Annotated in this window: 46 protein-coding genes; 44 read left to right on the top strand and 2 right to left on the bottom strand. The window is 34.7% G+C overall.

All coding sequences use genetic code 11. The features are described 5' to 3' along the window. Positions 1 to 1,051 precede the first annotated feature (1,051 nt). The 30 genes from ACZIX2_RS12365 (at position 1,052) to ACZIX2_RS12220 (ending at position 34,336) form a co-directional block, all read left to right on the top strand. Complete coding sequence (locus tag ACZIX2_RS12365; RefSeq protein ID WP_463340401.1) at positions 1,052 to 1,474, top strand: adenylyltransferase/cytidyltransferase family protein; 423 nt, start codon at positions 1,052 to 1,054, stop codon at positions 1,472 to 1,474. 38 nt (positions 1,475 to 1,512) lie between these two features. Next, entirely contained in the window at positions 1,513 to 2,478 is a 966-nt protein-coding gene (locus ACZIX2_RS12360; protein ID WP_463340400.1) for an SDR family oxidoreductase, read from the top strand. A 39-nt stretch (positions 2,479 to 2,517) separates the two neighbouring features. Further along, positions 2,518 to 3,792: a nucleotide sugar dehydrogenase gene (locus ACZIX2_RS12355; protein ID WP_463340399.1), complete on the top strand. Its 1,275-nt coding sequence runs from the start codon at positions 2,518 to 2,520 to the stop codon at positions 3,790 to 3,792. Between the two features lie 17 nt (positions 3,793 to 3,809). After that, positions 3,810 to 4,931, top strand: coding sequence for a non-hydrolyzing UDP-N-acetylglucosamine 2-epimerase (gene wecB, locus ACZIX2_RS12350; RefSeq protein WP_463340398.1), 1,122 nt, complete (start codon positions 3,810 to 3,812; stop codon positions 4,929 to 4,931). Between the two features lie 4 nt (positions 4,932 to 4,935). Continuing rightward, entirely contained in the window at positions 4,936 to 6,153 is a 1,218-nt protein-coding gene (gene wecC / locus ACZIX2_RS12345) for a UDP-N-acetyl-D-mannosamine dehydrogenase (protein WP_463340397.1), read from the top strand. Between the two features lie 67 nt (positions 6,154 to 6,220). Beyond that, positions 6,221 to 6,787, top strand: coding sequence for a serine O-acetyltransferase (locus tag ACZIX2_RS12340; RefSeq protein WP_463340396.1), 567 nt, complete (start codon positions 6,221 to 6,223; stop codon positions 6,785 to 6,787). An 81-nt stretch (positions 6,788 to 6,868) separates the two neighbouring features. Further along, positions 6,869 to 7,918 (top strand): acyltransferase family protein, encoded by a 1,050-nt coding sequence (locus ACZIX2_RS12335; RefSeq protein ID WP_463340395.1) that lies wholly within the window; start codon positions 6,869 to 6,871, stop codon positions 7,916 to 7,918. Between the two features lie 70 nt (positions 7,919 to 7,988). Further along, positions 7,989 to 9,821, top strand: a complete 1,833-nt coding sequence (gene asnB / locus ACZIX2_RS12330) for an asparagine synthase (glutamine-hydrolyzing) (protein ID WP_463340394.1) — start codon at positions 7,989 to 7,991, stop codon at positions 9,819 to 9,821. 235 nt (positions 9,822 to 10,056) lie between these two features. Next, positions 10,057 to 11,532 carry an oligosaccharide flippase family protein gene (locus ACZIX2_RS12325; protein WP_463340393.1) on the top strand — a complete coding sequence of 492 codons (1,476 nt, stop codon included), beginning with the start codon at positions 10,057 to 10,059 and terminating at the stop codon, positions 11,530 to 11,532. 12 nt (positions 11,533 to 11,544) lie between these two features. Then, positions 11,545 to 12,696, top strand: coding sequence for an O-antigen ligase family protein (locus tag ACZIX2_RS12320; protein ID WP_463340392.1), 1,152 nt, complete (start codon positions 11,545 to 11,547; stop codon positions 12,694 to 12,696). A gap of 2 nt (positions 12,697 to 12,698) precedes the next feature. Next, on the top strand, positions 12,699 to 13,781 hold the full coding sequence (locus tag ACZIX2_RS12315; protein WP_463340391.1) for a glycosyltransferase: 1,083 nt from the start codon (positions 12,699 to 12,701) through the stop codon (positions 13,779 to 13,781). Then, positions 13,782 to 14,894: a hypothetical protein gene (locus ACZIX2_RS12310; RefSeq protein ID WP_463340390.1), complete on the top strand. Its 1,113-nt coding sequence runs from the start codon at positions 13,782 to 13,784 to the stop codon at positions 14,892 to 14,894. 12 nt (positions 14,895 to 14,906) lie between these two features. Continuing rightward, a complete protein-coding gene (locus ACZIX2_RS12305; protein ID WP_463340389.1) occupies positions 14,907 to 16,043 on the top strand; it encodes an N-acetyl sugar amidotransferase in 1,137 nt (378 codons plus the stop codon). Further along, positions 16,040 to 16,654: an imidazole glycerol phosphate synthase subunit HisH gene (hisH, locus tag ACZIX2_RS12300; protein ID WP_463340388.1), complete on the top strand. Its 615-nt coding sequence runs from the start codon at positions 16,040 to 16,042 to the stop codon at positions 16,652 to 16,654. Before ACZIX2_RS12305 ends, hisH begins: the two co-directional genes overlap by 4 nt. After that, complete coding sequence (locus ACZIX2_RS12295; protein ID WP_463340387.1) at positions 16,654 to 17,421, top strand: AglZ/HisF2 family acetamidino modification protein; 768 nt, start codon at positions 16,654 to 16,656, stop codon at positions 17,419 to 17,421. The genes hisH and ACZIX2_RS12295 overlap by 1 nt, the downstream gene beginning before the upstream one ends. 6 nt (positions 17,422 to 17,427) lie before the next feature. Continuing rightward, positions 17,428 to 19,542, top strand: coding sequence for a bi-domain-containing oxidoreductase (locus ACZIX2_RS12290; RefSeq protein ID WP_463340386.1), 2,115 nt, complete (start codon positions 17,428 to 17,430; stop codon positions 19,540 to 19,542). Positions 19,543 to 19,585: 43 nt separating this feature from the next. Continuing rightward, positions 19,586 to 21,475, top strand: coding sequence for a heparinase II/III domain-containing protein (locus tag ACZIX2_RS12285; RefSeq protein ID WP_463340385.1), 1,890 nt, complete (start codon positions 19,586 to 19,588; stop codon positions 21,473 to 21,475). 9 nt (positions 21,476 to 21,484) lie between these two features. Continuing rightward, positions 21,485 to 22,726, top strand: coding sequence for a glycosyltransferase family 4 protein (locus tag ACZIX2_RS12280; protein WP_463340384.1), 1,242 nt, complete (start codon positions 21,485 to 21,487; stop codon positions 22,724 to 22,726). Then, on the top strand, positions 22,726 to 23,331 hold the full coding sequence (locus ACZIX2_RS12275; RefSeq protein ID WP_463340403.1) for a sugar transferase: 606 nt from the start codon (positions 22,726 to 22,728) through the stop codon (positions 23,329 to 23,331). Before ACZIX2_RS12280 ends, ACZIX2_RS12275 begins: the two co-directional genes overlap by 1 nt. A gap of 2 nt (positions 23,332 to 23,333) precedes the next feature. After that, positions 23,334 to 23,975, top strand: a complete 642-nt coding sequence (locus tag ACZIX2_RS12270) for a PglD-related sugar-binding protein (protein WP_463340383.1) — start codon at positions 23,334 to 23,336, stop codon at positions 23,973 to 23,975. A gap of 19 nt (positions 23,976 to 23,994) precedes the next feature. Further along, positions 23,995 to 24,219: an acyl carrier protein gene (locus ACZIX2_RS12265; RefSeq protein WP_463340382.1), complete on the top strand. Its 225-nt coding sequence runs from the start codon at positions 23,995 to 23,997 to the stop codon at positions 24,217 to 24,219. 2 nt (positions 24,220 to 24,221) lie between these two features. Then, complete coding sequence (locus ACZIX2_RS12260; protein ID WP_463340381.1) at positions 24,222 to 25,274, top strand: 3-oxoacyl-ACP synthase III family protein; 1,053 nt, start codon at positions 24,222 to 24,224, stop codon at positions 25,272 to 25,274. Further along, on the top strand, positions 25,274 to 25,666 hold the full coding sequence (locus tag ACZIX2_RS12255; protein ID WP_463340380.1) for a VOC family protein: 393 nt from the start codon (positions 25,274 to 25,276) through the stop codon (positions 25,664 to 25,666). The genes ACZIX2_RS12260 and ACZIX2_RS12255 overlap by 1 nt, the downstream gene beginning before the upstream one ends. Continuing rightward, entirely contained in the window at positions 25,666 to 27,249 is a 1,584-nt protein-coding gene (locus tag ACZIX2_RS12250; RefSeq protein WP_463340379.1) for an HAD-IIIC family phosphatase, read from the top strand. The genes ACZIX2_RS12255 and ACZIX2_RS12250 overlap by 1 nt, the downstream gene beginning before the upstream one ends. A gap of 2 nt (positions 27,250 to 27,251) precedes the next feature. Beyond that, a complete protein-coding gene (locus tag ACZIX2_RS12245) occupies positions 27,252 to 27,470 on the top strand; it encodes an acyl carrier protein (RefSeq protein ID WP_463340378.1) in 219 nt (72 codons plus the stop codon). 5 nt (positions 27,471 to 27,475) lie between these two features. Further along, a complete protein-coding gene (locus ACZIX2_RS12240; RefSeq protein WP_463340377.1) occupies positions 27,476 to 28,228 on the top strand; it encodes an SDR family NAD(P)-dependent oxidoreductase in 753 nt (250 codons plus the stop codon). 9 nt (positions 28,229 to 28,237) lie between these two features. Beyond that, positions 28,238 to 29,377 (top strand): DegT/DnrJ/EryC1/StrS family aminotransferase, encoded by a 1,140-nt coding sequence (locus ACZIX2_RS12235; RefSeq protein WP_463340376.1) that lies wholly within the window; start codon positions 28,238 to 28,240, stop codon positions 29,375 to 29,377. A gap of 383 nt (positions 29,378 to 29,760) precedes the next feature. Next, positions 29,761 to 30,087, top strand: coding sequence for a hypothetical protein (locus ACZIX2_RS12230; protein ID WP_463340375.1), 327 nt, complete (start codon positions 29,761 to 29,763; stop codon positions 30,085 to 30,087). 1,093 nt (positions 30,088 to 31,180) lie between these two features. Then, positions 31,181 to 31,960, top strand: coding sequence for a polysaccharide biosynthesis/export family protein (locus tag ACZIX2_RS12225; RefSeq protein ID WP_463340374.1), 780 nt, complete (start codon positions 31,181 to 31,183; stop codon positions 31,958 to 31,960). Continuing rightward, on the top strand, positions 31,961 to 34,336 hold the full coding sequence (locus tag ACZIX2_RS12220; protein WP_463340373.1) for a GumC family protein: 2,376 nt from the start codon (positions 31,961 to 31,963) through the stop codon (positions 34,334 to 34,336). Between the two features lie 71 nt (positions 34,337 to 34,407). On the opposite strand, the gene ACZIX2_RS12215 is transcribed toward ACZIX2_RS12220, so the two are convergent. After that, the gene (locus ACZIX2_RS12215) at positions 34,408 to 35,148 is read right to left on the bottom strand and encodes a tyrosine-protein phosphatase (protein WP_463340372.1); all 741 of its coding nucleotides are present in this window, start codon (positions 35,146 to 35,148) and stop codon (positions 34,408 to 34,410) included. 177 nt (positions 35,149 to 35,325) lie between these two features. On the opposite strand from ACZIX2_RS12215, the gene ACZIX2_RS12210 reads away from it, so the two are divergent. From ACZIX2_RS12210 to rfbC, 6 genes are all read left to right on the top strand, one after another. Then, positions 35,326 to 35,643 (top strand): hypothetical protein, encoded by a 318-nt coding sequence (locus ACZIX2_RS12210; protein ID WP_463340371.1) that lies wholly within the window; start codon positions 35,326 to 35,328, stop codon positions 35,641 to 35,643. An 842-nt stretch (positions 35,644 to 36,485) separates the two neighbouring features. After that, positions 36,486 to 37,625 carry an ATP-binding protein gene (locus ACZIX2_RS12205; RefSeq protein WP_463340370.1) on the top strand — a complete coding sequence of 380 codons (1,140 nt, stop codon included), beginning with the start codon at positions 36,486 to 36,488 and terminating at the stop codon, positions 37,623 to 37,625. 403 nt (positions 37,626 to 38,028) lie between these two features. After that, positions 38,029 to 38,352: a hypothetical protein gene (locus tag ACZIX2_RS12200; protein WP_463340369.1), complete on the top strand. Its 324-nt coding sequence runs from the start codon at positions 38,029 to 38,031 to the stop codon at positions 38,350 to 38,352. Between the two features lie 657 nt (positions 38,353 to 39,009). Further along, positions 39,010 to 39,408, top strand: a complete 399-nt coding sequence (locus ACZIX2_RS12195; protein ID WP_463340368.1) for a nucleotidyltransferase substrate binding protein — start codon at positions 39,010 to 39,012, stop codon at positions 39,406 to 39,408. Continuing rightward, positions 39,405 to 39,719: a nucleotidyltransferase domain-containing protein gene (locus ACZIX2_RS12190; RefSeq protein ID WP_463340367.1), complete on the top strand. Its 315-nt coding sequence runs from the start codon at positions 39,405 to 39,407 to the stop codon at positions 39,717 to 39,719. Before ACZIX2_RS12195 ends, ACZIX2_RS12190 begins: the two co-directional genes overlap by 4 nt. A 780-nt stretch (positions 39,720 to 40,499) precedes the next feature. Continuing rightward, positions 40,500 to 41,048 (top strand): dTDP-4-dehydrorhamnose 3,5-epimerase, encoded by a 549-nt coding sequence (gene rfbC / locus ACZIX2_RS12185; protein WP_463340366.1) that lies wholly within the window; start codon positions 40,500 to 40,502, stop codon positions 41,046 to 41,048. Between the two features lie 196 nt (positions 41,049 to 41,244). Here rfbC and ACZIX2_RS12180 read toward each other — a convergent pair whose 3' ends face one another. After that, complete coding sequence (locus ACZIX2_RS12180) at positions 41,245 to 42,279, bottom strand: IS110 family RNA-guided transposase (RefSeq protein ID WP_463340365.1); 1,035 nt, start codon at positions 42,277 to 42,279, stop codon at positions 41,245 to 41,247. Positions 42,280 to 42,931: 652 nt separating this feature from the next. Here ACZIX2_RS12180 and ACZIX2_RS12175 point away from each other — a divergent pair. The 8 genes from ACZIX2_RS12175 to ACZIX2_RS12140 all read left to right on the top strand — a co-directional run bounded on the left by ACZIX2_RS12175 (position 42,932) and on the right by ACZIX2_RS12140 (position 53,745). Continuing rightward, the gene (locus ACZIX2_RS12175; protein WP_463340364.1) at positions 42,932 to 44,128 is read left to right on the top strand and encodes an ATP-binding protein; all 1,197 of its coding nucleotides are present in this window, start codon (positions 42,932 to 42,934) and stop codon (positions 44,126 to 44,128) included. A gap of 1,250 nt (positions 44,129 to 45,378) precedes the next feature. Then, positions 45,379 to 46,236, top strand: a complete 858-nt coding sequence (rfbD, locus tag ACZIX2_RS12170; protein WP_463340363.1) for a dTDP-4-dehydrorhamnose reductase — start codon at positions 45,379 to 45,381, stop codon at positions 46,234 to 46,236. Continuing rightward, positions 46,212 to 46,385: a GxxExxY protein gene (locus ACZIX2_RS12165; protein WP_463340362.1), complete on the top strand. Its 174-nt coding sequence runs from the start codon at positions 46,212 to 46,214 to the stop codon at positions 46,383 to 46,385. The genes rfbD and ACZIX2_RS12165 overlap by 25 nt, the downstream gene beginning before the upstream one ends. Before the next feature lie 48 nt (positions 46,386 to 46,433). Further along, complete coding sequence (gene rfbB / locus ACZIX2_RS12160; RefSeq protein ID WP_463340361.1) at positions 46,434 to 47,492, top strand: dTDP-glucose 4,6-dehydratase; 1,059 nt, start codon at positions 46,434 to 46,436, stop codon at positions 47,490 to 47,492. 53 nt (positions 47,493 to 47,545) lie between these two features. Next, complete coding sequence (locus tag ACZIX2_RS12155; protein WP_463340360.1) at positions 47,546 to 47,959, top strand: GxxExxY protein; 414 nt, start codon at positions 47,546 to 47,548, stop codon at positions 47,957 to 47,959. Between the two features lie 93 nt (positions 47,960 to 48,052). Further along, positions 48,053 to 48,925 (top strand): glucose-1-phosphate thymidylyltransferase RfbA, encoded by an 873-nt coding sequence (gene rfbA, locus ACZIX2_RS12150; protein ID WP_463340359.1) that lies wholly within the window; start codon positions 48,053 to 48,055, stop codon positions 48,923 to 48,925. A 551-nt stretch (positions 48,926 to 49,476) separates the two neighbouring features. Next, positions 49,477 to 51,327: a polysaccharide biosynthesis protein gene (locus tag ACZIX2_RS12145; protein ID WP_463340402.1), complete on the top strand. Its 1,851-nt coding sequence runs from the start codon at positions 49,477 to 49,479 to the stop codon at positions 51,325 to 51,327. A gap of 1,026 nt (positions 51,328 to 52,353) precedes the next feature. After that, positions 52,354 to 53,745 (top strand): exopolysaccharide biosynthesis polyprenyl glycosylphosphotransferase, encoded by a 1,392-nt coding sequence (locus ACZIX2_RS12140; protein ID WP_463340358.1) that lies wholly within the window; start codon positions 52,354 to 52,356, stop codon positions 53,743 to 53,745. Positions 53,746 to 54,181: the final 436 nt, after the last annotated feature.

Below are 54,181 nucleotides of genomic sequence, written 5' to 3'. Positions count from 1 at the left end.
GTTTAGTATAGTCCATTTTGTCAGTTCGAGCGCAGTCGAGAACCATCTTTACCTCTCAACTGTACTTCGACATCGCTCAGGAAAACTGCTCGATGAGGCAACAGGATTGTTTTATTAATAACTTGTTTAGTATAGTCCATTTTGTCAGTTCGAGCGCAGTCGAGAACCGTCGTTACCTCTCAACTGCACTTCTACTACACTTAAGGTGACGGATAGAAGTTAGAAAGTAGAAAATAGTCCCGATTCCGAGGCTTAGGGAGGGGTATAAAAATGACCTGAAATCACTAGATTAGACGTTTAAGGTCTAAAAGGAATCTTTGTAATGGTAGTTCATTTGTGCTGTCGAACCTAGTGAAGATACGTTGTTCATGGGGTGGTACTTTGCGTAGTCCTTTGCGCCCCTTGCGGTTACTATTCAGCTCTGAGTGCTCAGATATATAGGGTAAGTCATTTGTGTTGTAACGGTAAAAGATGATAATAGCTATATAAACTCTTGTAGGAGTGGAGGGCTTTCTGAACCGTTGGTTTTTTGAGTGTGTTGGGTGTGTTGTTATAATTTGTTTTCCGTGAAGTAGTTGATGAAACTCTTCAAAAAATTTGCATAAAATTTATGTTAAATTATAAAATTAAGTTAAAATAAGTAGGTATTTTATTGTGATTTTAAATTACATTTGCCGAAAATTACTACCGTATGTGGTCTCAAATGGGACTCACAGCGGCGAAGCCGTGAGATGAGGTAAGTACCGTAAGCTTTCGGGTGAAAATGATGATCTAAAATTTGGGAACAGTGTATGCAAATTAATAAGTATTAAAATTTAGAGTAGAGAAGAGTATAGTGAAATAGAGCAATTGATACTAAGCACAAACGAAGAGAAGGCGTAATTTTCTCGATACTAATCAGATAATATCTTAGCCGAACCCCGATAACCAACAACGGACAACCAAAACCCAATAGCCAACAGCCAAAAGCCAACAGCCAGTTGAATTAAAAAATTAAAAAATAAACGCCATCTACTTAGTTCCCCCTTCGGGGGCTAGGGGGCTTAACGATATGAAAATAGGAATTACTTTCAGCGCTTTTGATCTCTTGCATGCGGGACATATCAAAATGTTAGAAGAAGCCAAGCGACAATGTGATTATTTAATTGTAGGTTTGCAAACGGATCCTACTTTGGACCGCCCAGAAAAAAACCGTCCGGTACAAACCGTGGTGGAACGATATATCCAATTGAAAGGCTGTAAATTCGTAGACGAAATAGTGCCTTACGCTACGGAGCAAGATTTAGAAGATATTTTACGCTCTTTTAAAATTGATGTGCGTATTGTAGGCGATGAATACCGAGAACAAAATTTTACTGGAAGAATGTATTGCGAAGCCAAAGGGATTGAGTTGTATTACAATACACGGGATCATCGATTTTCGAGTTCGGGATTACGTAGGGAAGTGCATCAGAAGGAAATGGTGCGAGAATAACTAAAATAGAGTTAAGGTGTAACTATTAAGTATAGAAAATGAAAATTTTAATCACAGGCGGAGCCGGTTTTATAGGTTCCAATTTAACAGAATATTTTTTAGCAAAAGGGTACGACATAGTTTGTTTAGATAACTTTGCTACGGGTCATCGTCATAATGTTGCGCCTTTTTTAGAGAATCCAAATTATACTTTGATCGAAGGAGATATTCGAAATTTTTCGGATTGTCAACAAGCAGTGGAAGGAGTAGATTATGTCTTACATCAAGCGGCTTTGGGGTCTGTGCCTCGTTCTATCAATGATCCCATTACGACCAATGATGTAAATGTTTCAGGTTTTTTAAATATGCTTACCGCTGCTCGTGATGCAAAGGTGAAACGTTTTGTTTATGCTGCTAGTTCTTCTACTTATGGAGATTCTCAAGGTTTACCAAAGGTAGAGGACGTTATTGGAAAACCTTTATCTCCTTACGCCATCACTAAATATGTAAACGAATTGTATGCCGATATTTTTTCAAAAACTTATGGGATAGAAACTATAGGCTTGCGTTATTTTAATGTGTTTGGCAGAAGGCAAGATCCCAATGGAGCTTATGCAGCTGTTATTCCTAAATTTGTCATGCAATTTATGAAGCATGAAAGTCCTGTGATTAATGGTGACGGGTTGTATTCTAGAGATTTTACTTATATAGATAATGTGATTCAGATGAATGAGTTGGCGATGACTACTCAAAACCCTGAAGCGATAAATACGGTATATAACACTGCTTTTGGTGATAGAACTACGTTGACGCAATTAGTTGGATTACTGAAGGAATATTTGTCTGCTTTTGATTCAAAAATTGCCGATGTTGAAGTGATACATGGTCCAAATAGAGCCGGAGATATCCCTCATTCTTTGGCAAGTATTACTAAAGCAAAACAGTTGTTAGGGTATGCTCCTCAATTTTCTATTCAACAAGGGTTGCAAGAAGCAGTAGCATGGTATTTTACTCATTTGAATTAATTAATTTTTCAAATCTAATATTGTTATAAAATAGGTTTAATGAAAAAAATTGCCATTATTGGTCTAGGATACGTAGGACTTCCTTTAGCACGTTTGTTTGCCACAAAATATCCCGTAGTTGGTTTTGATATCAACGAAAAAAGAATAAAAGAGCTTACTAGCGGCCACGATAGTACTTTGGAAGTGGAAGATGCTATTTTACAAGCCGTAGTAGTGGATCAGTTTTCGGAGGGAACGGGCTTGTATTGTACTAATGATTTAGCTATTTTAAAAGAGTGTAACGTTTACATTGTTACTGTACCTACACCTGTGGATAAAAACAACCGCCCTGATTTGACACCATTGTACAAAGCCAGTGAAACGGTAGGTAAAGTTTTGAAAAAAGGCGATATTGTTATTTATGAATCTACTGTGTATCCTGGAGTCACCGAAGAGGAGTGTGTGCCAGTTTTGGAAAAAATTTCAGGCTTACAATTTAATGTTGATTTTTTTGCAGGGTATTCGCCTGAACGTATCAACCCGGGTGACAAAGAACATACCGTAGAGAAAATATTGAAAGTAACCTCAGGCTCCACACCTGCCATAGGGCTTGAAGTAGATACTTTGTATAAAAGTGTGATTACTGCCGGTACGCATTTGGCACCTTCGATTAAAGTGGCTGAAGCTGCTAAGGTAATTGAAAACTCGCAACGCGATATTAATATTGCATTTGTCAACGAATTGGCTAAAATTTTTAATTTAATGGATATTGATACTCATGCGGTATTGGAAGCGGCTGGGACTAAATGGAATTTCTTACCTTTTAAACCGGGATTAGTGGGAGGACATTGTATTGGAGTAGATCCTTATTATTTGGCACAACGCGCTCAGGAATTTGGCTACCATCCCGAAATTATTTTAGCTGGGCGCAGAATGAATGACAGCATGGGTGAATATGTAGCTTCACAAGTTGTGAAATTGATGATTAAAAAAGGGATAGCGGTTAAAGGAGCTAGCTTATTAATGCTTGGGATTACCTTTAAGGAAAATTGTCCAGATGTGCGTAATACAAAAATTGTGGATATGATTGCAGCATTTTTAGACTATGGCATTACGATAAGTATTTATGATCCATGGGCAAACCCTTCTGAGGTCAATCATGAATATGAATTGAAAATTACTGCAAATATGCCAATTGATAAATTTGATTCTATAGTATTGGGAGTTGCACATAAAGAGTTTTATTCTATGAATTTTAAAAGTATTAGAAAGAAGAATAGTGTTTTGTATGATGTGAAAGGTATTTTGGGCAGAGAAGTTGACGGAAGATTATAATATTTAAAATTAGTTTAATGATTAAAAATTTAATAATATTTGGAACTAGACCAGAAGCTATAAAAATGGCTCCTCTTGTCAATGAGTTCAATATACATAGAGAGAGATTTGAAACAAGAGTTTGTGTTACAGCGCAACATAGAGAGATGTTAGATCAAGTTTTAGATTTTTTTGAAATCATTCCAGATTATGATCTAGATTTAATGAAGCCGAATCAAAATTTGTACTCCTTGACATCTGATATTATTTTAGGTTTAAAGCCTGTTTTGGAGGAATATAAGCCTGATTTTGTATTTGTTCACGGAGATACTTCGACTACGATGGCAGCAAGTATAGCTTCTTTTTATGCAGGAGCAAAAGTTTGCCATGTAGAAGCTGGTTTGCGAACCAATAATAAATATTCTCCTTTTCCGGAAGAAATTAACCGTCAAGTTACGGGTAGAATTGCGGATTTTCATTTTGCTCCGACTGAACAGTCAAAAATGAATTTGTTAGCTGAAAATGTTAATGAAGGTACTATTTTAGTTACTGGTAATACTGTTATTGATGCTTTATTAGAAAGCTCAGTAAAAGTGAATTCCATTTTAAATTCTGAGATTGATCAATTAAAAACAATTATTGGTAATACAAAGCAGTTAATTTTAGTTACAGGCCATCGTAGAGAAAACCATGGACAAGGTTTTATCAATATTTGCGAGGCTTTAAAAACAATTGCGATGCAAAATCCAGAAGCCAAGATTGTGTATCCAGTGCATTTGAATCCCAATGTTAAAGGTCCGGTTTATCAAATATTGGGAAATATTTCAAATGTTTATTTAATAGAACCTTTGGCCTATCCTGCTTTCGTTTGGTTAATGAATCAGTCCTATTTGATTATTACCGATTCAGGAGGGGTGCAAGAAGAAGCTCCAAGTTTAGGTAAACCAGTTTTGGTAATGCGAGATACTACAGAACGTCCTGAAGCTGTTGAGGCAGGAACTGTTATTTTAGTTGGAACTAATACAGCTAAAATAATTAATGAATGTAATGACTTATTGTCGAATATAGAGAACTACCAAAAAATGAGTGCTTTGCATAATCCATATGGAGATGGTAAAGCATGTGAACGTATTATAGATTTTATAATTTCTTTAAAATAATACAATGAATAATAATAGTGTTGTAATGATTGGACTAGGGTATATTGGATTACCTACCGCTGCTTTAATTGCGAACAATAACATCCCTGTTCATGGAGTTGATATCAACCCTGAGGTCGTACGAATTATTAATGAGGGAAAGATTCATATCGTGGAACCGAGTTTGGATGAAGCTGTAGCTAATGCGGTTACTGCAGGTTTTTTTAAAGCCTCAACGACTCCTATAACAGCAAGCACTTATTTGATAGTTGTACCCACCCCATTTAAGGCAAAAAATGAACCAGATATTTCCTTTGTAGAAGCTGCTACAATGGCAATACTTCCTTTACTAAAAGAACATGATTTATACATTATTGAATCAACTTCGCCTATAGGAACAACGGAAAAGATGATGAAATTGATTTATAACAAACGACCTGATTTATTAGATAAATTGTACATAGCATATTGTCCTGAAAGGGTTTTGCCAGGTAATGTTATGTATGAATTAGTACATAATGATAGAGTAATAGGCGGAGTTAATGAAGTTTCGACAGAAAGAGCTGTAGCTTTTTATAAACAATTTGTAAAAGGAGATCTACATAAAACAAACGCTAGAACTGCGGAGATGTGTAAGTTAACTGAAAACTCCTCTCGTGATGTTCAAATAGCTTTTGCTAATGAATTATCTTTAATTTGCGACAAAGCAGATATTGATGTATGGGAATTGATACAATTGGCTAATAAACACCCGAGAGTAAATATTCTTCAGCCAGGATGCGGAGTAGGAGGACACTGTATTGCAGTGGATCCATATTTTATTGTGGCTGATTATCCTATGGAATCTAAGATAATTGCTACGGCAAGAGAAATAAATAATTATAAATCTTTTTGGTGTGCTGAAAAAGTAAAAACAGCAAAATTAGAGTTTCAACTAAAACATGGTAGAAAAGCAAGTGTTGCCATTATGGGATTGGCTTTTAAGCCGAATATTGACGATTTGAGAGAGTCGCCGGCAAAGTATATTGCTCAAAAAATATTACAAGATTCCCACGATGATGAATGTTTTATTGTTGAACCCAATATAGCGACCCACAAGGTTTTTAAGCTGACCGATTACAAAGAAGCAATGAATAAGGCTGATATAATTGTTTTTTTAGTAGCTCATGATGAGTTTAAAGAATTAGAAATTTCTAAAGATAAAGTAGTATTAGACTTTTGCGGTGTAAATAATAGAATTTAACAAAATGGTTATTAATCATGTTTTTTTTTGATTTTATGTTAAAAATAAATTTATTAATCATTAAACTATGACGACTATAGATTTAATAAAATCTGATATTTACAGATATATTGGAAGTACAAGTTGGTTTCAAATTTTTAAAGCTATTTTAACTATTGAAGGTGTAAGATATTCTATAATATTTAGAATAGGGTCATCTTTATCAAAAAAGAATCCATTTTTTTGGATGTGTTATTTTGTCAATAGATTTTTGGGTAGATGGTATGGGTATCAAATTCCCTTGAAAACAAGAATTGGAAGTGGGTTATATCTTGGACATACTGGAACAATAATTATAAATGGTGGTGCTGTAATTGGAAATAATTGTAATCTTAGCCCAGGAATTACTATTGGGCAAGTCTTTGAAGGAAAGAAATCTGGAAGTCCAACAATAGAAGATAATGTATGGATAGGGACAAACTCAGTTTGTGTTGGAAATATTACTATAGGAGAAAGTTCACATATTTGTCCAAATAGTTTTGTTAACTTTAATGTTTCTCCCAACTCATTAGTAATTGGAAATCCAGCAGTTATTAAGAATGAATGGAATAAAACTAGTTTTTATGTAACTAATAAATGGTTAAATAGTAAGTAGTTGATTATACAATTTAGAAGTTTAGATTTAATGGTTTTGTAATTTATTATTATTACTATATAATAGGATTTAGTTAAACATATGGATAGTAAAAGATTATATCAAATAGATTTATTTAGATTTATTGCTGCCTTAATGGTAGTTTTGTTTCATTATACCTTTAGAGGTTTTATAGCAAGTTCATCTATTTTAGAATTTCCATTGTTAGGATTTTTGTTTAAATATGGATATTTGGGTGTTGATTTGTTTTTTATAATAAGCGGTTTTGTAATATACATGTCAATCGAAAAATCTACTGTTTTAGGTTTTGTTAAGTCTAGAATAATACGTTTGTACCCTGCTTATTGGATTTGTGTTAGCTTAACTTCATTGGTGATATATTTGTATGGAGATAAGTTTTTTAGCGTAAGTCTGTCTCAATATTTGATTAATTTAACAATGTTAAATGGTTTTTTTTTAGTTGATTCCATTGATGGCGTTTATTGGACTTTGTTTGTAGAACTTAAGTTTTATTTTATTATTGGTTTTATATTATGTTTCAAAAATTTAAAAAATAAATACATGACATTTTTGCTGGTTATATGGCTTTTAGCCTCTTTCTCGCAGTTTGTCATAAATTTTGACCAGAATGTTTTTTTGAAAATAATTAGAGAATTTTTTATTATAAACTATTCTTCCTATTTTATAGCGGGTATTATTTTTTATAAAATTTTTAAAGAGGGTATTAACATAAAATATATTATAATTTTAGGTTTATGCTATATACTATCCGTTATTTTGGCAATAAATGAAGCTGAAGCTCTTTCAGTTGTTCTTAAAACAGCATTAAATAAGACTATAATTATTACCTATGTAACAATGTTTTATGGAGTCATGCTTTTGATTAGTTGCGATAAGTTGAAAGTAATAAATAAATATTTCTTTTTAAAATTAGGGTTGCTTACTTATCCTTTGTATCTTATTCATCAAAACATTGGTTTTATTATATTTAATAATGTTGGATCATTAATTAATAAATATTTGCTTTTAGTTATAGTGATTATTCTAATGTTAATACTTGCCTATTTAGTAAATGTCTTTATCGAAAAACCAATTAATAGATATTTAAAGAAGAAAACATTTGAAAAATAGTTTATTTCAAAAAAGAATCTTCAGTCAGTTTAAATATGATTTTCTTTCAAATTTTATTGTTTAAAAAAATATGTGTGGTATCTATATAACAAACATTCCTTATGAAAAGGAAATTATTGAAGCAAAATTAAAATCGATTGATTTTAGAGGCCCAGATAATTTAGGGTATCAAAGAGTTGATGGGATTTCAATTGGGCATTTAAGACTTTCCATATTAGATTTAGATTCTAGATCTAATCAGCCTTATAGTTTCAATAATTATAAAATTACTTTTAATGGAGAAATATATAATTTCTTAGATATCAAGAAAGAGCTTATAGATATTGGATATACATTTGAAACTACAAGTGACACTGAAGTTCTTATAAAAGGATTTTCTGAGTGGGGTCAGGATTTGCTTCCTAAGATCAATGGTATGTTTGCCTTTGCCATATATGATACAACTAAACGTAAAATTTTTTGTGCTAGAGATCGTGTCGGTGTCAAACCATTTTTTTATTACTGGAAAGCTGGTGAATTTGAAATTTGTAGCCAATTACGACCACTAATTAATTCAGAAAGTAAAGTGTCCGCTGAAGCAGTTTCCATTTATTTAGATTGTGGATATGTACCAAGTCCTTATTCAATTATAGAGGATGTTTATAAATTACCTCCAGGCAATTTCATGGAGATTGATTTGAATGCAGGAACTAAAACTATAAAAGAATATTGGAATTTAAAACCTGTAGTAATAAGAGATATTACTTATGAAGAAGCTAAAGAGGAGTTGCACCAATTGTTAATAGATGCCGTAGCTATACGAATGCAATCAGACGTTTCTTTAGGGTCATTTTTGTCAGGAGGCATTGATTCTGCTTTAGTATCAGCAATAGCTTCCAAAATTTCTAAAAATCCAATAAATACTTTTACAATCGGATTTGAAGATCCACAATATGATGAAAGTAAAGTAGCAAAAGAATTTTCTGAAATCATAGGTTCAAATCATATTACAACTGTATGTGGGCTAAATGATATCTTAGCAATGTTGCCTAAATTAGTAAAAACATACGATGAGCCTTTTGCAGATAGTTCCGCACTTCCGTCGTTATTATTAAATTCGATTACAAAAAAGCATGTTACGGTTGCATTAACTGGTGATGGTGGTGATGAAAGTTTTTTAGGATACAATCATTTTGACTCTGTAAATGATTTTATAAAAATTGAAAAAACCCCTATTTTTATCAAATCGATTTTATCTAAAATATTTTCACTAAAAGTTGTTCCAAAAAGATACAGACATATTTCTGAACTTTTAAAATTGAAAAGTATTGATGATTTTATAAACGCTATTTTTATAGGGTACAAATCTTTGCAGAAAAAGCGAAATAATTTTTGGCTGTTCCTTTATGGAAACGCTCTTAAGTTTTCTTCTAATTCCATTCAAAAGGCAGCCGATTTAAATATTAAGTTATGGCTTGAGAATGATAGTAATGTAAAAGTTGACAGGGCAAGTATGTGTTTTTCGGTTGAAACTAGAAGTCCATTTTTAGATTATAGAATAATAGAATACGCCAGAACTTTACCTATCAATTTCAAATATAGTAAAGGCAACAGAAAAATAATTCTTAAAGATATTTTGAATGAATACATTCCAAAAGAAGTTTTTGAGCAGCCAAAACGAGGTTTCGCAATACCTATAGGTAAGTGGATTACTCATGATTTAAAAAATGATATTTTAAATGAATTAAATAATGATTTTTTGGAAACGGTTCCAAATCTTAATGTGCCATTTTTTAGTAAACAACTAAAAGATCATATGTTGAATATTGAAGACAATTCATTTAACATTTGGAAACTTTATTTATTAGCTAAGTGGTGTAAAGAATTTGGTATTAGTTTTCAATCAAACTCAGAATTAATATAAAATAAACTGTTTAATTAATAATAAAATTGCCAAGTATATTTTAATAATAGAAAAGATTAAAACAAGATGCTTATATTACTTTTTAAAGTTCGAATCTGATTGAATTTAAGTTAATATGTTGATAATTAAATGAATAGGATTTTTTATAATAATATTAGAGAATAAATTGAATTGAACAAACTTTTTTTTACTATTTGAACGTTTTTTAGTTTAATATGAAAGGTAATAATAAATAATGATAACCCAAAAAGAAGCGCTTAAAGGAACAGCATGGTCAGTAATTGGGAGTGGTCTTAATATTTTAATTGTATTAGTTACCAATATCTTCTTGACTAGGTTGCTCACGCCTGAGGAATTTGGAAGAGCTGGCATTGTTATGTTTTTTGTTTTTTTTGCAAATGTATTTGTTGAGGCAGGAATGGCTGGTGCACTTATTCGAATTGTTAAAATAAATGAAGAAGATTATTCAACAGTATTTATATTCAACTTAATTATTAGTACACTGTTTTTTTTAATAATCGCCGGTTTGTCGGGTGTTATCTCTGTTTTTTTCAACGATTTGCAGCTGCAAAGAATTATAGTAGTTACTAGTTTTACTATTATAATAAATGCTTTTCAAATCGTATATAAAGTTAGTATAATCAGAAACTTTAATTTTTTTAAAAACTCAATCTACCTGCTTATTTCGGTTATTATTGCCTCTTTTTTAGGTATTCTTTTGGCTAAATTTGGTTATGGTGTATGGGCAATTGTTTCCATACCTATAAATTCTGCTTTATTGAATTTACTATTATTTGTTTTTTTTGAGAAATGCCCATTTAAAAAATTAATTTTCTCAAAAAAATCATTTTCAAATGTTTTTGCTTTTGGTATGCATACTACAGTTGTTTCGTTACTAAGTATAGTATTTGATAATATATATAATCTAGTCTTAGCAAAATATTTTAATATCTCACAAGTTGGATATTATTATCAAGGGAAACGACTTTTGGATGCACAAATAGGTGTGGTTACTAATACTTTACATGGAGCAGGTTATTCTTTTTTATCAAAAAAGCAAGAGGATCTAGATTCCTATTTAAAATTTTTTAAAAATATTTTAGAAGTATTGACTATTGGGTTTTGTTTTGTTTTACTTTTTCTAATACTCTACTCTGAGGTAATAATTGAGATTTTATTTGGAGAAGGTTGGTCCCGTTCTTCCTACTATTTAAAAATGTTAGCATTTCCTACTTTTTTATTCGCATTGGATACTTTTTTTGTGGTAAATCTAAAAGTATTTAATAAAACTAAAAAATTTATGTTTATTGAAGTTATTAAGAAAGTTTTCCAAGTTGGAACTGTTATTATTGGTGTGGTTTATTTAAATATTCAATTCTTAATTTGGGGTATTATTTTGTCTAGTGTTTTAAGTTTTTGTTTGAACTTTTATTATTCATCAAAATTGATTACTTCTAAAACGATTATTTTATTGAGTGTTGTATTGAAAATTTTATTAATATGTTTTGGGTTAGTTTTATTATTTTTAAAAATATTCAGCTATTACCAATTATCACCCTTTAAAAGTTTGTATTTTGCTCCTTTACTTCTTTTTTTATATGTTGTAAGTGTATTTTATTCAAATTTTCAATGTGTGCATATTTTAATAATAAAATTAAAAAATTTAATATTTAATTTTATTAATAAAAGAAATAATAAAATAGATAATTAATATATAGTGTTTATGAAATTACAAAAGGCTAGTAGGATTGCATTATATATGTTTTTTTTCTCAATCAATTTTGAAATTTGGGACCCTTTTAACACAGGTGGTTTTTTTTCTATTTCGAAGTTTACGGGGATTATTTATTTTTTAACAACAGTTCCAAATTTTGGTTCTTTTTTAAATAATGTAAAGATTAAAAAATTCACAAACCCAATTTGGATTTTTTTTATTTTGTTTACAATAGTTAATTTAATTAATATTAATGTAAAGAGTGATAGTTTTTTTAACTTATCTTTTTTTCTAAATATAATTATATTTTGGATTTTAGTAAATCATGAAAGAAAAGATAAATTTATTTTAGAAAAAGGGCTCATAGCTTTTGCAATTGGATCGTTTGTTTTAGCAATGTGTTATCAATTTGGAATTGGTGTAGAGATAAATAGTGATGGTAGAGTTGTCTTATTTGAAGATAACGAAAATAGTATTGGTATTAGAATGGCTTTATCTGTTTCAATAATTATCGTTTGTGTATTTCAAAACATACTCAATATAGGCAAGTATCGATATTTTTTACTATCATTAGTCCCCTTTATGATAGATTTGCTTTTTAGTACAGGTTCAAGAACCGCTTTGTTAAGTCTTATTTGTATGTTTATTGCTGGTGCTTCATTAATTAAATATTCAAAAACTTATTTAAAAATTGTATCAATATTAATTTCTATTGGAATTGGTGTTATTGGAGTATATTATATTTTAAGTTCTGAAGTAATGATGGAACGAATATTGAAAAGTATTCAAGATAAAGATTTAGCAGGAAGGGATGATATTTGGAAGGATTTGTTATCTCATATAGATTCAAATATTATAATTGGAATTGGTCGAACAGGTTATGAAGAGTATTGTATAAATAAGTATGGTAGTTTTTTTAGCCCACATAATGTATTTCTTGAAATATTGGCATATACAGGAATTATTGGTTTATTAACATTTTTATATTTAGAAAAGAATTTTTTAACTACTGCTTTTCGGTATTATCGTTTGCAAGGTTATTTGTTGCCTCTTTTGTTGATCATACCAATTTTAGGTATTATGATGTCGAGTCAATTGTTTGACGTTAAGCTAGTTTGGGTGATGTTTGCTTATATTGCAAGTAAAAATCTATTTATTTAGTTATGAAAATTCTTTGTTTTATAGATAGTCTTGGATCAGGTGGAGCTCAACGTCAAATGGTAGAGCTGGCTAAAGGTTTTAAAGACAAAGGGCATGATGTTTCCTTGTTAGTATATCATGATGAACCTTTTTTCTTGTCTGAATTGATAGAGAAAAATATTAGTTATTACTTGATTAAAGAAGATAGTTATCTAATAAGAATTTGGAAAATAAGAAAATTTATAAGAGGCGGTAAATTTGATGCCGTTTTGTCTTTTTTGGAAGCAGCTAACTTTATAGCTACTTTATCTGGATTTCCCTATAAAAAATGGAAATTAGTAGTAGGAGAGAGAAGCGCTAATCCAAATATTTTAAATTCTTTTAAATTAAAATTTTATCGTTTTTTTCATGTTTTTACGGATCATATTGTAGCAAATTCAAATGAGAATATAAATATTATCAAGAAAATTAATCCATTTGTTAACTCAAAGAAATATAAAGTTATTTATAACATAGTTGATTTTAATAAGTGGAGGTCCTCCAGTGATTACTTCCCATTAAAAAACGGTAAATTAAATTTAATTGTTCCAGCAAGTCATCAATATATTAAAAACTGTAGGGGGTTACTAATTGCACTTAATAAACTCAATGTTGACGAGCTTGCTAAGATTCACGTTCAATGGTACGGTGATGAAAAAAATGATGATTCATTAGAAGCTTCTAAAAAGCTTGTTTTTCAACTTGGACTTTGTGAATATATTGATTTTTATCCAGCTGTTACAAATCTTAACAATATAATGGCATTATCTGATATTGTTGGATTGTTTAGTTTTTATGAAGGATTACCTAATGTTGTTTGTGAAGCAATGAGTCTAGGTAAAGTTGTTATTGCTTCGAATGTTTCTGATATTCAAAATTTGTTACAAGATGATGCTTTAGTATTTAATCCTTTATCTACAGATGAAATTTTAAAAGTTTTGAAAAGAGTAATTAATTTTTCTGAAAGTGAATTATTAGAAATTGGTAAAACAAATAAATTAAATGCTTTGCGATTTTTTGACAACAATGAAATTATTAATGAATATGAAAAGTTATTAAAGTATTAAATGAAGAATAAAGTTGTTTTTCTCTGTGGAGCACGTGACTTTCATGCTATGGATTGGTATAAAAGTTCAAAGGAATTAATGCCTTATGCAGATTGCTCTGTAGTAACAGATTTGATTGCAGGTGAAGGTTTTAAAAAAATAGTAAATGAGAATGATAAAGTTTATAAGCTTCTTATATTAGATTCTTTTCTATTTAGAGGTCAGTCATCATTAGGTGATAAATGGCGCAATCTTTTAAAATTGTTAGTGCTGCCTATTCAGGTCATTTTATTAAGACGTTTTGCTAGAAAAAATCCAAATGCTATTTATCATGCACATTCAATGTATTATCTAGTTTTAGCAAGAGCAGCAAAAGTAAATTATATTGGAACACCTCAAGGAAGTGATATATTGATAAAGCCTTATAAGTCAAATTTTTATAAGCGTTTTGCTATTTATGGATTAAAAATGGCTAAACACATTACTGTAGATTCTAAGATGATGCAAGAAGGTGTATATAATTTATCAAAAAAGTATGCTTATATCATTCAAAATGGTATTGATGTTACTTCAATAGAAGATTATAAGCGAAATATTATTCATGAGGAACAAAAACTATCTCAACGTTCTGGAATTTTGTCAATGCGTGGTTTTACTGAATTGTACAGAATTAAAGAAATCCTTAAGGCGAGAAATCAAACTAAGTCTAAACTTGCAATAACATTTATATACCCATTTTATGAAAACTTATATAAAACGGAATGTAATTTCTTAATTCAAACCAATGATCTAGATTTAGGTCGTGTTGAGCGAAATAAAATGTATGAATTATTTTCGAAAGCAGGATTAGTAATTTCTATTCCAAGCAGTGATTCTTCTCCAAGAAGTGTATATGAAGCAATTTTTTGCGGAAGCCCTGTTGCTATTTCGTATAATTCTTATTATGAATCTCTTCCAAATTGTATGAAATCCCGAATAATTATCGTAGATGTTAACAATAGGAATTGGCTAACTGATGCGGTTGAAAAAGCAAAAACACTAAATAAAATCAAGTATATTCCTAGTAGGTCTGCATTAGAGATATTTGACCAAAAAGAATCATTTAAGAAACTTCAAAAACTTTTATTTGACTAAACTTTAAACATTATGCAACGAGAATACCAAATATGTAGTAATTGTATCATGGACACCTCAGATTCAAAAATTGTTTTTGATGAAAATGGAGTATGTGACCATTGCAATGATTTTTACACTAACGTGAAACCCAACTGGCATACCGATGAAAAGGGTAGAGCCGAAATGGAAGCAGTGGTAGAGAAGATAAAAAAAGAAGGGAAAGGAAAAGACTTTGATTGTATTTTGGGAATGAGTGGCGGAGTAGATAGTTCTTATCTTCTGCATTTAGCGGTAAAAGAATTGGGTTTAAGACCATTAGTTTTCCATGTAGATGGAGGATGGAATTCTGAACTTGCAGTTCATAATATTCAGGTGATGATTGATAAATTAGGTTTAGATTTATATACAGAAGTCATCAATTGGGAGGAAATGAAAGATTTTCAGTTGGCTTTTTTTAAATCTGGAGTACCTCATTTGGATATCCCGCAAGATCATGCGTTTGTAGCAACACTTTATAACTTTGCCAACAAGTACAATATTAAGTATATTTTAAATGGTGGAAATATTTCAACGGAATGCGTTCGTAACCCAATGGAATACCTTTATTATGGTACCGATATGGCTCAAATTCGTGATATAAGAAGACAATTTGGTACTAATAAAATGGAAACGTATCCCTTTAGTCCTGTTTTGAAACATAAATTCTATTTAAGATATATTAAGGGGGTTCAGGTTGTAAAACCATTAAATTATATGCCTTATGTAAAAGAAGAGGCATTGAAAATGTTGGCAGAAGAGTATGGCTGGACACCGTATCCTCAAAAGCATTTTGAGTCTCGTTTTACTAAGTTTTACGAAGGATATTGGCTTCCAGAACGTTTTGGTTTTGATACGAGGAGGGTGCAGTATTCTAGTTTGATTTTAACAGGTCAGCTTTCAAGAGAAGAAGCATTAGAAAAAATGAAAAAACCGGCTTATAATCTGGAAACTATTGAAGAGGAGTTTAAGTATATTGCTACTAAATTAGGCATAAAAGCCGAGGAATTGAGAGGCTATTACAATCTGCCCAAAAAGTTTTATTGGGACTATAAAAACCAATTGTCTATGTTTAAAACAGGAGCAAAATTACTTAAATTTTTAGGAATAGAAAGATCAATTAAAAGATGATTACAATTATAGATTACGGATCTGGAAATATAAAAGCGATTGCCAATATTTATGAGAAATTAAATATTGATTATATTATAGCTAAAACACCGGAACAAGTAGTTGGTGCAAAAAAAATTTTTTTACCCGGTGTAGGTGCTTTCGATGAAACTATTTCAAAGTTAGATTGTACTGGTTTTAGAGAAGTTTTGGATGTTGAAGTTTTACAAAATAAAGTCCCAATTATAGGTATCTGTGTTGGAATGCAAATTTTAGCAGAAAGCAGTGAAGAAGGTACACTTAATGGATTGGGCTATATAAAGGGGAAGGTTAAAAAGATAGATTCAGCTTTGTTAAAGCAAAAGCCTAAATTACCACACTTAGGCTGGAATTCAATTGAAATAAATCGTCACAACGAATTACTAAATAATATAGATCCTGAATTTGGTTTCTATTTTTTACATAGCTACTATTTTGAATGCACTGATAAAAATGATGTGTTAACTACAACTACTTATGGCAAACCTTTTGCCTCGGCGGTTAACTATAAAAATGTTTACGGCATTCAATTTCACCCGGAAAAAAGTCACCATAATGGTATAACTGTACTTCATAATTTTGCAAAATTATAATGCTTAGATCAAGAATAACACCCTGTCTCTTAGTTCATAAAAAAGGATTAGTGAAGACAACTCAATTTAAAGATCCAAAATATGTAGGGGATCCAATTAATGCTGTAAAAATTTTCAACGAAAAGGAAGTAGATGAATTAATTGTTCTCGATATTGATGCAACAGTTGAGCAAAGAGGTCCCGATTTTGAATTAATCGAGAATTTAGCTATTGAGTGTAGAATGCCCTTTTGTTATGGGGGAGGGGTTACAACAGTTGAGCAAGCTAAAAAAATCATCAGTTTAGGTGCAGAAAAAGTAGCTTTGAGTTCTGCTGCGATTTACAATACTAAAATACTAAAAGAAATTGGGGATGCAGTCGGAATTCAAAGTGTTGTGGTTGTGCTAGATATTAAAAAGAAAAAGCTTTTTGGGGGCTATGAAATAGTTACTCATAACGGTAAAAAGTCTACAAGTATTAAATTAAGTGAATTTCTTAAAGAATTAAGTGACATAGGTATAGGAGAGTTAGTGATTAACTCCATTGACAATGATGGTAAAATGGAAGGTTTTGATTTTAAATTATTTGATTTAATTAGGGAACAAACCGAAATGCCTATGACAATTCTAGGTGGAGCCGGAAAATTAGAAGATATAAAAGAAGCAATTGGCAGGTACAAAACAATAGGTGTATCTGCGGGAAGTTTGTTTGTTTTCAAGGGGAAATACAGAGCTGTTTTAATCAATTATCCTAATTTAGAAGAAAGAAAAGCATTATATCAATTATAAATATACATGAAACAAATCATACAATCCTTTAAAACAGGAGCCACAATATTAGAAGAAGTTCCTGCGCCACAAGTAAAAAGAGGGGCAGTTTTAATACAAACCACACGTTCATTAGTGTCTTTAGGTACTGAGCGGATGTTGGTAGAGTTTGGAAAATCTAATCTAATTTCAAAAGCCCGCCAACAGCCTGATAAGGTTAAACAAGTTTTAGATAAAATTAAAACGGAAGGCTTGGTGCCAACTCTCGAAGCTGTTTTTAATAAATTAGGGGAGCCACTTCCTCTGGGATATTGTAATGTAGGACGTGTTATTGCCGTTGGTGAAGGAGTAAGTGAGTTTAAAGTAGGTGATCGTGTGGCATCCAATGGACAACATGCCGAATTTGTATGTATTCCAAAAAACTTAGTGGCTCATATTCCTGATAACGTAACTGATGAAGAAGCTGCTTTTACAGTTATTGGCTCTATTGGATTGCAAGGTATACGATTATTAAATCCAACATTAGGTGAAACAGTAGTGGTTGTAGGTTTGGGGCTAATAGGGTTGTTAACGGCTCAATTATTAGTTGCTAACGGTTGTAGAGTTATAGGTGTAGATATCGACGAAAGTAAGTTGGAATTGTCGAAACAATGGGGAGTAATTCCTTTTAATCCAAAATCTGGAGATACTGTTAAGTTTGTAGAAGGAATTACAGGAGGTATTGGGGCAGATGGTGTGATCATTACTGCTTCGGCCAAAACAGATGAAATTGTATCGCAAGCTGCACGTATGTCCCGTAAGAGAGGACGTATCGTATTGGTTGGTGTAATTGGATTGAATCTGAGCAGAGCTGAATTTTATGAAAAAGAATTGTCTTTTCAGGTTTCTTGCTCTTATGGTCCTGGTCGCTACGACGAAGATTATGAAAACAGAGGGAATGACTATCCTTTAGCATTTGTACGTTGGACAGAAAAACGAAATTTTGAAGCCGTATTACAAGCTATAGCGTCAAAGAAACTTGTGGTCAATAAAATGATTACAGAAGTTGTTCCGCTAGAATCTTACCAAACAATTTATGGAGAAATTGGCTCAAGTAAGTCAATAGCATCACTGTTGAGTTACAATGAAAAGCCAATTCAAACCCCTTCTAATACCATTCAATTAAAAGAAGCTAGTTTTAAAGGAGCCAAAGGTGTTATAGGTATTGTAGGTGCTGGAAATTTCACAAAAATGACCATGCTACCAGCCTTAAAAGGAAGTGGAGCACATTATAAGTATATTGCAAGCCAAGGAGGTGTGAGTGGTACAGCCATGGCGCAGAAATTTGGTTTTTCTCATTCTACCACAAATTACAAAGAAATTTTAGCAGACCAAGAGGTCGACTTGTTGTTGATTACTACCCGTCATAATCTACATGCTAGTATGTCTATAGAATCTTTGCGAGCCGGGAAGCACGTTTTTGTAGAGAAACCATTAGCATTAAGTACTGATGAGCTTGAAAGTGTTATCGAGGCGCAACAGGCTTCAGGAAAAACGATTACAGTAGGGTTTAATCGCCGTTTTTCACCCCATGCAGAAAAAATGAAGAGCCTACTTGGAACGGCACCTATGAATATAATCGCTACTATGAATGCTGGTTTTATTCCGGCTAATGTATGGATACACGATTTAAAAGTCGGAGGTGGTCGTATTGTTGGTGAGGCTTGTCATTTTATTGATTTAATTACTTTCTTGACAGGGAGTAAAGTAAAAGCCGTTTGCATGAACGCCATGGGAATTAATCCTGAAGAAAACACCGATAATGCTAGCCTATTATTACAATATGAAAATGGTTCTACAGGGGTAATCAATTATTTCTCCAATGGATCCAAAGCTTATGCCAAAGAGCGTGTGGAAGTTTATTCGCAAGAACGAACTTTGGTAATGGATAATTTTAGAAAAACGGAAGGTTTTGGTTTCAAAGGCTTTTCTATATTAAAAACAAGTTTGGATAAAGGACATAAAAATCAGTTTCATTCCCTAATCAATAGAATTCAAAATGGAGGAGCTCCTTTAATTCCAATGGAAGATTTGATTAATACTTCCAAAGCCTCATTTGCAGCTATTGAAAGTTTAAAAACAGGAAGTTGGGTGAAGATTTAAAATAGGTACAAACCAATTTATTGCAAAAGAAAACAAAAGAAGAATGAAGATATCTTTGGCCTTACAACTTTTACAAAACATGGGCACACGGTATGTATCATATCGGGTGCAGCATGAATTTGAAAAACGATTTGGAATCCTTAAAAAAAAGCATCCTGTACATCCCCCATTAAAATCATTCATCACATTGGATGCTTGGAGAAAGAACACTCCATTATTTGTCATTGCTGAAAGGGAATTGTTATCTTTTCCGAAAGAAAAAATTACTACTTTAAAAGATAAATTTGATAGAATATTCAATGGTGAAATTTGTTTTTTTAGTCATGAATGGAAAAATATAGGGCTGGATTATGATTGGATTACAAATCCAGATAGCGGTTATCGTTATGATGTTTCAAAGCATTGGTCAGAAATTAGCGATTTAAATCCATCCAATGGAGATATAAAATATGTTTGGGAAAAATCTCGTTTTTCTTATTTATTAACAGTTATTAGATACGATTATCATTTTGAGGAAGACCATGCTGAATTTGTTTTCTCAGAAATAGAAAGTTGGATAGCTGCCAATCCGATCAATCAAGGACCAAATTGGCGATGCAGTCAGGAAATATCCTTGCGAATTTTTAATTGGTGCTATGCTTTGACATTTTATAAAAATTCAGATGTATTAACGGAAGAACGATGGTTAAAAATACAGCATGTCATTTATTGGTCGTTACATCATGTGTACCATCATATCAATTTTTCAAGAATTGCTGTTAGAAACAACCATGCAATAACAGAGACTTTAGTTTTGACACTAAGTGAACTGTTATTTCCTTTTATACCTGAGACCAAAAAATGGGCTAATAAAGGAAGGGTTTGGTTTGAAAAGGAAATTGCCTACCAAATATATAAAGACGGAACTTTTTTACAGTTCAGTATGAACTATCATAGGGTAGTCATTCAATTGCTATCATTAGGAATTTCATTGACTGAAAAGCATCATGTGCCATTTTCAAATAGGGTGTATGATCGGTCTTATAAAAGTTTAGATTTCCTTTACCAATGCTTGCAAGAAGAAAATGGTTTTTTGCCCAATTATGGAGCAAATGATGGAGCATGGTTTTTTCCTTTGTCTGAAACCCTTTATCGAGATTATAGACCACAATTAAATACTTTGCATTTTATATTAACTGGAAAAAGGTTATATCAAGATCATCTATTTAATGAAGATGGCTTTTGGTTTTACTCCGACGATAAACTTAGTAGTAAAGAAGTTAGAGCGGTATTGACAAAAAAGTACGGTGTCATAAGTTATGATATCGGTGGGTATTACCTATTAAGAAATAAAAATAATTTTAGTTTCATTCGCTGTGGGAAATACAAAGACCGTCCTTCTCATTCCGATAATCTTCATTTGGATATATGGATTAAAGGAGAAAATGTGTTGCGTGATTCGGGAACCTATAAATACAACACTGATAAAAAATATTTAGATTTTTTTACAGGTTCTATTGGACATAATACGGTTGCCTTAGAAGGCCATTCGCAAATGTTAAAAGGGAGTCGTTTTATATGGTTTTATTGGTCACAGGCACTTTTGGGTAAGTGGGAAGAAACAGGGAGTAATTTTGTTTTTACAGGAAAAATTAGTGCATTTCGTTATATTAATCCAAAGATTACTCATACAAGAAAAGTTGTTGTAAGTAAAATTAAAAACGAATGGATTATTTATGATGAAGTAGAAAACGTAAACGGAATGTTAAAAAAACAAATTTGGCATTTCGATGACTTTGAATGGGAATTCAACAGTCTAGCAGATGCGAATATTACGATTGAAGGGGAAGCAATTCCTTCTTTTCATTCGTCCTTTTATGGACAAAAAGAAAATGGAAAAGCTATCGCATTTCCATTTAATAACAAAATAACTACTGTTTTAAAATACAAATAAAAAATTTATATGAGAATTTTATTGCTACATCAATATTTTCTGGAAGATGATGATCATGGGGGGTCCCGTTGGAGTGAGTTTACCAAACAATGGTCTGAAAATGGTGATGAAATTACCGTAATTGCTGGAATGATGCACTACTGTTCTAATAGTAAAAGGCCAGAATACAAAGGAAAATGGTTTAAGAAAAAACAACAAGGTGCTATAAATGTGTTACGTTGTCATGTTTCGGAAAGTTATAATTCCAGTTTCATAGGTAGGCTATGGGCTTATTTTACTTTTGTTTTTTCTAGTTTATGGGCAGGATTATTTATGACAAGAGGAAAATACGATGTTGTTATTGTAACATCACCACCCTTATTTATAGGGATAAGTGGATATTTGATTTCGCTGATTAAAAGAACCCCTTTTGTTTTTGAAATCCGAGATTTATGGCCGGAATCCGCTATAGATACAGGGGTGGTGACTAATGGTCTAATTATAAAGATAGCCTATGCATTAGAGTCTTTCATCTACAAAAAAGCAACACTTATTAATGTGTTAACACCTGCTTTTAGACAAACTTTAATTGAAAAGAAAAAAGTAAATCCCAATAAAATTATTTTTATACCTAATGCTGCCGATTTTACATTGTCTGATAAAATCGTTGAGAAATTTGAAACTGCTGTTTTTAGAAAAGAACATGATCTTGAAGGAAAGTTTGTAATTACATATGTTGGAGCGCATGGTGTTGCGAATCATTTAGAGCAAATTATAGATACAGGTTTATTATTGACTGATACAAATGTGTTGTTTCTTCTAATAGGTGATGGTATGGAAAAGAAAAGACTCATTGCATTGGCAAAAGAAAAGAAAGCTGTCAATGTTCGTTTCTTAGACCCTGTTCCCAAAGCAGAAGTTTTTAAATATATTTTAGCATCAGACATGGGAACTTCAGTACTTAAAAATGTAGATACTTTTAAAACTGTTTATTCAAATAAAACGTTTGACTATATGTCTTGTAAACGCCCTATTTTGATGGCTATTGATGGAGTTTCAAAAGAATTGGTTGAAGTTGCTGATGCTGGTGTGTTTGTTGAGCCAGAAAATCCGGAGGATTTTGCTAAGAAAATTAGAATGTACTTAGATAATCCTATACAAGTTATATTACAAGGTGACAATGGATATCAATTTGCAAAAACTAATTTTGATAGAACTATTTTAGCCAAAAAATATAGAGAATCTATGAGAAAACTTATGAATATTAAATGATGTATGAAATTTTCTTAAAAAGATTTATTGACTTTAGTTGTGCAGTATTCGGATTGCTATTGCTAAGCCCTATAATGTTTATAATAATTATTGGTTTGTTTTTTGCTAATCAAGGCCAACCCTTTTTCTTTCAATGGCGTCCAGGTAAAAACGAAAAACTGTTTCGTATTGTTAAATTCAAAACCATGAACGATAAAAAAGACGATCAAGGGAATTTGCTTTCCGATGCGGATCGTTTAACTCCAATTGGAGGTTTTGTACGCAAAACTTCTTTGGACGAATTGCCGCAATTGTTCAATGTCTTAAAAGGGGATATGAGTTTGATTGGGCCTCGCCCGTTATTGCCTGAATATCTGCCTTTGTATAATGCGGAACAGAAAAAACGACATGATGTTCGGCCAGGCATTACCGGTTGGGCACAAGTCAATGGACGCAATGCGATTAGTTGGGGACAAAAATTTGAATATGATGTTTGGTATGTGACCCATTTGTCAATACTTTTGGATATAAAAATTCTATTTTTGACAATAAAAAAAGTAATTATAAAAGAAGGAATCAATTCTAACACTTCCGCTACTATGGAAGCCTTTAAAGGATATAACTAGTCATGAAAAAAATTGCTATAGTTGGTGCTGGCGGGTTTGGACAAGAAGTGTTTTGCCTGTGGAGGGATATGTTGCATCATAAGGAGGAGAACTATGAGTTTATTGGTTATTATGATGATAATGAAGATTTGGACTCAAGCCTTTTTGGCAAAGTTGTTGGTAAAGTAGCTGATCTGAATACTATAGATTTCAGATTAGAGGTTGTTCTGGCAATCGGCAATCCAAGGGTACTTAAGAAAATTAAAGAAAAAATTAGTAATCCTCATATAATTTTCCCCAATGTAATTCATCCAACCATTCAATTTTTAGACGAACAGTCTATTTCTTTGGGTGAAGGAAATATTCTATCTTTGGATATAATTTTTAGTTGCAACTGTAAAATTGGAAGTTTTAATATATTCAATACACGTGTAACGCTTGGACATGATGTTGAAGTGGGTGATTTTAATGTTTTTAGTCCTAATACTCAAATATCTGGTAATGTAACTATAGAGGCCGAAAATTTTTTCGGGTTTAATTGTGGCATAATTCAAGGTAAAAGAATTGGAAATAATAATACCGTAGGTGCAGGTGCTATTTTATTAAGAAGTATAAAAAATGAAGGAACTTATTTTGGAGTTCCTGCAGTAAAAATTAAAATATAACAAATCAAAATAAATCGATATGGAAGAAAGTAAATTTTTAATAGATTTTTCAGAAATTTTTGACGACACAGATGCTTCTGAATTGTCGATGGATACAGAATTCAAAAATTTAGATGAATGGAGTTCAATTGCTGCATTAGGTTTACTAGCGATTATGGAAGAAGAGTATGAAGCGGCACTATCAAGTAAAGATATTGAAAAATCCACGACTATTAGGGATATTTATAATATTGTAAAAGGTTAATTATGGGATATATACAAATACCGAATGTTGTAATTAAAGGTATTTCAGCTTGTATTCCTTCCACTATTGTTAAAAATGAGACATTAAGCGATCTGTTTTCAGAGGAAGAACTGAAGAAAACAATAGAATCAGTTGGAATTTCTGAAAGACGAATTGTCGATAAAGATGTTTGTGCCTCTGATTTATGTTTTAAAGCAGCAGAGCAATTGCTTTCAGAAATGGATGTTGATAGAAATACTATTGATGTTTTAATTTTTATGTCTCAAACGGCTGATTTTAGAATACCTGCAACAGCACCAATTTTACAACATCGTTTAGGTTTAAATAAAGATACAATTTGTTTTGATGTATCATTGGCTTGTAGTGGCTACGTTTATGCATTAACAACCGCAATGACCTATCTTAATTTGCCTAATGTAAATCGAGTTTTGTTGTTGGATGGAGAAACTTTTTCGAAAATTGTTAATAAAAAAGACAAAACTAACGCACTTCTTTATGGCGATGCTGGGACAGCTACTCTATTGGAGAAAAAGGAAAATGAAGACTTTAGTGCTGTTTTACATACAGACGGCGGGGGCTGGGATGCTGTGTATATACCGGGAGGTGGTTGTCGAAACACTTTTTCAGAAGATAGTATAATAGAGAAAGTACGCGAAGATGGAAGTATTGGCAATGATCTAGAGGTGTTTATGAATGGAATTGATGTTTTTAATTTTACATTACGTGTTGTTCCAAAATGTATAAAAGAACTTCTAGAGAAAACAAATACAGATATATCAGATTATGGTTCTATTGTTTTTCATCAAGCCAATAAATTCATGATTGAATTTTTTGTAAAAAAACTCAAATACGATATGAACAAAGTGCCGATAAGTTTGGACAAGTTTGGTAATACAAGTTCTGCAACAATACCGCTTACCATTGTAAGTGAGCTCAGAAATTGGGAAACAGATAACAAAAAAGTTTTGATTAGTGGTTTTGGTGCAGGATTATCATGGGCAACTGCTTCGTTAGATTTAAATACTACACATATTTGTGAACTAATAGAATATTAATGAAAGTACATCATTACGGATTGGCGACTAAATCCATTGAAAAAAGTATTAAGTCTTTTCGCGCTTTAGGTTATGAAACATGCTCAACAATCATTTTCGATCCTTTACAAGGAGTGAATTTATTGTTTTTAAAAAATGAAAACGATCATTTGATAGAGCTTGTTGAACCAGGACAAGAGGAGAATCCGGTAGCAAAAATTTTATATAAATTAGGGAGTTCCTTGTATCATATTTGCTATGAAGTAGAAAACCTTGATTTAAAAATAGAAGAGCTTAAAAAGCAACGTTTCGTTCAAATTATTCCTCCCACTCCTGCAGTAGCTTTTAATGGTAGAAAAATTTGTTTTTTGTATAACCCAAATTTGGGATTAATTGAATTTTTAGAGAAATAATGAATAATTTTATTTATAGGAACTATACTGTAGAGTATTTGTTTGATAGTTCTGCGGTGTTTAGTGGTTATGGTGATGTTAGTTTGCCATCTTGTGAATATGATAACATAGTATTGTTTTATCAATTAGACCCTAGTAGGACCCCCGAAAGTCAAGTTGAAGAAATTGAAGAAGTAAAGTCTAAAGTCTCTTTAATAACCAATTTGATCAATGATAAAAGAATTGTGATTTTGACACTAAAACAAAATTATCAAAACAATTGGGAGATTAAACATTTAGCTTTATCACAAGCCATTAATGATTTTAATTTTAGTTTCTTAAAAAAAGTTTCAGATAATAATTCAAATGTCAAAATTATTGAAATCAATCAATTTTTTCAGCAACAAACTTTAGATAAAGTTGATTGGAGATTTTTGTTTACTTCACAAATGATAATTAATCCTAAGTTAACCAAACCATTTAAAAAATGGTTTTCTGGTCAACTAGATTTTATAAGTTTGAAAAGAAAAAAATGTATTATTCTTGATTGTGATAATACACTTTGGGGGGGAGTTGTAGGTGAAGATGGAGCTCATGGTGTTAAATTAGGACAAGACTATCCTGGGAATGCATTTAAGTCTTTTCAAGAACTTTTAGTTACGTTGTCTCAAAAAGGAATTATACTTGCAGTTTGCAGCAAAAATAATTTAGCTGATGTCGAAGAATTGTGGAAAACTAATCCCAATAATTTAATTAACGATAAAATACTTTCCGCTTACAGAATTAATTGGCAAAATAAAGCGGAAAATATTAAATCAATTGCAGAAGAATTGAATATTGGTACAGATAGTTTTGTTTTTATCGATGATAACCCTATTGAGAGAGCATTAGTTAAAGAGTTTTTACCTGAGGTAACTGTGCCAGATTTTCCAGATAAACCTTATGCATTAGTTGATTTTTTCTGGGAAATTTACCATGATTATTTTTCTACGTTTGAGCTTTCTTCAGAAGATTTAAGCAAAACAGAGCAGTATAAAGAAAATTTTTTTCGGAACGAAAGTAAAAAAATTTTTACTGATATGGATGATTATTTGGCTAGTTTGAATATAGTTGTCGATATTATACCTGTGGATGACAGCAATATATCTAGACTGGCACAAATGACCCAAAAAACCAATCAGTTTAATCTTCGAACGCAGCGTTATACAGAAGAAGATTTAAAAATGAAGATAAAGCAGGGGAGCCATATTTTTTGTGCAAATGTTAAGGATAAGTTTGGAGATAATGGAATTACAATTGTATGTATTGTCGATGAAAAAGAAGAGGAATTATTTCTGGATTCTTATTTGTTAAGTTGTAGGATTTTGGGAAGAGAAATTGAGAAAGTAACCTTGTTAAGTATCGTTAATAAGTTGGTTTTAGCAACAAATAAAGAGCTTAAAGCAGAATTTATTCCCTCCAAAAAAAATGCAATGTCTAAAGAATTTTTAGATAAAGTGGGTTTTGTGTTGGAAGAAGAAACAGAAGAGGGAATCAAAAAGTATTACTTCAATCCCGATCAAATTATTGAAATTAAAGATTATTATACAGTTAATATAAATTAATTATGAAAGAAAAAATTATCGAAATCATGTCAAAAGTTTTCGAAATGCCTCTAAATGAATTTCCAGCAGAGATTAAGCAAGCAAACATTGATAGTTGGGATTCGCTAGGACATTTGAATTTAATAGTTGAATTAGAAGATATTTTTGATAAATCTTTTGAACCAGAAGAAATAAGTGAGATGACTTCAATAGAAAAGATTATTGAATTTATTGAAAAATAAATAATATGGAATTATCAAATCAAAAAGTTTTAATTGTTGGTGCTTCTTCAGGAATCGGAAAAGCTACTGCATTAAGTCTGTCTCAAAAAGGGGCTAAAGTTGTTTTAGTAGCTCGTTCAGAGGATAAACTAAAAGATGTTATTGCTTCATGTCAAGGAGAAGGACATTCTTTTTTTGTAATTGATGTAAAAGATGAACAGGGATTAGATGCGGCTATATCTAACTCGGTAAAAGAGAGCGATGAACCGTTTACAAGTTTAATTTATTGTGCTGGGCAAGAAGGTACTATTCCATTAAAGTTTGTTAAATCTGATTTCTTAACTGATATACTCCAAGTAAATACGATACCAGCTCTTTTGATTACTAAGATACTCATGAAGAAAAATAATTTTTCTAAAGATGGAGGATCAATAGTTTTCGTTAGTTCGGTTATGGGGAGTTTAGGACAACCAGCTAAAGCGGCATACTGTATGTCCAAAGGTGCACTAACATCAGCATCCAAAGCTTTAGCACTTGAATTAGCATCTAAAAAAATCAGAGTGAATTGTATTTCACCAGGAATGGTTATTACAGATATGTCTTTGAAAATTTTAAACTCTATTTCTGAAGAAAAAGCAGATGAAATAAAAGCGATGCATCCTCTTGGAGTTGGTGATGTTGAAGATGTTGTAAATGGAATAGAATTCTTAATCTCTGATAAATCAAAATGGATCACAGGTATTGATTTATTAGTTGATGGAGGTTATAGTGCTCAATAAATAAATATAATGAATAACAATAAGATATGGTTGTCTTCCCCACATATGGGAGGCAAAGAGCAAGAATTTGTTAAAGAAGCCTTTGAAGCCAATTGGGTAGCCCCACTAGGGCCTAACGTGAATGGTTTAGAGCAAGATTTGGAGCAGTATTTGGGAGAATCCGCTAGTGTAGGGGCTTTGTCTTCAGGTACGGCAGCGATCCACTTGGGTTTGATTTTGTTGGGGGTACAAGCAGGAGACTTCGTGTTGTGCCAGTCCATGACGTTTTCCGCTTCGGCGAATCCTATCTTGTATCAAGGAGCCACCCCTGTATTTATTGATAGTGAGCCAGCCACTTGGAATTTGTGTCCGATGGCTTTAGAGGCTGGAATACAAGCTTGTATCGCCCAAGGGAGAACGCCAAAAGCCATTATTGCAGTGCATTTGTATGGGGTGCCTTATCAGATAGAAGCTATTCGAGCAGTAGCGGATCGCTATAGTATTCCTATTTTGGAAGACAGTGCGGAAGCTTTGGGTAGTAGCTACAAAGGACAAAAATGTGGTACATTCGGAGAAATTGGGGTGTTGTCTTTTAATGGCAATAAAATTATTACCACTTCGGGTGGTGGTGCTATAGTGACTAAAACCAAAGCGCAAAAGGATAAGGCGGTTTTTTACGCTACGCAATCTCGAGACGATGCTCCGCACTATCAGCATTCGCATATCGGTTACAATTACCGTATGAGTAATATCAGTGCCGGTATCGGAAGGGGACAAATGGAAGTCTTAGATGCGCATGTAGAGCTAAGAAGACAAATGCAGGCATTCTATGTTGCCCTTTTTAAAGATATTGCTGGGGTCACTGTTTTTATTGCTCCTACCGCGGATTATTATCCGAATTATTGGTTGAGTGCGATTACAATTGATCCATCAATTACTAAAGGGATAACAAGAGAGACGTTGCGTTTGGCCTTTGAAGCCGAAAATATTGAATCGCGTCCTTTGTGGAAACCGATGCATTTACAACCTATTTTTGAAAATTATCCTTATTATGGAGGTTCTGTAGCTGAAACTTTGTTTGATAACGGGCTTTGTTTGCCTTCGGGATCTAATTTGACTGATGAAGATAGGGCTCGAATTGCAAGTGTAGTGAAACAGGTTTTCGGCTAATTGTTCTCGGTTGTTTCAAATGATAACACCCTTTCTGAGTTTTGTACTTGGGAAGGGTTTTTTGTTTTGTGGGAGGATAGCTTCGAATGCTCGAATTAATTTGAAAGGATTGTGGGTGTTTTAACCGCAAGGGGCGCAAAGGGAGTGGTCAGTTCCGTAAGTTTTCGTTTTACCCCGGCCCTAAAGGGAGCCGAAAACGAGGGCGTTTGGGGAAGCGAAACCTCTTGATTATACTTTCATTTAAGTCATAATAGTATTTTTTTAATTAGCGTGTGTTTTTGAGACAGAAGACGTAGGAAGTACATATAAGTAAACCCTAATTTGTGAAAATCTGTGAAATTTGTGTTGAGATTTAAGCGTGAAGCCTCTCGACTCCGCTCGAGGTGACAGGGGGAGGAAATTCGAAAACAGTAATTTCAAATTTCAAATTCCAAAATCCAAAAGGCAGAAGGCAGGAGGCAGAAGGCAAAAGGCAAAACCCAAATTCCAATAGCCAAATTCCAACAGCTAAGAGCCAAAAGCCAAAAGACAGAAGGCAAAAGGCAGAAGACAAAAGGCAGAAGACAAAAGGCAAAAGGCAAAAGACAGAAGGCAGGAGACAGAAGGCAAAAGGCAAAAGGCAAAAGACAGAAGGCAGGAGGCAGAATACAGGAGGCAGAAGGCAGAAGGTAAAACCCAAATTCCAAAATCCAAAAGCTAAGAGCCAATAGCCAATAGCCAGCAGCCAATAGCCAACAGCCACGAATGCTCGAATTAATTTGAAAAGAGGGTGGGTGTTTTAACCGCAAGGGGCGCAAAGGGGTACGCAAGGGGCGCTAAGGGTGTGGTCAGTTCCGTTAGTTTTCGTTTTACCCCGGCCCTAAAGGGAGCCGAAAACAAGAGACTTTGGGTAAGCGAAGCCTCTTGATTATACTTACATTTAAGTCATTATGGTGTTTTTTTAATTAGCGGGTGTTTTTGTGATACAGAACGTAGGAAGTACATATGAGTAAATTTTATCTGTGAAAATCTGTGAAATTTGTGTTGAGATTTAAGCGTGAAGCCTCTCGACTGCGCTCGAGGTGACAGGGGGAGGAAATTCGAAAACAGTAATTTCAAATTCCAAATTCCAAATTCCAAATTTCAATTCAGAAATTCTAAATTCCAAAGTTTTAACTGCAAGGGCTTCATACTTCTTCGTGGGATTTAGTAGCTTCTTGGTGGAGGAGATGTAATTGAGAGGGATGTCAAAAGCAAAGAAAGGTTCGCTGGGAAGATTTTGATTCTAACTACAAACCAGAATCAATTGCAGGGACTACTCCCCGCTTGAAATCGAAGATGTAACGACTCCAATGAAATAATAAAATTGGGAGTCAAAGGAGCTGGGTGTTTTTTAGTTGTGTTTTAGAAAATGTTCCATTTTCCACAATTTAGGTTAGGGGAAGACGAATTGTAGCTTTAAATAAGTACAATCGCTATGTTTTTATTCATTATCACAACTTTTTACCCTTGATTTATTATTATAGTTTAAGTGCTACTAGAAGCACTTTCGCATTGTGTAATCCCCGAACCTTCGGAGGGAGTGACTCATGAAAAATGCAGCATTAAGTAGGATAAGGAATTGGAAGGGATAACTGATTTTTTGGTGTCATTGCCTACTTTGTAATTCTTTTTTGTTGGTTTTTAAGTTGATTTAGTTTTTTAATTTTTTTAAAAAACAGTTAAATAGTTCATAGTTAGTATTTTGTTATTTAACAAGCTTTTAAGGAATTTGTTTTATTTTTTGTAAGTAAACTGTATATTTGCGAACTCAAACAAGCTACCATGAAAAAATTATTGAAGTGTTGTATTGCTTTTGCATTTTTGGTACTATCCTCATGCCAGAATGCCAAGCAAATTGTTTATTATCAAGGAATAGATTCGGCTGTAGGAACAGCAGGGTCATCTTATGAAGTTAAAATACAGCCTGATGATTTGCTCATGATTGTAGTTTCAGGAGAGGATCCGGAAAGTGTGGTTCCCTTTAATTTGACTACTTTACAAGTGGCTAATGCAGCACGTCCCGATATGGGAGGTCAAATAGTGAATCAGTTGTATTTAGTAGATGAGAAAGGGACGATTGATTTTCCAGTATTAGGAAAGCTTGCTGTATCGGGCAAAACGCGCACAGAGTTTTTGCAGGACTTAGAGCGACGTATTAGCGCTTACGTTAAAAAACCTGTGGTTTCGTTACGCATTATGAATTTTAAGATTTCTTTGCAAGGAGAGGTGAACAATCCAGGTACCTTTCCCATTACTTCCGATAGGGTTACATTGATTGAAGCTTTGAGTATGGCTAAAGATTTGACGATTTACGGCCGTCGGGACAATATTTTAGTGATTCGTGAAGTAAATGGCGTGAAATCATTCAATCGTGTAGATATCACCAAAGCCGATTTTATTCAGTCTCCCTTTTATTATTTGGCTCAAAATGATGTGATTTATGTGGAGCCGAATAAAACCAAAATAAATGGGGCTAAAATTGGTCCGAATACCAATGTGATCATTTCTGTTACGTCCCTTTTAATTACTTTAGTTACCTTAATCATTACAACTGCCAAATAGATGAATATTCCAGAAAATGAATACGCCAAGCATATTGCTAAGGATTTTGAAATTATGATTGAAATCCGTAAATATTTGAATCAATGGCGATGGTTTGTACTTACAGTTTTGTTGTTTTTGTTGTGTGCTTTTATTTATTTGCGGTATACTGTACCTCAATACAAAGTATCAGCGACAGTTTTAGTCAAAGATGATACTAAAGGCGGGTTGATGTCGGAATTGTCTGCTTTTTCTGACCTGGGTTTTGGAAAAGGGAAGAGTAATGTTGATAATGAATTAGAAATTTTAAAATCACGTAGTTTAATTGAAACGACTGTAAAGCAATTACAATTTCAAGTACAGTTGTATTCCCAAGGAAGTGTTAAGACTACGGAAATTTACGGAGATAAGGGGGTAAAAGCCATTTTTAGTGGGACGAATGCTGCTTTTGATGGGGCGTCTACCACTATTAAAGTAAAAAATGTATCGGCAAACCGCTATACATTGGAGGAAGTGGGTGTTGAAGACACTGCTTCTCAGGGGATTCTTATGGGGTCTAACAGAGAGTTTCAATGGGGACAACCTGTAGTTACAAAAGTGGGAATGTTGCAACTTGAATTAGGCGATGGAAAGCAATTGGCTTCTGATGAAGAGTTAATATTGGTTGTTCAGCCACTTGATAAAATAGTGGATTTTTTCATGGGAGGGTTGAGTATTGCACCTCTTAGCAAAACCAGTAGTGTGGTGTCCTTGTCTATAGTGCATGCAGTGCCTCAAAAAGCGGAAGATTTTTTAGATCGGTTGGTAGAGAATTACAATGCCAATGCCATAACGGATAAGAATTTTATTTCTGAAAACACCTCTAAGTTTATCGCCAATCGTTTGTTGTTGATTTCTCAAGAGTTGGATGGGGTAGAGAAAGAAGTACAAGCGTTTAAACAGACTAATAAACTTACGGATTTAGAAACACAGGCGGAGCTTTTTGTAAAAGGGGCGTCTGAGTATGATAAAAAAGGGGTTGAAGCTGAAATTCAATTGAATGTGGTAGCTTCCATGTTGGCTGCCCTGAAGAGCAATAAAAATAATGAATTGTTACCAGGTAATTTGCTGTCAAGTACTGGAGAAGAATCCAAAGGAATTACCGAATACAATGCCTTATTGATGGATCGCAACCGTTTGTTGAAATCGGCTACGGAAGAAAACCCAACCGTGGTGCGATTGGACCAACAAATCCAATCCATGAAACAAAATGTAGCGGCTAGTTTACGACGTTTGCAATCGACTTTACAAATTCAAAAGCGAGATTTGGACCAACAGCAAGGTGCTATGGATACTAAAATCGATAAAATTCCCACTCAAGAACGTCAATTTCGTGTGATTGCTCGTCAGCAAAAAGTAAAGGAGGAATTGTATCTGTATTTGTTGCAGAAACGTGAAGAAACTGCCATAGCCCTTTCGGCTACCGAAGCGAATGCAAAGGTGGTAGACAAAGCAAGGGCCAATCCCATAGCAGTAGCGCCTAAAAAAAGTATTATATATCTTGCGGCATTGTTGTTAGGCTTATTAGTGCCTTTTGGTGTGATTTATTTAAGAGAATTGCTTGATACTAAAATTACTAGTAGAATAGATTTGGAAAAGCTTTCTGTCATTCCCTTTATTGGCGATGTACCTACCTCAGATTCACCTAATGAATTAATGCATGCTGCGAGTCGGTCAAGTTCGGCTGAAGCATTGCGTATTATTAGGACCAATTTGGAGTTTTTGCTGACCAAAGTTCCAGAGAAAAATGCCAAAACACTATTTTTAACCTCAACTTTTCCTAGTGAAGGTAAAACATTTGTATCGGTTAATTTAGCGGCTACTTTTGCCCTTTCAGGAAAAAAAGTCTTGTTGGTAGGTATGGACATTCGCAGTCCACGATTGGGGGATTATGTAACAGTGCCAGATCGAGGGGTAACCAATTATTTTACTACTAAAGATGCAGATTGGCGTGATTTTGTGGTGAAGCACCCAGGGTATGAAGGGTTTTGGATTTTACCTGCAGGGGTAGTGCCTCCTAATCCAGCAGAACTTTTGATGGGGGATAAAGTTGACCTGCTTTTTAAAGAGTTAAAGAGCGAATATGATTATATTATTGTGGATACAGCTCCTGTTTCATTGGTAACCGATACTTTATTGATTGCCAAACACGCGGATGCTTTTATTTATGTAGTGCGAGCCAATTATTTAGAAAAGAGGATGCTAGCCATTCCAAATGGGTTGTATCAAGACGAGAAACTGCCTAATATGTGTTTGTTGTTAAACGATACTGACTCGACAAAAGGTTATGGTTATGGGTATGGCTACGGTGTTAATATTGAAAAAAAGCCCTGGTACCAAAGGTTGTTAAAAGGGTAAAAATCTTTAATTTTATAGGTCAAGAGCAGTCTTCTTAAAAGGAGGCTGCTCTTTTTGTATAGCTAAAAATGTTATGAGATAGAAAAAAACTGATTGTTAAGTAGACAATCTTTAAGAGCTGTGCTTTCTTTTGTTTTTATTTTTTGCTGAAACGCTTGCAAATGTTTATGATGATGCACATCAGTACCAACAAAATCATAAAATCCCTTTCGAAGTAAAAAATCGGAAATCTTGGTTATGTTTTCACCATAGTAGCCCACCGTGGAAAGTAAATTGAGTTGAAATAAACAGCCCGCTTTTTTTAGCTTCAGATATTCATCAGTGGTATTGTGGTAAAACAAGTATCTTTCGGGATGTGCTAACACGGGGATATATCCAGCCACTTTTAAGTCAAATAAGATAGTGTATAGTTGAATTGGAGCGTTGATATAGGACATTTCAACTAATATATAATTGTCTTTTAAGGTTAACAAGGGCTCGTTCTTGAATAAATTCGCAAAAGAATCATCCATTAGGTATTCTGCAGCTACTCGAAAAGGCAAAGTATATCCTGATTCATTGAGAGAGGCTACAGTGGTTTTTGCGGTTTCAAGTATTTTTTCTTTTGAATTTGGCCAAACATATTGTATTACATGTGGTGTGGTTATGATTTGGTTGCTTCCAAAATTTATCAATTCTTGAGTTAAGGAAATGGTGTTCTCCATAGCGCTAGCTCCATCATCGATACCGGGTAAAAGGTGTGAATGAATGTCGATGTAATTGGAGGGGATAAGCTCTTTAAGCGTAGGTTTGGATTTGAAAAAATGTATCATCTAGCAAAAATAACAATATATGTTGTGTTTTGCCTCATTTTACTCAAAAAGGAGGTGGTTTTTCATTACAAAGACGCTAGGGGAGTGGTCAGTGTTCAGTTTGGAGTGTTCTATTTGTTGAGGTGGGGAATTGGAAACATTTAAGTCATTAAAGTGTTTTTTATAAAGCAAATGTTTTTGGATATTCAAAATGTAGTAAAGTACTTATTAGTAAATTATATCTGTAGACATAATAGTAATTGGTGTGAAGTTATACCGCAAGGGGAGCATAAGGGTTACGCAAAGAGCACAAAAGATAAATTACAATCTAGAAATTCCAAATTCCAAAATCTAAACTCCAAATTCCAAAAGTCAAAAGACAGAAGCCAAAAGGCAGAAGGCAAAAGGCAGAAGGCAGAAGACAGGAGGCAGAAGGCAGAAGGCAAAAGGCAGAAGGCAAAAGGCAAAACCCAAATTCCAATAGCCAAATTCCAAATTCCAAAACCCAACAGCTAAGAGCCAAAAGCCAAAAGGCAGAAGACAAAAGGCAGAAGGCAAAAGGCAAAAGGCAAAACCCAAATTCCAATAGCCAAATTCCAAAACCCAACAGCTAAGAGCCAATAGCAAATTGCCAATAGCCAGCAGCCAATAGCCAACAGCTACGAATGCACGAATTGATTTGAAAGGATTGTGGGTGTTTTAACCGCAAGGGGCGCAAAGGGTGTGGTCAGTTCCGTAAGTTTTCGTTTTACCCCGGCCCTAAAGGGAGCCGAAAACATGAGCCTTTGGGGAAGCGAAGCCTCTTGATTATACTTTCATTTAAGTCATAATAGTATTTTTTAATTAGCGAGTTTTTTTGAGACAGAAGACGTAGGAAGTACATATAAGTAAACCCTAATTTGTGAAAATCTGTGAAATTTGTGTTGAGATTTAAGCGTGAAGCCTCTCGACTGCGCTCGAGGTGACAGGGGGAGGAAATTAAAACATAGGAGTCATATCAGTGTTTTCTAAATAGCGGGTGTTTTTGAGACAGAAGACGTAGGAAGTACATATGAGTAAATTTTATCTGTGAAAATCTGTGTTGGAATTTAACCACAAAGCCTACAAAGTTTCCGCAAAGATTAAGTAAGGGTTTTCGTTTGTGTTTAGATTTGATACCTTCGGTGACTAAGCGATACCCACGTGCATTAGAACGGTCTTGAAATCGAAGATGCAACGACTCCTATGAAAAATTACCATTTGGAGTTATAGGGGCTGGGGGTTGAAAAAAATATTTTATATTTGTACTTTATATTTTCATGATATTGTAAAGTAGTAGTTTAGATTATCATGTTATTTGTTGTTTTAAAAAGGGAAAAATGTTTGTACGAAAACAGATTTTAGAGGGAGCTGCAGGAGAGAGCTTATTTTTATGGGGGGCTCGACAGACAGGTAAAAGCACTCTGTTGAAAACCCTGTTTCCTGATGCCTTGTGGTTTGACTTATTGCAGTCGGATGTATTTGAACGGTTTCAAAGAAGTCCTGTTCAGTTCAGAGAATCGATACTGGCAATGGCTAGTGGGACGGTAGTGGTGGTTGATGAAATTCAAAAAGTACCTGCTTTACTCGATGAAATCCATTGGCTTATGGTTAATCATCAAACTCGTTTTGTACTTAGTGGCTCTAGTCCGAGAAAAATTATTCGATCAGGAGCCAACTTATTGGGTGGTCGAGCCCTTCGTTATGAATTGTATCCCTTAATTTATACTGAAATCCCTAATTTTGATTTGCAAAGAGCTTTAACTAATGGGTTGTTGCCAAGGCACTATTTGTCGGATAATCCCAAAAAATTACTTTCCGCATATATTGGAAATTACTTGCGAGACGAGATTATCGCTGAGGCAAAAATTAGAAATATTGGCGCTTTTACAAAATTTTTAGAAGCAGCTGCGTTTTCTAATGGAGAAATGCTTAATTATACGAATATTGCTTCCGATTGTGGTGTAAGTGCTATAACAATAAAGGACTATTTTCAAATTCTAGAAGATACTCTAATTGGTCGTTTTGTTCCATCCTTTCAAAAGAAGCCCAAACGTAGGGTCATTTTAGCCCCTAAATTTTATTTTTTTGATATTGGAATTGCTAATTATCTGCTAAAAAGAGGAAAAATAGTAATGGGAAGCGAAGCGTTTGGTAGTGCTTTTGAACATTTTATATATCATGAATTGTATGCTCATAGTAACTATTCAGAGGGTAATTATACTATTTCCTATTGGAGAACTACTTCACAACTAGAAGTTGATTTTATATTAGGAGATCATAAAGTAGCGATTGAAGTAAAAGGAACAGATAACGTACAATCACGGCATCTGAAAGGGTTGAAAAGTTTTTCTGAGGAGTATAAAGTGGAAAAACTACTAGTGGTCAGTAACGATCCGTTTGAAAGAAAAGTTGGCGATGTTACCGTTTTGCCTTGGTCTATTTTTTTGCAAAAACTTTGGGCAGGAGATATTATCTAAAGACGGAGTTAGTCCTGACGCTTCGGAATCGAGTAAATATTGACGGTTATCGATTGTTTGATCAAATTAAACCCTTTCTGAGTTTTGGACTTGGGAAGGTTTTTTGTTTTGTGAGTGTAAGGAAAGGTATACTGATGTTTTTTAACCGCAAGGGGCGCAAAGGGTGTGGTCAGTTCCGTTAGTTTTCGTTTTACCCCGGCCCTAAAGGGAGCCGAAAACGAGGGCGTTTGGGGAAGCGAAGCCTCTTGATTATACTTACATTTAAGTCATAATAGTGTTTTTTTAATTAGCGAGTTTTTTTGAGACAGAAGACGTAGGAAGTACATATGAGTAAATTTTATCTGTGAAAATCTGTGAAATTTGTGTTGAGATTTAAGCGTGAAGCCTCTCGACTTCGCTCGAGGTGACAGGGGGAGGAAATTCCAAAACAGTAATTCCAAATTCCAAATTCCAAAATCCAAAAGGCAGGAGGCAGAAGGCAGGAGGCAAAAGGCAGAAGACAGAAGGCAGAAGACAGAAGGCAAAAGGCAAAAGGCAGAAGGCAAAAGACAGAAGACAGGAGGCAGAAGACAGGAGGCAAAAGGCAGAAGACAGAAGGCAAAAGGCAAAAGGCAGAAGGCAGAAGGCAAAAGACAGAAGGCAGAATACAGGAGGCAGAAGACAGGAGGCAGAAGGCAGAAGGCAAAAGGCAAATTCCAATAGCCAAATTCCAAAACCCAACAGCTAAGAGCCAGCAGCCAATAGCCAAAATCCAAATGGGTTTAGCGCGAAGAAGCAAGGGCGCGAGGGAAGTGTTCAGTGGTCAGTCTGGGGGTGTTCAGTTAGTTTTGTGGGTAAGGACAGAGGAGATTCACCGTGATGAGGCGATGGGAATAGTAGAAAACTATAGGCAAAATCGAAAAATAGGTTGGTCAGGTCGGTACGTTATAAACTAAGTGAAGTTGCAATGCCTTTGAAACGCTATGTAAGTCTTCTTAGTTCCTCCTAGTTTTTAGTTTTGCGGTTTTTTTTTCGTTGTGTGCTTTGCGTACCTCTTTGTGTGCTTTGCGGTAAAAGGGATTGTAGTCGTTTTTTTTCAACGTTTTGGGCTGGGTTACACTCGAAAAGGAGGTACGTCATGTCGATCCGTTTCTATTGAGTGAAGTTGAAGTACAGTCGAGACCATTTTTAGTTAGTAGAACGGGATTTTTTTGGGTTACAATAAAAATAGTATTGTGTAATCAAAGTTTTTGTGGTTATGACAATAAAAAAAAATAAAATATTGATTCTAGTGCAGATTTGGTTACTGTGAAAGCCTATTGCTTTCTCTTAAAATATATTTCGAAACTAAAGGTGTTGTTTTTTGTGGCAAAACAATTAATTTTATACCACAAAAGGAACGTTTATGGAAGAAGATATCCGATGGAAACAACGATTGGGAAATTTTCAAAAAGCACTGGGACAATTGCAGAAGTTTATTGCCAAAGGCGAATTGAATGAATTGGAAGAACAAGGATTGATACAAGCCTTTGAATTCACCCATGAATTGGCATGGCAGGTGATGAAAGATTACTTTGAATACCAAGGCACCACATCCATCACAGGTTCTCGTGATGCTACTCGAGAGGCGTTTCAAAGAGGATTGGTACAGGACGGGGCACAGTGGATGGAAATGATTAAAAGTAGAAATCAGTCGTCGCACACCTACAATGAAAGTACAGCCAAAGAAATCCGAGATAAGGTGTTTCAGTCCTATTTTGAATTGTTTGTTGCATTTAATGAAAAGATGAAAACCCTTATATGATGATTTTTGGTTTGCCCTCAGAGGATGTGGCGAAAATTAAGCGTGTTTTGGCTGAATTTAAGGCTGTTGAACAAGTATATGTTTATGGTTCAAGGGCCAAAGGGAATTATAAGAAGGGTTCCGATATTGATTTGACACTAGTGGAGCAAAACTTATCCTTCTCCGATTTTTTAGCTTTGGAAAATCAATTGGACGATTTGTTGTTACCCTATAAAATCGACCTCTCTCAAAAAAGAAAAATTACCAATATGGATTTACTGGCTCATATCGATAGGGTTGGTCAATTGTTTTATAGCAAAGAGAAGCTTTAGCGGATAGTCGTTTCTTTTCACCCAATAGGACAGAGGTAAACTCAAAAAAGGAAGCTTGTCAGGTCGATCAGTATAACGGAGAGAAGTTGAAGTACAGTTGAGACGCTATGTAAGTCTTCTTTGTCCCTCCTTGTTTCTAGTTTTGCGGTTTGTTTTCCTTTGTGTAAACCTTTGCTTGCCATGTGGTTAAAGTTATTGTAGTTGTTTCTTCTTGCTCTTTAGGTCTGGGGTAAATTTGTAAAAGTTGGGTTTTGTCAGGTTAATCAGTATATACTGAGCGAAGTTGAAGTACAGTTGAGACGCTAAGTAAGTCTTCTTAGTTCCTTCTAGTTTATAGTTTTGTGGTTTGCTTTTCTTGTGTGCTTTGCGTACCTCTTTGCGTGCCTTGCGGTTAAAGGGATTGTAGTCGTCTTTTTTCAACGTTTTGGGCTGGGTTACACTCGAAAAGGAGGTATGTCAGGACGGTTAGTTTGTCCCGAGCAAAGCGAAGTGCAGGTGAGATATGTAAGTCTTCTTAATTACTCCTAGCTTCTAGTTGTGAAATTTGTTTTACTTTTTGTAAACCTTTGCTTGCCTTGTGGTTAAAGGTGTTGTAGTTGTTTCTTCTTACCCCTTAGGTTTGGGGTGGAAAAAGGAACATAGAGATAGTGTCATTCATTTTTTACCCTCCACAATTTGACCAATCACAATTCACCACTCCACATTCACTGCCCTCCCTAAAACAAATCAAAGGGTAATCTCAGTATCTCAAAATCTTTAAAAAAAAGATATATTTGCTTCATGAATGTAGAAACCACCTTTATCCAAGATTTAGTAGTCCTATCTCCCGACGTATTTGAAGACGCGCGTGGGTATTTTTTTGAAGGCTACAATAAAAATAAGATGCGTGCATTGGGCATCGACATCGAATTTGTACAAGACAATCAGTCCTTTTCTCAAAGAGGGACCTTACGAGGCTTGCATTATCAGAATCCTCCCTATGCGCAAACCAAGTTGGTCCGTGTACTACAAGGGGAAATTATGGATTTGGCAGTCGATTTGCGAAAAGATTCCCCAACCTACGGACAGCATTTTGCTATTAGATTAAGTGCCGAAAATAAAAAACAATTGCTAGTACCTCAAGGGTTTGCTCATGGTTTTTCGGTCCTGAGTGAAACGGCTGTTGTGCTGTATAAATGTGATCAGTTTTATAACAAAGCCAGCGAAGGGGGGATTCGTTTTGACGACCCAACTTTGGCTATTGATTGGGGCATGGATTTGAAGGAGGCTATAGTTTCAGATAAAGATGCGGTGTTGCCGAGTTTTGAAGCGTGCAACAGTCAGTTTTAATTGATCGGTTGTCGGTTGTCGGTTGTCAGTTATCGGTTATGAGATGTGAGTTGTGAGATAGAATGGTTTTTGCGTATATGATTTAACCGCAAAGATTCTGTGTTGATTTCCTAATAAATCTAAAATTTTATTTTGTCTTTTTTAATAATTAATTTTGTATTCTAAGTCAGCCATAGAGCTAGACTGTATAGCGTGTTTATGCCTTTTGTGCTAACACGCTATTTTTTTGTTCATAATCTCTATCATAGACTGTTTTATTTTTGTAAAGTACATAAATTAATTCCAGTAATTTCCTTTGAACCGCTACACATCCTTTCATTTTAATTCCGTGTTTTACCACTATTCTGGCATATTGATTTCGAAAATTATCATCCCATTTTATAGTACTAAGTGCTGGTAAATGAAGGCAACTTCTTAAATATCGGTTACCTTTTTTTGATATTGTAGGCTTGCCTTTTACTGAGGTTCCCGAGAGTTTCTCTTTTACATCCAATCCCGCATAGCTGGTCAGCTGCTTTTTACTTCGTATCAATTCAAATCCATTAGTTTCTCCAATAACAGTCGCTGCCGTCAAAATTGATACACCTGGAATTGTACAAATGTTATCAATGTCTGCAATAAGATCTTTGTGCTCTTTGATATAAATTTTGATTTCATTCTTAATTTCTTTTTCAAGGGTGTTTAAGAACAATATCCTTCTTTTTAAACGTTGTATACTTGAAAGGTGTGGAATTGCCTCTGTTTGTTCAGCGTGTAATTGATTTTTTACTATTGTCCTTTCATCTGTTATTTGACGACGTTCACGTGTGAGTTGTTTTAACACACTATAGACTTCTTTTGGCTTTACCCAATTATCTAATTTCCTTTCAAGCCCAAATCTCGCAATTCCCTCTGAACAGGTTTTATCTGTGATTGTTTTAATATCTAAAGTCCTCATATAATTGCTTATTTTGTTAGGTAAAACAATACTTAAGTCTTCTTTCTTTGCTTCAAGATAATAAGCGAATTTTTGATGATAAACTCCTGTAGCTTCCATCACATAACGAACTTTTATCTCTTTATCGGTTAGCTTATTAACCCACTCCGTTAATTTTAAAAAACCTATTTCTGTATTTTTAAAAACACTATAAGCGTATAATTCGATTGTTAAATCATTATGCATTCTACCTAAAGTAACCACCAATTCTTTTTGAGCTACATCAATTCCTAATACTTGTTTTAATAGTTTCATAACTTTTGAGTTTTAAAAATAATAGTATAAAGTGATGAATCTCCCTTCGTCTTTTCTCCTATTTGGATATTCTGGATAATACGACATGCGTAGTTCCTTACATTCTGTTCAGACTCTAAAAGATAAAAAAGAATGAGGACATATCTTTGCGACAATGTACTTCATGAGTCATTTGGGCGCGAATCGACTCTCATTCTCTTTCACTTTACCAAACCAAATTTAAAGCTTTGATGAAAGATTTTATAACTTCGCAAACATAGGAGTGCGCAAAGGAGTACGCGAAGAACGCAAAGATGGAGTTACAGATAATCAGGTTAATCGATTAACTGATTAATTATTTAAGGTGGAATAAAAGATTAATGATTTAACCGCAAAAGGCGCAAAGGATTACGCGAAGCACGCAAAGAAGGAGTTACAGATAATAAGGTTAACTTATAAGGTTAACTGGTTAGTCAGTTTTCGGTTTTCAGTTGTCAGTTTGATAAACGCTAACAGCCAAATGCCAACAGCTAACCGATAACCGATTGTGTTGTTTTTTATAAGTGTAACATATAAAAAAGTGATTTTTTGTTAGATGCAACGAACAATAATATTTCGTTTTGTAATGTTTGAAAAACAAAAATAAGTATTTTTGTATGGTAAACAAAACAATATGGAAGAGTTAGTAGAGAAGTTTCTTTTTAAATTACGTCTTACTTCAACGGATTTTGTTAGGAGTTTGGGAAGTGATATTAATTGGAACGCAAGATTAATAGGGGTTAAAGGGGCGAGAGGTGTTGGGAAAACAACAATGCTCTTGCAGCATATTAAAATGAATCTCGCGGAAGTGTTGGATAAGACATTGTATGTGTCTTTGGATTCCATTTGGTTTAGCAATAACACACTGGTCGATTTAGCAGATGATTTTGTAAAAAAAGGAGGTGAGTATCTTTTCTTAGATGAGGTACATAGATATGACAACTGGTCGCAGGAGTTGAAAAATATCTATGATGATTACCCGATGCTAAAAGTCGTGTTTACAGGGTCTTCTTTGCTGCAAATATTGAACGCTAGAGCTGATTTGAGTCGAAGGGCTATAATTTATACCATGCAAGGGCTTTCGTTTCGTGAATATCTTAGCATTGAAACTGGACAACATTTTGACAAGTTAACTTTAGCGTCTATTTTGAGTAATCACTCAAAAGAATCGACTTTGATTACTGCCAAGGTAAAACCATTGCAATATTTTGATAGGTATCTCAAGCAGGGGTACTACCCTTTTTATAAAGAAGAATTAGATTTGTACGTGCCCCGTTTGGAAGAGGTTATTAATATGATGCTTGAAATTGAGTTGCCTTTATTGCGAGGTTTGGATTTGGGGTATGTGCATAAAATAAAGCAATTGTTGCTTATTATTTCCGAATCAGTACCTTTTATGCCTAATGTGAGTAAATTGAGTGAAAAAATTGGAATGGGTAGGAGTACTTTGCTTTTGTATTTTCATTATTTGGATGAAATTGGTCTTACTATCAACTTGTTTAAAGAGTCGGGGGGTATTAGTAAACTACAGAAACCGCTAAAAGTGTATTTGGAAAACTCAAATTTGATGTATGCTTTAACTTCGAGTGCTGCTAATACTGGAAATGTAAGAGAAACGTTTTTTGCCAATCAGCTTGGGTATGCCCATAAAATCATGTATACTGACAAAGGTGATTTTTTGATAAATGAGCAGTATGTTTTCGAAATAGGAGGAAAGGATAAATCGATGAAACAAATTGAAGGTATTGAAAACGCATTTATCGCAGCCGACGGTATTGAGTATGGTTTTCAGAACAAAATACCATTATGGTTGTTTGGGTTTTTGTATTGATTTCGGTTTTAGGTTGTCGGTTCTCGGTTATGAGTTATGAGTTATGAGTTGTGAGATAGAATGGTTTTTTCGTATATGATTTAACCACAAAGCTCGCAAAGGAGTACGCGAGGCTCGCAAAGATGGAGTTACAGATAAAAGGTTAACTGTATAGTCGGTTTTCGGTTCTCGGTTGTCGGTTCTCGGTTTTCAGTTATCGGTTATGAGTTGTGAGTTGTGAGATAGAATGGTTTTTGCGTATATGATTTAACCACAAAGCTCGCAAAGGAGTACGCGAAGAACGCAAAGATGGAGTTGTAGATAAAAGGTTAATTGGTTAGTTGGTTGTCGGTCTTCGGTAGTCAGTTGTCAGTTGTGGGGTATGGGGTGGTTTTTGCATATGATTTAACCGCAAAGGTGGTTTAGAAGTTTAAAATAGTAAGTGAGATCTCATAGTTTGAAAGATAGCTGGTAGTTGTTTGAAGGGATGAAAACATGTCGTAAGTGACTTGCAAAGTCCTTTGTTCAAGCTAATCACCATTCACTTCTCACCACTCACTATTAACTATAAACTTTTAACTATTAACTATAAACTTTTAACGATTCACTTCTCACCACTCACTATTCACAATTAACTATTAACAATTAACTATAAACAATTAACAATTAACGATTCACTTCTCACTATTAACAATTAACTATAAACAATTAACTATAAACAATTAACAATTAACAATTAACGATTCACTTCTCACCACTTACCACTCACTATTAACAATTAACAATTAACTATAAACAATTAACAATTAACGATTCACTTCTCACGATTCACTTCTCACTATTAACAATTAACTATAAACAATTAACTATTAACAATTAACTATTAACAATTAACTATAAACAATTAACTATAAACAATTAACTATAAACAATTAACTATAAACAATTAACTATAAACAATTAACAATTAACGATTCACTTCTCACGATTCACTTCTCACTATTAACTATTAACTATTAACAATTAACTATAAACAATTAACAATTAACGATTCACTTCTCACGATTCACTTCTCACTATAAACAATTAACTATAAACAATTAACTATAAACAATTAACTGTAAACAATTAACAATTAACGATTCACTTCTCACCACTCACCACTCACTATTAACAATTAACTATAAACAATTAACTATAAACAATTAACAATTAACTATAAACTATTAACAATTAACGATTCACTTCTCACTTCTCACTAATAATATGATATGAAAAAAATACTAGTTACAGGAGGCAATGGGCAATTAGGGTCCGAATTGCGGGTTTTGTCCACTACTTACTCCCAATTTGAATGGGTTTTTACGGATTATCAGGAATTGGATTTGTGTGATTTGGCGCATTTACCCACCCACTTATCCAAGATTCGGCCTCAGTATATCATTAACTGTGCGGCCCATACGGCCGTGGATAAGGCGGAATCCGAAGGAGAATTGTCCGATCGGTTGAATCATCAAGCGGTTGGGGTGCTAGCCAATTGGAGTGCTGCAAACGATTGTAAGTTCATCCATATCTCAACCGATTATGTGTTTGATGGAACGGCTGCCACACCTTTGTCGGAAACCGCCGCTACGGGACCCATCAATGTATACGGTCAGACCAAACTAGCAGGAGAATTGGTTTGTAGCGCCGCTTGTCCAGAAAGTATCATCATCCGAACGTCTTGGGTGTATTCTAGTTTTGGTGCCAATTTCGTCAAAACCATGTCACGCTTGATGCAAGAGCGCGACAGCTTGTCTGTGGTCAACGATCAAATCGGGAGCCCCACCTATGCGGCCGACTTGGCGCAAGCCATTATGACCATTATCACGCATCCGCAATGGCAAGCCGGACTCTATCATTTTTCCAATGAAGGCGAAATCAGTTGGTATGAGTTTGCTTTAGCCATTCAAGAATTGGGAGGGTTTTCCTGTACGGTGACAGGTATTCCCTCATCGGCCTATCCCACGCCAGCCAAGCGTCCACAGTATTCTTTGTTGGACAAAAGTAAAATAAAAGCTACTTTTGGAGTAGTCGTACCGGAGTACAAAGAAAGTTTGAAGAAATGTATGGGTTCATTGCGAATTTAAAAACGAATTTTATAGCAGTATCAAATTTATCTACTGCATTTTATGCACAGTTAACAAATTATTTAAAATTTACACAATTAGACTTGGGCATGCTTATTAATTTTGGCACTCCCTCCCTAACTTATAAAAGAATAATCAATCTAAAGTAATTCGTATTAATTCGTATAATTCGTATTAATTCGTGAAATTAAATTTATATGAAAAAAATATTAATCACCGGAGGAGCCGGTTTTATTGGGTCGCATGTGGTACGACGTTTTGTACAACAGTATCCTCAATATCATATATTCAATTTAGATGCCTTGACCTATGCTGGGAATTTGGAGAACATTCAAGATGTTGAAAAAGCCCCAAATTACACCTTTATCAAAGGCGATATTACCGATGAATTGTTCATCAATACCTTGTTTCAAGAGCATCAATTTGATGGGGTGTTGCATTTGGCGGCGGAGTCACATGTAGATCGCTCCATTACGGATCCTTTGGCTTTTGTGAAGACCAATGTGTTTGGGACCCTAATTTTGCTGAATGCTGCCAAAAATCTTTGGAAAGACAATTATGAAGGCAAACGTTTTTACCATATCAGTACCGATGAGGTGTATGGTACTTTGGGAGCCGAAGGTTTGTTTACCGAAACGACCCCTTACGCACCCAATTCACCGTATTCGGCTTCTAAAGCGAGTTCGGATCATTTTGTCCGGGCTTATGGTGAAACCTACGGCTTGCCTTATGTGTTGACCAATTGTTCCAATAACTATGGTCCGTATCATTTTCCTGAAAAACTAATTCCCTTATTTATTAATAATATCATCAACAACAAGCCGCTGCCAGTATACGGTGATGGAAAATACACCCGCGATTGGTTGTATGTGAAAGACCATGCTGTGGCGATTGATTTGGTATTCCACCAAGGAAAAAATCACGAAACCTATAATATTGGAGGCTTCAACGAATGGCAAAATATTGATTTGGTTACCCTTTTGTGTCAACAAATGGATGTGAAATTAGGTAGAGAACCTGGAACGTCTGAGCAATTGATTACCTATGTCAAAGACCGTCCAGGGCATGATTTACGTTATGCTATCGATGCCTCCAAAATCAATACCGAATTGGGCTGGCAACCGTCGGTGACCTTCGAAGAAGGACTCGAGGCAACTATAGATTGGTACCTGAACAATACGGAATGGTTGCAAAATGTCACCTCAGGGGAGTATGCCAGTTACTACGAAAAACAATATTCAAACCAAACGAATTAACACGAATTAACACGAATTAAGACTAATTATCACGAATTAAACGAATTATAAGAATGGTTGATCCAACTCCAATTCTCTATAAAAAAGAAAGCTTCAAAATTATAGGCGCCTGTATGAAAGTGCATCGCGCTTTAGGAGCTGGGTTTTTAGAGGCTGTTTATGAGGAGGCTTTGGAGAATGAATTTCGCCATCAAAAAATACCTTATAGGAGACAAGTGAAACTGGAGGTTTATTATGAAGGGGTTAAGTTACAAAAGCAGTATAGGGTCGATTTTGTTTGCTATGATGCCATACTAATTGAAATCAAAGCAGTGGCGCAAATCCCAACAGCATTTTATTCTCAAGTACAAAATTATTTGAAGTGTACACAAAAAGAGTTAGGGATGATTGTTAATTTTGGCACCGCTTCACTTACTTTTAAAAGAATAATTAATTTAAAAGACAGTAATAATTCAAATAATTCGTGATAATTCGAGTTAATTCGTGATAATTCGTGCCAATTCGTGATAATTCGTTTTAATTCGTTTTAATTCGTGTCAATTTGAAAAAAAAATAGAACTATGAAAGGAATAATATTAGCCGGAGGTTCCGGAACCCGTTTGCATCCTTTGACTTTGGCCATGAGCAAGCAAATGATGCCGGTGTATGACAAACCCATGATTTATTACCCCTTGTCGACTTTGATGATGGCGGGTATTCATGAGATGCTCATCATTTCCACGCCACACGATTTGCCCAATTTTAAAAAATTATTAGGAGATGGGAGTCAAATAGGCTGTCAGTTCAGTTATGCCGAGCAGGCGGTGCCCAATGGATTGGCGCAAGCGTTTGTGATTGGGGAAGAATTTATTGGCTCCGATTCGGTAGCCTTGGTGTTGGGCGACAATATTTTCTTTGGCGCCCATATGCAAGAGCTGTTGCAAACCAATACCAACCCAGAGGGAGGTGTGGTATTTGCGTATCACGTTTCGGATCCCGAACGCTATGGGGTGGTGGAGTTTGATAAGGCGTTCAATGCCCTGTCGATAGAAGAAAAACCAGTCGCCCCTAAATCTAATTTTGCGGTACCGGGTTTGTATTTTTATGACAATTCGGTAGTGGAAATTGCGAAAAACATTCAGCCTAGCGCCAGAGGGGAATACGAAATCACTGATGTGAACAAAGCTTATTTGGCTCAAGGCAAATTAAAAGTGGGTATTTTAAGCCGGGGTACCGCCTGGTTGGATACCGGTACTTTTAACAGCTTGATGCAAGCCGGACAGTTTGTACAGGTATTAGAAGAGCGTCAGGGGTTGAAAGTAGGTTGTATCGAAGAAGTGGCATGGCGTCAAGGGTTTATTTCCGATGCACAATTGCAAGCCATAGCCGAACCGTTGCGTAAATCCGGCTACGGAGAGTATCTTTTGGGTTTGTTAAAACAGAATTTGTTGTAATAGCATAATAGGACCAACGAGTTACAAATCTTAAGGGCGCATCATGTATGTTGCCCTTTTTTTGATGCTCTGGGTTGAAAAAAGATAGTAATTGTATTGGTGTCAAAATTAGGCAGGAATGGCTGTTGTATAGTTTTGCTGCTAGCGCACCTTAAATGTCATTAAGTTAAGGTTTTTTTGTCATTCTGAGGAATGAAAATCTCATAATGTAATCAGTCTGTGTGATTGCTCCGCCAATTCGCTTTGCTTGTGTCCTCCGCTGTCGAAAATGACAAAATAATAAGTCTTTTCCTTAACTTAATCACATTGAGCGCAGGTATAAGGTAGTTAGTGTCCATCTTAATTACGGGAAGTTTTGTCAAATCTTGCATTTAAATTCTAATTTTAACAGTCTAAGCTAAGTTAGTTTCTTAAATATTTATAATTTTGAGGCACTAACAAGCCAAGATTTTATTATTTTGAAAAGTACTATAGCTGCGTTTATTTCAAAGGCGAACTTGAAATTTAACATTCATAATTTGAATTATTTACCGCGCTGGATCATTGTATTGATGGATACCATGGTGCTAAATGTCGCGTTCTTTTTTACAGTCTTAATTTTCAAAGGTACGGGCTTAGAGTATGTCGTTACTCCGCATTATTTGATTTTTATTACCCTCTTGATGGGGCTCAATTTGTTTTCTTTTTGGCTTTTTCGCACGTATGCTGGTATCATTAGACACTCCTCTTACATTGATGCGGTAAAGTTGTTTTTTTCTCAAATTGCTGTCTTAGTTGTGGCTTTGTTGGTGAATTTTCTATATGAATTAGTGGTAGGAGAGAAAGCCATCCTCAACACGGCCTTGTTTATCAACATCGTATTGTCGTTTTGTGGTTTGTTCTTGTATCGGGTTATTGTGAAGCAAACTTTTGAATTGTATTTTTCTGAAAAAGGGAACAACAAGCTCATTCGTGCCATCATTTATGGGACAGATGCCAATGCTATTTCGGTAGCCAATGCTTTGCGTTCAGAGACCCCCAGTCGTTTTAAAATTGTAGGTTTTGTAGATAAGACCAACTCCAATCAAAACAAGCGTATGTTGGATTTGCCGATTTTGGTCAAAAAGAAGAAATTGCCCGCCTTAATGCGATCCGTTGCGGCCGAGGCCGTGATTATAGCCGATAAGAGTCTTACCAAAGACGAACAGATAGTCATTGTTGACAATTGTTTGGAGTATAATTTTAAGGTCTTTACCGTGCCTTTGATTTCCAATTGGGAGAATCAGAAAGAGATTTCCGATAAAGTAAAAAACATCCAAATTGAGGATTTATTGGAACGCAATCCCATTATTTTGGACAACAAAAATATTTCTAAAGATTTGAAAGATAAGACGATTATGATTACCGGTGCAGCGGGCTCAATTGGTAGCGAAATCGTGCGTCAAGTCATACAATTCAAGCCCTATGCTTTGGTATTGGTGGATCAAGCGGAAACGCCCTTGCATCAACTTTCCTTAGAATTGGCTGCTAGTCTTGACAATGTATTGGTTTATCATGTCATAGCTGATGTGCGTAACAAATACGTGATGCGCAAAGTTTTTCAAACGCATTTGCCACAAGTAGTGTATCATGCTGCGGCATACAAACATGTGCCCTTGATGGAACAAAACCCAGAACAAGCTATACAAACCAATGTGGAAGGAACCAAGAACTTAGCCGATTTGGCAGTAGAATTTAATGCTAAGAAGTTTGTGATGGTGTCTACGGATAAAGCGGTCAACCCGAGTAATGTCATGGGAGCCAGTAAGCGTTTGGCTGAAAAATATGTGCAGTCCTTGCAGAGGAAACGAGTCAATGAAAGTCTGGGCAAAGGGACCAAATTTATTACCACTCGTTTCGGGAATGTGTTGGGGTCTAACGGTTCGGTCGTTCCTTTGTTTTCCAAACAAATAGCGGAAGGGGGGCCAGTGACTATCACACATCAAGATATCATTCGTTATTTTATGACCATCCCCGAAGCCTGTCAGTTGGTGCTCGAAGCGGGCTCTATGGGTAAAGGAGGCGAAATCTATATTTTTGATATGGGAAAACCTGTGAAAATTATAGATTTGGCCCGGAAAATGATTCAATTGGCCGGATACATACCAGAGAAAGAAATCCCAATTAAAATTGTGGGTTTACGACCAGGGGAAAAGTTATACGAAGAATTGTTGAACGATGAAGCCAAAACCAAACCTACCCATCATGAGAAAATCATGATCGCGGAAGAAGATGATATCGCATATGATGTTGTGCTAAATGAAATTGAACAACTGATTGGTATGACACCGCACTTTAGTAAAGAAGATTTGGTGGCCAAAATGAAACAAATTGTCCCAGAATTCATCAGTTTGAATTCGGAGTACCAAGTATTGGATAAATAAATTGAAGTGAGCCCTTCGTCTTTACTTCGACTTCGCTCAGCATAAACTGCTCAGGATGGGTTATCAGTTATCGGTTGTCGGTTATCGGTCATCAGTTATCAGTTGTGCGTTTTAGAGAAACCTAAGTTCCTTTTTTTTACCCTAGCCTTAAAGGGTGAAAAGGAACAAGATGATGATTTTAATCGCTAGGTTCACAAAGGGTTTCGCAAAGCGCGCAAGGGAAAATTTACTTCACAACTGGAAGCAACTAAAAAGCCCTTGATGGTATCTCGACTGCACTTCGGATTCGCTAAGTATAAACTATTTTGAGTAAGTTGTGGGTTGTCAGTTGTCGGTTGTGGGTTGTGAGTTTTTAGAGGAACCTAAGTTCCTTTTTTTTACCCTAGCCTTAAAGGGTGAAAAGGAATAAGTTGATGATTTTAACCGCAAGGTTCGCAAAGGGTTTCGCAAAGCACACAAAGGAAAATATACTTCACAACTGGAAGCAACTAAAAAGCCCTTGATAGTATCTCGACTGTACTTCGGATTCGCTAAGTATAAACTACTTTGAGTAAGTTGTCAGTTGTCGGTTATCGGTTGTGGGTTGTGGGTTGTGCGTTTTAGAGGAAACTAAGTTCCTTTTTTTTTACCCTAGCCTTAAAGGGTGAAAAGGAATAAGATGATGATTTTAACAGCAAGGTTCACAAAGGGTTTCGCAAAGCGCGCAAGGGAAAATTTACTTCACAACTGGAAACAACTAAACGCCATTGATAGTGTCTCGACTGTACTTCGGATTCGCTCAGTATAAACTAATCGACATGTTTGACCACTTTTTCTCGTTAATTTGAAAATTAGTAAATATCTATCGCGACCTGCCCACTTCCCAACACCCAACACCCAACACCCACCGCTCAAAGCCCAAAGCCTAAAGCCCACCGCCCACTTCCCACCGCCTGTTAAATTTAACTTACCGTTAAAACATTAACGCTAATCTGACCAGGGTTTGCAATTAATTTGTTTATTTTGTACTGCCCCAAAAAAAACTCTATGAATGAACATAAACTGTATTTCGAAATTTCGGAACGCAAATTTCTATTGCGTATTACGGATGTTTTGGTTGTTTTTTCAGCGCTTTATGTGCTTTCTTTTTTCCCCCCTTTTACCTACTTCTCTTTGGCACCTACCCATTTGTTGTGGATGCTTATCTTAGTGTTGTATTTATTGGTTTTTGGACATATTTTTGAAATGTACCAATTGCAAGTGGCCAGTAATTATTTTCAGGTGTTAAAAAGTACGCTTTTGACAGCAACAACCACTGTAATGGCCTATTTGTTTACCCCTCTGTTAACTCCCGAACTGCCCAAAAATCGCTGGCAAATTATAGTTTTTTATGTAGCTATTTTTTTTGCGTTGGCAGTGTGGCGTATTTTTTATGTGCAATTTTTGGCATCCCATCAGTTCTTGCAAAAAGTGGTGTTGATAGGCGATCAATCCAAAATGGTACAACTGATTCAAGATCTCGAAGCAGCGGATCCCTATTATAAAATCATCGGTTTTGTAAGCTCCGATAAAAAAAACAAAGGCGAGTTGGAGGAGGTGGCTATTCCTCATATCCCCATATCCCAATTGACTACTTTTGTTTATGAAAATGGAGTATCCGAACTGGTGGTCGCTTCCAAAAAAACAGATGGAATTACGACCGATTTGTACCATCAGTTGTTGACTCTGTTGGAGTCGGGGAAAAACATACGCGAATACGTGCAGGTTTATGAAAACAAAACCATGAGGATACCAGTGCATGAAATTCAAGGGGATTTTTATCGCTTTTTCCCTTTCAGTCGCAGCAACCAAAACAAAATGTATTTGTACGTGGTACGGATATGCGAATTGTTGTTGTGTGTGTTAGGGCTTTTAGTGAGTTTGGTCTTGATTCCATTATTGTGGGTAAGTAACCTATTTTGGAATCCCGGTCCATTGTTTTATACTCAAGAGCGCGTTGGAAGAAATGGAGAAGTGTTTACCATTTACAAATTTAGAAGTATGGTGCAACATGCGGAGGCTAAAGGTGCGGTTTTTGCACAATCTCAAGATGCACGAGTTACTTCTTTTGGGCGATTTTTACGTAAAACTCGAATTGACGAGTTCCCTCAATTCCTTAATATTTTGAAAGGAGACATGGGGCTAATTGGACCACGTCCTGAACGCCCTATATTTGTTAATGAAATTTCGGCTATCATGCCGTTTTATGAAACACGCCATATTATAAAACCCGGTCTTACGGGTTGGGCACAAGTCAACTACAATTATGGAGAATCCATAGACGAAAGCCTGATCAAATTGCAGTATGATTTGTATTATATCAAACACCGCTCGGTGTTCTTGGATATCAGTATTTTGTTTAAAACCCTTTCCACGGTACTTTTCTATCGCGGGCAATAGTTTAAAGTTTAAAGTTTAAAGTTTAAAGTTTGACGCTTCGTAATCAGGATCGAGATTTTTTTCTAACTTCTATTTTCTAACATCTAATTTCTAACATCTAATTTCTACCCGTCACCCAGAGTAGTTTATGCTGAGCGTAAGTCGAAGCACAGTCGAAGGGCTAACTTCTACTATCTAACTTCTACTATCTAACTTCTGTTATTTAACTTCTATTATCAAACTTCTATTATCAAACATCTATTATCAAACTTCTATTATCAAACATCTATTATCAAACATCTATTATCTAACATCTACCTTCTGATTTCTGATTTCTGCCTTCTGCCTTCTGCCATCTGCCATCTGCCTTCCGCCTGATTTCTGATTTCTGCCTTCTGCCATCTGCCATCTGCCTTCCGCCTTCTAACTTCTATTTTCTAACATCTATTATCTAACA

The sequence above is a fragment of the Flavobacterium riviphilum genome (assembly GCF_055231795.1).
Note: the sequence above shows the minus strand (reverse complement) of the source record. Positions and strands in the feature narration are given on the sequence as shown.

Excerpts from the sequence above, each read along its gene's own strand:
- ACZIX2_RS12360 (WP_463340400.1), top strand. The coding sequence starts at position 1,513 with ATGAAAATTTTAATCACAGGCGGAGCCGGTTTTATAGGTTCCAATTTA.
- ACZIX2_RS12285 (WP_463340385.1), top strand. The coding sequence starts at position 19,586 with ATGAAGATATCTTTGGCCTTACAACTTTTACAAAACATGGGCACACGG.
- ACZIX2_RS12155 (WP_463340360.1), top strand. The coding sequence starts at position 47,546 with ATGGTTGATCCAACTCCAATTCTCTATAAAAAAGAAAGCTTCAAAATT.
- ACZIX2_RS12260 (WP_463340381.1), top strand. The coding sequence starts at position 24,222 with ATGGGATATATACAAATACCGAATGTTGTAATTAAAGGTATTTCAGCT.
- ACZIX2_RS12255 (WP_463340380.1), top strand. The coding sequence starts at position 25,274 with ATGAAAGTACATCATTACGGATTGGCGACTAAATCCATTGAAAAAAGT.
- ACZIX2_RS12335 (WP_463340395.1), top strand. The coding sequence starts at position 6,869 with ATGGATAGTAAAAGATTATATCAAATAGATTTATTTAGATTTATTGCT.
- ACZIX2_RS12275 (WP_463340403.1), top strand. The coding sequence starts at position 22,726 with ATGTATGAAATTTTCTTAAAAAGATTTATTGACTTTAGTTGTGCAGTA.
- ACZIX2_RS12165 (WP_463340362.1), top strand. The coding sequence starts at position 46,212 with ATGTATGGGTTCATTGCGAATTTAAAAACGAATTTTATAGCAGTATCA.
- ACZIX2_RS12320 (WP_463340392.1), top strand. The coding sequence starts at position 11,545 with ATGAAATTACAAAAGGCTAGTAGGATTGCATTATATATGTTTTTTTTC.
- ACZIX2_RS12190 (WP_463340367.1), top strand. The coding sequence starts at position 39,405 with ATGATGATTTTTGGTTTGCCCTCAGAGGATGTGGCGAAAATTAAGCGT.
- ACZIX2_RS12220 (WP_463340373.1), top strand. The coding sequence starts at position 31,961 with ATGAATATTCCAGAAAATGAATACGCCAAGCATATTGCTAAGGATTTT.
- asnB (WP_463340394.1), top strand. The coding sequence starts at position 7,989 with ATGTGTGGTATCTATATAACAAACATTCCTTATGAAAAGGAAATTATT.
- ACZIX2_RS12235 (WP_463340376.1), top strand. The coding sequence starts at position 28,238 with ATGAATAACAATAAGATATGGTTGTCTTCCCCACATATGGGAGGCAAA.
- ACZIX2_RS12215 (WP_463340372.1), bottom strand. The coding sequence starts at position 35,148 with ATGATACATTTTTTCAAATCCAAACCTACGCTTAAAGAGCTTATCCCC.
- rfbC (WP_463340366.1), top strand. The coding sequence starts at position 40,500 with ATGAATGTAGAAACCACCTTTATCCAAGATTTAGTAGTCCTATCTCCC.
- ACZIX2_RS12240 (WP_463340377.1), top strand. The coding sequence starts at position 27,476 with ATGGAATTATCAAATCAAAAAGTTTTAATTGTTGGTGCTTCTTCAGGA.
- rfbA (WP_463340359.1), top strand. The coding sequence starts at position 48,053 with ATGAAAGGAATAATATTAGCCGGAGGTTCCGGAACCCGTTTGCATCCT.
- ACZIX2_RS12305 (WP_463340389.1), top strand. The coding sequence starts at position 14,907 with ATGCAACGAGAATACCAAATATGTAGTAATTGTATCATGGACACCTCA.
- ACZIX2_RS12270 (WP_463340383.1), top strand. The coding sequence starts at position 23,334 with ATGAAAAAAATTGCTATAGTTGGTGCTGGCGGGTTTGGACAAGAAGTG.
- ACZIX2_RS12265 (WP_463340382.1), top strand. The coding sequence starts at position 23,995 with ATGGAAGAAAGTAAATTTTTAATAGATTTTTCAGAAATTTTTGACGAC.
- ACZIX2_RS12325 (WP_463340393.1), top strand. The coding sequence starts at position 10,057 with ATGATAACCCAAAAAGAAGCGCTTAAAGGAACAGCATGGTCAGTAATT.
- ACZIX2_RS12340 (WP_463340396.1), top strand. The coding sequence starts at position 6,221 with ATGACGACTATAGATTTAATAAAATCTGATATTTACAGATATATTGGA.
- rfbB (WP_463340361.1), top strand. The coding sequence starts at position 46,434 with ATGAAAAAAATATTAATCACCGGAGGAGCCGGTTTTATTGGGTCGCAT.
- ACZIX2_RS12315 (WP_463340391.1), top strand. The coding sequence starts at position 12,699 with ATGAAAATTCTTTGTTTTATAGATAGTCTTGGATCAGGTGGAGCTCAA.
- hisH (WP_463340388.1), top strand. The coding sequence starts at position 16,040 with ATGATTACAATTATAGATTACGGATCTGGAAATATAAAAGCGATTGCC.
- ACZIX2_RS12280 (WP_463340384.1), top strand. The coding sequence starts at position 21,485 with ATGAGAATTTTATTGCTACATCAATATTTTCTGGAAGATGATGATCAT.
- ACZIX2_RS12290 (WP_463340386.1), top strand. The coding sequence starts at position 17,428 with ATGAAACAAATCATACAATCCTTTAAAACAGGAGCCACAATATTAGAA.
- ACZIX2_RS12140 (WP_463340358.1), top strand. The coding sequence starts at position 52,354 with ATGAATGAACATAAACTGTATTTCGAAATTTCGGAACGCAAATTTCTA.
- ACZIX2_RS12245 (WP_463340378.1), top strand. The coding sequence starts at position 27,252 with ATGAAAGAAAAAATTATCGAAATCATGTCAAAAGTTTTCGAAATGCCT.
- wecC (WP_463340397.1), top strand. The coding sequence starts at position 4,936 with ATGAATAATAATAGTGTTGTAATGATTGGACTAGGGTATATTGGATTA.
- ACZIX2_RS12205 (WP_463340370.1), top strand. The coding sequence starts at position 36,486 with ATGTTTGTACGAAAACAGATTTTAGAGGGAGCTGCAGGAGAGAGCTTA.
- ACZIX2_RS12175 (WP_463340364.1), top strand. The coding sequence starts at position 42,932 with ATGGAAGAGTTAGTAGAGAAGTTTCTTTTTAAATTACGTCTTACTTCA.
- ACZIX2_RS12225 (WP_463340374.1), top strand. The coding sequence starts at position 31,181 with ATGAAAAAATTATTGAAGTGTTGTATTGCTTTTGCATTTTTGGTACTA.
- ACZIX2_RS12365 (WP_463340401.1), top strand. The coding sequence starts at position 1,052 with ATGAAAATAGGAATTACTTTCAGCGCTTTTGATCTCTTGCATGCGGGA.
- ACZIX2_RS12250 (WP_463340379.1), top strand. The coding sequence starts at position 25,666 with ATGAATAATTTTATTTATAGGAACTATACTGTAGAGTATTTGTTTGAT.
- wecB (WP_463340398.1), top strand. The coding sequence starts at position 3,810 with ATGATTAAAAATTTAATAATATTTGGAACTAGACCAGAAGCTATAAAA.
- ACZIX2_RS12310 (WP_463340390.1), top strand. The coding sequence starts at position 13,782 with ATGAAGAATAAAGTTGTTTTTCTCTGTGGAGCACGTGACTTTCATGCT.
- rfbD (WP_463340363.1), top strand. The coding sequence starts at position 45,379 with ATGAAAAAAATACTAGTTACAGGAGGCAATGGGCAATTAGGGTCCGAA.
- ACZIX2_RS12180 (WP_463340365.1), bottom strand. The coding sequence starts at position 42,279 with ATGAAACTATTAAAACAAGTATTAGGAATTGATGTAGCTCAAAAAGAA.
- ACZIX2_RS12195 (WP_463340368.1), top strand. The coding sequence starts at position 39,010 with ATGGAAGAAGATATCCGATGGAAACAACGATTGGGAAATTTTCAAAAA.
- ACZIX2_RS12355 (WP_463340399.1), top strand. The coding sequence starts at position 2,518 with ATGAAAAAAATTGCCATTATTGGTCTAGGATACGTAGGACTTCCTTTA.
- ACZIX2_RS12295 (WP_463340387.1), top strand. The coding sequence starts at position 16,654 with ATGCTTAGATCAAGAATAACACCCTGTCTCTTAGTTCATAAAAAAGGA.
- ACZIX2_RS12145 (WP_463340402.1), top strand. The coding sequence starts at position 49,477 with ATGGATACCATGGTGCTAAATGTCGCGTTCTTTTTTACAGTCTTAATT.